Source organism: Pseudomonas sp. GW460-LB5 (genome assembly GCF_059423245.1).
This window is the reverse complement of the sequence record NZ_JBWKXT010000012.1, coordinates 56,485-112,149: the sequence shown is the minus strand read 5'-3', so window position 1 is coordinate 112,149 and position 55,665 is coordinate 56,485. Positions and strand designations below refer to the sequence as shown.

Here is a 55,665-nt window from a genome sequence, read left to right as displayed (position 1 = left end):
GGGAAAATCACCTTAGCGCACGGCCCGGTAGCAGAGCTCAAATGGCCGGCGATGACCATGGGCTTCCAATCTGAGCCTGCACAGCTGAAGGGCTTGAACGTAGGCGACAAGGTGAAATTTGGGTTCCGCATGGAGGGAAGCTCCGCGAAAATCGTGAGCATCCAGAAGCAGTGATTGAAAAGCCTTGAATGATCGGGCACGCCTTCATACTGAGATGATTCGGACAAGCTTACAGAAATGTAATCAATCTTCAGGAACCCCTCAGGTCGAACGCTACATACCGTCATGAGACGGTGCACTGGCATCACATCGACCCGATACCGGAGATATGATCATGAACAGTAGCTTTGATGAATGCATCTCGGAATGCCTGCGCTGTGCGCTGGCCTGTGAAGGCTGCGCGTCAGCCTGCCTGCAAGAGCAGGACGTAAAAATGATGGCTGACTGCATCAAGTTGGACAGGGATTGCGCAGATATGTGCAGGCTGGCGGCTACCTTGATGGCACGAGAAAGCATGCTCGCCAAGGAATTTTGTGCGTTGTGCGCCAGGATTTGCCGCGCCTGCGGGGAGGAGTGCAGTAAGCACACGGCAGACCACTGTCAGCATTGCGCACAAGCCTGTTTGGCCTGCGCACAATCCTGCGAAGCAATGGCTGCCTAATTAATTTCGACCGACCGTCGTTCTTTTGCAAAGTACTTAGGGAAGACCTCGGTCGGTCGATCACAAGCCCCCTGGCGGCCGATCAGCTGGCGCTACTGGTGATCAGCTGACTTCAAGAATTAACCTGTGCTTCGGTCAGTTTTGACCCCTGCAGTTAATTCCGGCAGTGCGATATTCAAGGATTTTCAGCTCTCCTGTTGAGTCCTCGTAATTCATCTGTGCCGGCATCACGTCGCAGCTGCCGTTGGTCGAAGTCCTGCTGATGACTCTCGCCACGTCCAGCTTCATTCCATAGCGATAATGGATCACCTCAGGTGGCTTTTTTCCATTGGCCGCTGCGTATGCACGCATAGCCTGCTCATTCGCCTGAATCATTTTTCCGTGCAAACGATCAGAACCTCCTTCGGAAAAAGCGGATGAGGAGGCGATTAAGAGAAGTAGGCCGGCGATGCATTTGGCTTTGATCATTTCAATTACTCCATGAAAACATGACTGCAGCCTAAGGCCCGGTAGCTGTCATCCATGTGATCCAGGCATTACATCTTTGTAAGGCTGTGCTGGGTTGACAGCGCTATTCCCTCATAGACAGTTTGCGGGTGCCTAAGGTAAAGCCGACACGGGACAGAGCTTTTCAAACTCTGCGGAGTTGGAAATCACCCTAGGGGCTAGGGATCGCTCTCTGCGCTCATATCCCCGAGCCTCGAATAAATCGGGCGCAATTGTGGTCCGCAGAGGCTTTAAGCCCCGTCGGCTTCGGCTATGCGTTCAAGTGCTCTAAGCAGCAAGGTACCGACCCCGGATCCTCTTTCCCAGGATCCACAACCAGCGAACGAATTAGACGAGCCTGGCCATCCTTCGATGCCCCATATCCCAGTTCCGTTTCTCCACGGTGAAAGGAATAGAACATGCGGTCGTGCTGCAGAAGGTCCGGGGTAGGCAAGCCGGCTGCGGAAAGATACTCATCCAACCCCTGGATCTGATCGGCACCAAGCAATCGGAGAGACATCTCAGGGTGGTTCATCGTGGACTCGATGGGAAGGGAATCAATATCCGGATAAGGGCGCGAACCCTGGATTTTGCCTCCTACTGTGACTCGGTCATCTGGTCAGTGAATTAATATCTGCTTTACCGTATATCTGAATGGTCATATATTCGAGCCTCCAGATATGAGCCGCCCGTGCTGCGTTCCCCAGGAGGTCAAATGCGGGAAACCCTAACCCCCCCCATCGTTTTTAAATGTCTCGCTGACGAAACACGAGCCCGGATGACCTTGCTGATCGCCAGTGAAGGCGAGCTATGCGTATGTGAGTTGACCTGCGCACTCGACCTCAGCCAGCCGAAGATTTCTCGGCATCTTGCTCAATTGCGAGAAGCCGGAATCCTCATGGACCGGCGGCAGGGACAATGGGTGTATTACCGCCTCAATCCGTCCTTGCCAGAATGGGTGCAGATGATGCTCAAGAGTGTTGTCGATGCAAACGCCCAGTGGCTAAGCGCCGATGCTGTGCGCCTTGCTGAAATGGGCGAGCGTCCACAAAGCCCTGCTGCTTGTGCTTGATTTTCACTTCGCTGACTGAGTTGAGCCATGTTCATCGCATTTTTGATTTTTCTCGCAACGATCGTTCTGGTGATCTGGCAGCCAAAGGGTCTGGGGGTGGGCTGGAGCGCTGGTCTAGGGGCGGTCGTGGCGCTACTGGCGGGCGTAGTGAATCTGTCTGATATCCCAGTGGTGTGGCAGATAGTATGGAACGCCACCGCAACGTTTATCGCTGTCATCATCATCAGCCTTTTGCTGGATGAGGCGGGTTTCTTCGAATGGGCAGCGTTGTATGTGGCCCGCTGGGGCAACGGCAGTACCCGCAAGCTGTTCGCTTTCATCATTCTCCTGGGAGCAGCAGTGTCGGCGTTATTCGCCAATGATGGCGCAGCGCTGATCCTGACGCCGATCGTTATCGCCATGCTGCTTGCCCTGCGTTTTTCCCCGGCGGCGACGTTGGCATTTGTCATGGCAGCAGGTTTTATCGCCGATACCGCGAGCCTGCCGCTGGTGGTGTCCAACCTGGTGAACATCGTTTCCGCCGACTACTTTGGCATCGGTTTCAGCGAGTACGCCTCGATCATGGTGCCGGTGAACCTGGTCAGTATCGCCGCCACGCTGGGAATGCTGCTGTGGTTCTTCCGCAAGGACCTGCCGCGAACCTATGAACTCGACCAACTGAAGGCTCCCGAAGCCGCTATCCGCGACAAGGCGACGTTCGTTGCCGGCTGGTGGGTGCTTGCGCTGTTGCTGGTCGGCTTCTTCGCCATCGAGCCGCTGGGCGTTCCGATCAGCGCCATCGCTGCTGCCTGTGCGCTGATCCTCTACCTGATCGCTGCGCATGGGCACGTGATCTCAACCCGCAAGGTGCTCAAGGACGCGCCTTGGCAGGTCGTGGTGTTCTCGCTTGGCATGTACCTGGTGGTCTATGGCCTGCGTAATGCCGGCCTCACCGACTACCTGACGCAGATCCTCAATGTCTTCACCGGCTACGGGGTCTGGGGCGCATCCCTCGGGACGGGGCTGCTCGCCGCTGGCCTGTCGTCGGTCATGAACAACATGCCCACTGTACTGGTAGGAGCTTTGTCGATCCATTCCGCCGAGGCCACTGGCATCGTGCGTGAGGCCATGATCTACGCCAACGTCATCGGCTGTGACCTCGGTCCGAAAATCACCCCAATCGGCAGCCTGGCCACCTTGCTGTGGCTGCACGTGCTGGCCCGCAAAAACATCGTTATCACCTGGGGTTACTACTTCCGCACCGGTATCGTCCTGACGCTGCCGATCCTGCTTGCCACCTTGGCCGCATTGGCCATACGCCTGAGCTTTTGAACCGGAGATATCTGATGAAAGTCTTGTTCATGTGCACCCACAACAGCTGCCGCAGCATCCTGTCCGAGGCGCTGTTCAATCATCTGGCCCCCGAGGGTATGGAAGCTGTGAGCTCGGGTAGCTTCCCAAGCGGCAAGGTCAATGAGCGGGCGCTGAAGACCTTGGAAGCCGCCGGTATCCCCACCGCTGGTCTTTCAAGCAAGGCCTCGGATGTCTTCGAGAGCTCTCCTCCCGACATAGTCGTCACCGTGTGCGATCGAGCTGCCGGCGAAGCCTGCCCGATCTTCTTCGGTCCATCGCTCAAAGCCCACTGGGGCCTGGCCGACCCTTCGGCGGTTACCGGCAGTGAGGCGGAAATCGAACAAGCCTTCCAGACCACACTTGCGAAGATCGATGAGCGCGTGCGCGCTTTCATTGCGCTGCCCTTCTCGCAACTGAGCCAGGACGAACTGAAAGCCGAACTTGCTCGCATCGGCGCGCTGTAGGCCCTGGATCAATGGAGACTGAAATGAACGACCACCTGCCAAATATCCAGCCAGAACTGATCGATCTGCCGTCGCTGGAGCGTCTGGAGCCGAAGGATCCCTCCACGCATAAACCACGCATCCTGCTGCTGTACGGATCGACCCGCGAACGCTCATTCAGCCGCTTGATGGTCCAGGAAGCTGCGCGCCTGCTGGAAGAGTTCGGCGCCGAAACCCGTATCTTCGACCCTTCCGGCCTGCCGCTCCCGGATGACGCTCCGGACTCCCACGAGAAGGTGCTGGAACTCCGCGAGCTGATGCAATGGTCCGAGGGCCAGGTGTGGTGCTCGCCCGAGCGTCACGGTTCTATGAGCGCAGTCTTTAAGGCGCAGATCGACTGGGTACCTTTGGCCATGGGCGCCGTACGTCCGACCCAGGGCAAGACATTAGCGGTGATGCAGGTTTGTGGTGGCTCGCAGTCGTTCAACGTGGTGAACCAATTGCGCGTGCTGGGCCGTTGGATGCGCATGTTCACTATCCCTAACCAGTCGTCGGTTCCAAAAGCCTTCCTGGAGTTCGATGATGCCGGGCGCATGAAACCTTCTTCCTTCTATGACCGGCTGGTTGATGTGATGGAAGAACTGACCAAGTTCACGCTGCTATTGCGCGACCGCCAGGATTACCTGGTGGATCGCTACTCCGAGCGCAAGGAGTCGGCGGAAGAGCTGTCCAAGCGAGTCAATCTGCGGTCCATTTGAGGTCATGAGCATGTCACATCCCTACTCGATGAAATCGCTGCCCCATGCCCCAGGAGCGCTAATTTTCACACCCTGCCCGGGCACCCAGGCCAGCGATCTTGCTGAAAGCCTGAAGACGCTGAAGCAGGCTGGCGCCGTGGCGCTGGTTACCCTGATGTCGGATACAGAGCTTCAGGAAAACGGCGTTGGTGAGCTTGGCGTCGCGGCCAGGCAGTATGGGTTGGAGTGGTACCAGTTGCCGATCGAGGATGATCAGGCTCCTGATCAAACCTTCGAGGCTCGGTTGGGGGAGATTCGCCACCAGTTAGACGATTTGCTCGCTTCCAACAAGGCCCTGGCCATCCACTGCAAGGGCGGCTCCGGTCGCACCGGGCTGTTCGCTGCCCGTCTGCTGATCGAATCCGGAATGCCGCGTCGCGAGGCGATCGCTTGGGTGCAGGAGCTTCGCCCACGGGCGATTCAGAAGCCTGCGCACATCAACTACATCAACCAATTCGGCGAAGACTGAGCGCTCCAGCCAGACAGGAGAGACCATGGCCACCGACGGCGAACTACTCGATGTCATCGTGATTGGCGGCGGGCAGTCCGCGCTTACGGTGGCCTATTTTCTCAAGCGGGCCAAGTTGTCGTTTCTGCTGCTCGACGCCGAAGAGGCTGCGGGCGGGGCGTGGCGCCATGGCTGGGACTCGCTGACGCTATTCTCACCCTCAGCATGGAGCTCGATCGCGGGCTGGCCGATGCCGCTAGTCACCGAAGGTAATCCCGATAGGGATCACGTGGTCAGCTATCTGGAGCAGTACGAGGCGCGCTACGGGTTTCCTATCGTTCGCCCCGTCAGCGTTACGGCGGTGGAGCGAACCGGGCGTGGCCTTCGTGTTCGCTCGAAGGACCGCGACTGGGAAGCCCGTGCCGTCATCAGCGCAACGGGGACTTGGAGCAAACCCTATGTTCCGGTTTATCCGGGGATAGAGCTGTACGGGGGGCAGCAAATTCACTCCGCCCATTATCAGTCACCAGAGGCTTTCCAAGGAAAGCGCGTGCTGGTCGTTGGTGGTGGCAACTCGGGGGCGCAAATCTATGCGGAGCTGTCCGAGGTCGCCGACGCAACGTGGGTAACCACGGAGGAGCCGGCGTTTCTGCCTGATGATGTCGATGGCCGGGTGCTGTTCGAGCGGGCTACCGAGCGCCTCAAGGCTCAACAGGAGGGCCGTGTTATCAACGTACCGGTCGGCGGGCTTGGCGATATAGTCATGGTGCCCCCGGTGGTCCGGGCCCGCGAGCGAGGAGCCCTACGGTCTGTAAGGCCTTTTGTCTCATTCACGCCTGACGGGGTCGTCTGGCCCAATGGTGAGAAAACCCAGGTCGATGCGGTGATCTGGTGTACCGGTTTCCGGCCGGCTCTGGATCACTTGCGGGACTTGGACGTGCTGGATGACAGCGGTAAGGTCGAGGTTGACGGGTCGCGCTCTATTCGCGAGCCGCGCCTCTGGCTGGTCGGATATGGCGACTGGACCGCCCTGGCCTCGGCGACGCTGATCGGCGTCACCCGTACCGCGCGCAGCACCGTAAACGAAGTAGTGGAATACCTGAACAGCTTGGAGCAGCCGGATGCATAGCGGAATCGAGATTCGTATTGCTGGTCCAGAAGACGCTGCAGCCATACAGGCTATCTACGCTCCGATTGTGCTCCACACTGCCATCTCGTTTGAAGAGGTAGCGCCGAGCGCGGAAGAAATGCGCCAGCGTATCGAGACGACGCTTCATACCTATCCATATTTTGTGGCTGTGCAGCAAGGTCGGGTGGTCGGTTATGCCTATGCTAGCCAGCATCGAGCGCGAGCGGCATATCGGTGGGCGGTAGATGTGACCGTCTACGTTGCAGAGGGGCAGCGTCGGAGTGGGATTGGCCGGCAGCTTTATGACGTTCTCCTGCCGGTTCTGAAGCAGCTAGGATATCGTTCTGCATACGCGGGTATTTCTTTACCGAACGAAGGAAGCGTGGGTCTCCATGAGCGACTCGGCTTTCAGCACATCGGTACGTTTTCGCAGGTCGGGTTCAAACTCGGTGCGTGGCATGACGTGGGATATTGGCGGTTTGATTTCGGTGGCGAGGGTTGTCGGCCTGAGGCTCCTACAAGCTTCTTATCCCAAATCCCGATGCCGCGTTAGAACATGAGGTCCATTTTGAAGGGTCCATTTGAGCGGCCGCTGAGCGTTTCGTCACCAGGGCTTGAATCTGAGCTAGCGTGTTGCGAAGACACGTCGGCGGCCTAGAAGACTCGATGGAACCATCAGAGATATGATCCTGCGATCACAACTCGAAGGTGGCCTCTATGCCATACCCCGTAAAGCCATGGGCAGAAATAGCTCAGCATTATCAGCGCGGTACCATCTTGTTGGGCAACGGCGCGAGTATCGCTGTGTCGCAGAGTTTTGCGTACCGCTCACTGCTAGAACATGTCAGGGAAAATGAGCTGCTCCAGAACGACGTGGCGCGTCTGTTCGAGTTTTTTGAGACAGAAGATTTTGAGCTAATTCTGCGGGTCGTCTGGCAAGCATCCAACGTCAACAAATCGTTGGAGATCCCAGATCAGCGTACCCACGAAGCCTACGTGCGCGTCCGGGATTGCCTGATCCAGGCAGTGCGGGATGTTCACCCTGAATATCACCAGATCACCGATCATCTGCCGAACATGTACCGGTATCTGAAGGAGTTCGACACGGTCTTGTCGCTAAACTATGACCTGCTGGTTTACTGGACGGTGGCCTATGGTCTCAACATCCCGGACGGCCATATGTTCAAAGACTGCTTCGTCGATGGCGGGGTATTCGATGACGACTGGCGTCGATTCCGGAAGCTGTACAAGGAGCGAGTGAATACGTTGGTGTTCTACCCCCATGGCAGCTTAGCTTTATGCCGCAACAACATAGAGGAAGAGTTCAAGATCCGCGCATTGGGCGGCGGCTTGCTGGAAGCCATTCTTCAGGAGTGGAAAAACGAGCGTGTGGTACCGCTGTTTGTCAGTGAAGGAACCATGCGTCAGAAGGTAGCTTCGATTCAAAATAGCTACTACCTGTCGACTGTCTATCGAGAGGTGCTTACGGCGCCCCGGAAGACACTGACACTGTTCGGTTGGGGCTTGGGGGAGCACGACAGGCATTTGCTCAAGCGAATGAAGGGGACGGGCATTGAGCGCGTAGCCGTCTCAGTCTTTCGGGGATATCAGCCTTATTGCAACATGGCTTACCAAATCATTCAGGATGACCTGGGGCCAGTTGACGTCGATTTCTTCGACAGTGAGAGCCCGGGCTGCTGGGTTCAACCCGAATAGCGGGCAGGACATCCACTCCTGAAATCTCAGAGGTGGCTGTAAGGCCCGTCATTACTGGGCTAGACAGTTTTTATTCTCTGGCGCATTTGTCCGAGTCAACGGTTTTGGGGGCTCGCGACAGTTTTGCGTTTACTCCGAATCGGGCTGAAGGCCACGGAAACTGGGCCTCTTTGCGACAGTTTTAATTCTCTAAATCCAAAAAGCCCTCCATATGGAGGGCTTTTTGCTTAATGATGATCAGGCAATAGCGCCCCAGGACATATGATTCGAATGCCTTGGGGAGCGAGGGGTACTGTCAGATCTGCATCGCCATGCCGTCTACATTCATCGCTGCCTGGCGCAAGGCCTCGGAGCGGGTCGGGTGGGGGTGGCAGGTCAGGGCGATGTCTTCTGCCGAGGCCGAGAATTCCATGGCCACACAGAACTCACCGATCATCTCGCTGACGCTTGGGCCCACCAGGTGCACACCTAGCACTTCATCGGTTTGGGCATCGGCGATGACTTTGGCGAAGCCTTCGGTCTCGTGGTTGATCTTGGCGCGGCTGTTGGCGGTGAAGGGGAACTTGCCGACTTTATAAGCACGCCCTTCGGCTTTGAGCTGCTCTTCGGTCTTGCCCACGGTGGCCAACTCCGGGCGGGTGTAGATCACGCCAGGGATGAGGTTGTAGTTGACCTCGTGGGGCTTGCCGGCAATACGCTCGATGCAGGCTACGGCTTCGTCTTCGGCCTTGTGCGCCAGCATCGGGCCGGAAGTGACGTCACCAATCACCCACACACCGGGCACAGAAGTGCGGTGGTGTTCGTTACCGAGCATGCCGCGCTTGTCGGTTTCCAGGCCCACGCTCTCAAGGTTCAGCCCCTTGGTATAAGGGCGGCGGCCGATAGCCACCAGCACGTAATCGGCCTGCAGCGATTCTGCGGTGCCGCCGGCAGCAGGCTCCAGCGTCAGGCTCACACCCTCGGCACTTGCAGTGGCTTGAGTCACTTTGCTGCCCAGCTTGAACACCATGCCTTGCTTGGCGAGTGCCTTTTGCAGGGTCTTGGCGGTTTCCGTGTCGGTACCTGGGCAGATGCGATCAAGGTATTCGATGACGGTGACTTGGCTGCCCAGGCGGCGCCAGACGGAACCCAACTCAAGGCCGATCACGCCGGCACCGATGACGACCAGATGCTTGGGCACTTGCGGCAGCGACAGTGCGCCGGTCGAGTCGATGATGCGCTGGTTATCGATGGTCACCCCCGGCAGAGGGGTGGGCTCCGAGCCGGTGGCGATGACCACATCCTTGGCTTGCAGCGCAGTTTCGCTGCCGTCTTCAGCCTTTACTACAACCTTGCCGACGCCGTCCAGGCGGCCCCAACCTTTGATCCAGTCGACCTTGTTCTTGCGGAACAGGTATTCGATACCTTTGGTCAGGCCGGTCACGCTCTCGTCCTTCTGTTTCATCATCTGGGCGAGGTTAAGGGTGGGCTTTACTTCGATACCGAGGTGGGCGAACTCGTCACCGCTGGCGGCCTCGTACAGCTCGGACGCATGCAACAGTGCCTTGGAGGGCATGCAGCCCACGTTCAAACAAGTGCCGCCCAAGGTCGAGCGGCCTTCCACGCAGGCAACACTCAGGCCAAGCTGGCCAGCGCGGATGGCTGCGTTGTAGCCGCCAGGGCCACCGCCGATGATCACCACGTCATAGGATTTCATGGGTTCAACTCCAGGATGTAGAAGCGCGAGAGGGGCACAAGGTTAAGCTGAGATGCGAGAATTGTATACAATCTGCTGTATGGATAAGATCAGTTGGTTCTAGACCTTGGTCTCGTTTAGAGGAAACCTCCCACCAATGAACTACTCTGATCCGACGACGTTCGAAATATCAGGCGTTGTAGCCAGAAACGGATAGGGAGGGTTGTTCATGCTCGCGCAACTTCCACCTGCACTGCAGAGCCTGCATCTGCCGCTGCGGCTGAAATTGTGGGACGGTAACCAGTTCGATCTGGGGCCTAGCCCGCAGGTCACCATCCTGGTCAAAGAGCCACAGTTGATCAGCCAGTTGACGCACCCGAGCCTGGAGCAGTTGGGCACAGCGTTCGTCGAAGGCAAGCTGGAGCTGGAAGGCGACATCGGTGAAGCCATCCGGGTATGTGATGAGCTGAGCGAGGCGCTGTTGCCTGATTTTGAAGAGGCTTCGCCGGCGCGGCTTGCTCACGACAAAAGCACGGACGCTGAAGCCATTTCCTACCACTACGATGTTTCCAACGCGTTCTATCGGCTGTGGCTGGATCAGGACATGGCCTATTCGTGCGCCTACTTTCGCGAGCCTGATAACACGCTCGATCAGGCACAGCAGGACAAGTTCGACCACCTGTGTCGCAAGTTGCGCCTCAATGCCGGCGACTACCTGCTGGACGTGGGCTGTGGTTGGGGTGGCCTTGCGCGCTTCGCTGCACGGGAATATGACGCCAAGGTATTCGGCATCACCTTGAGCAAGGAGCAGCTCAAACTTGGCAGGCAGCGGGTCAAGGCCGAAGGGTTGGCCGACAAGGTCGACCTGCAGATTCTCGACTACCGTGACCTGCCTCAAGACGGTCGCTTCGACAAGGTTGTCAGCGTTGGTATGTTCGAGCATGTCGGGCATGCCAACCTGGCGCTGTATTGCCAGAAACTGTTCGGCGCCGTGAGGGAAGGGGGGCTGGTGATGAACCACGGGATCACCGCCAAGCATGTCGATGGCCGCCCGGTCGGACGTGGCGCAGGTGAGTTCATCGACCGCTACGTGTTCCCCCATGGCGAGCTGCCTCACCTGTCGATGATCAGCGCCAGCCTCTGCGAAGCGGGACTGGAGGTCGTAGACGTGGAAAGCCTGCGCCTGCACTACGCCAAGACCCTGCATCACTGGAGCGAAAACCTGGAGAATCAGCTGCACAAGGCGGCGGCGCTGGTGCCGGAAAAAACCCTGCGCATCTGGCGCCTGTACCTTGCAGGTTGTGCCTATGCCTTTGAGAAGGGCTGGATCAACCTGCACCAGATCTTGGCAGTGAAGCCATACGCCGACGGGCACCATGACCTGCCCTGGACGCGCGAAGATCTGTATCGCTAAGCATGTAGATGCGGATTTTGTGGGAGCGGCCTTGTGTCGCGAGAGGGCCGCAAGGCCGCTCCCACACTCATACTGCTTAGCTTAAAGGATTGGCGAAATCAGCCGTGCAATCCGCATCCCCAACTGCTGCAGTCGATGAGTGTCCAGGCTGTCCTCTGCAGTGATTTCCCGCGACTGTTCAAAGTCATTGATCAGCATCTTCTCCACCTGGTCGGCGAAGCTGCGGTCGACGGTGAGCAGGGTGATCTCGAAATTCAGACGGAACGAGCGGTTGTCCAGGTTGGCACTGCCGATCGCGCTGACATCATCGTCCACCAGCACCACCTTTTGATGCAGGAAGCCCGGCTGATAGCGGAACATGCGCACACCCGCGCGCACCGCTTCGAAGGCGAACAGGCTTGAGGCGGCATAGACCACACGATGGTCTGGTCGTGACGGGATCAGCACGCGTACATCGACCCCACGCAGCACCGCCAGGCGCAAGGCGGCGAACACCGCCTCGTCCGGGATGAAGTAGGGGCTGGTAATCCACACCCGGCGGGTAGCGGAGTGGATTGCTTCGAGGAAGAACAGCGAGCAGGTTTCCTGCGGGTCGGCCGGGCCGCTGGCCAAGGCCTGGCACAGCACGCCGTTGTCCGGGTAGGTATCCGGCAGGATCAGCGGCGGTAGCTGGCGCGTGGCCCAGTACCAGTCTTCGGCGAACGACTCCTGCAGGCAGGCCAGCACCGGCCCGCCGATTTGCACATGGGTGTCGCGCCAAGGGGAAAGCTTCGGGTGCTCACCGAGGTATTCATCGCCCACGTTGTGCCCGCCGATGAATCCAATCAGGCCATCCACTACCACGATCTTGCGGTGGTTGCGGAAGTTTACCTGAAAGCGGTTGAACCAACCGCGGCGGGTGGCGAAGGCATGAATCTGCACACCGCCGTCGCGCAGCTGCTGGCTGTAGCGGGCTGGCAAGGCATGGCTGCCGACGCGGTCATAGAGCACGAATACCTGCACCCCTTCGGCGGCCTTACGGAGCAGCAGTTGTTGCAGTGCCTTGCCGAGGTTGTCGTCATGGATGATGAAGAACTGCACCAGCACCACATCACGGGCTTTGTCGATGGCGGCGAAGATGGCATCGAAGGTGGCCTTTCCATCGATCAGCAACTTCACCTGGTTGTTCGCCAGGCAGGGCATGCGGCCCAGCTTGGGCATGGCGCGCAGGGCTGTGTAGCTTTCTGATTCCCGGGCGGTGAGGGCTTCTTCCACCCAAGGCCGCCAGTTGAGATTGGCCATGGCCACGTGCATCTCCTGGTTGGCCTGGCGCCTGGCCTTGATGTAGGCATAGAACGAGCGGGCGCCGAAGATCAGGTAGGGGATCAAGGTAAGGTAGGGGATGAAAAACAAGGGCATGGCCCAGGCGATGGCGCCTTGGGCGGTACGCACGGTAAAGATCGCGTGCAGCGCGGCGACGATACCCAGTAAGTGAATCAGTCCGAGTAGGTAACCAAAAAAGTAGGGGCTGTGGTAATCCATATGCATCCTGCTTGCCGAGTACACTTGAGGTAACAGAACACGTTCCCGGTCCGCCTTGCAACCTGAAGGTGGATTTGGCGTCCAAGTTTCAGCCCGGCCCGCTTGGCCGGTTTTTTCAGGAGCGATCGTCCATGAAGATTCGTCTGCCACTGTTGGCGTTGGCCCTGGCCATGAGCAGCCCACTGGTGCATGCCCAGATGCTGCAACCAGGTTTGTGGGAGCTGACCACCAGCAATATGCAGGTCGATGGCAAACCGTTACCCGACATGCAGTTCATGCTTGGTCAGTTGAAAAATCTGCCGCCAGAGCAACGCGCGATGATGGAGGGGGTATTGGCGAAACAGGGGGTAACTGTCGGTGGCAATGGTGTGCGTTCGTGCCTGACGCCAGAGCAGGTGGCCACCAACGATATCCCACTGCAGGATCCGAAATCGGGCTGCACTCAAAAGATTACCGACCGTACCGGTAATGTGTGGAAGTTCCAGTTCAGCTGCCCCAAGGCACAAGGTACTGGCCAGGCTACCTTCCTCAGCGACCGGGAGTTCACTACTCAGGTCAGTGGTACCTTCAACGCTTCGGGTGTGCAGCAGCAAGGCAGCATGAACACCCGTGCGGTGTGGCTAGGTAATGACTGTGGCACGGTCAAACCGCGCAGCTGACGTCCCATTGCCATTGGCTGGTAGCGACGGCGTCGTGGGCATGCAGGCTTTCTGCATGTTCCACGCGCAGCTTGAAGGCCGTGCTCCATTCCATTTGCCGCAGTGAGTTGTGCAGGCGTCGTGCGGCGTCTTCGCAGAACATCAGGTTCTGCCCGTTGGCCAAGGCGAAGGCTTGTTCGTCTGCACGTTTCACAGCAGTCTGCACAGCGGTCCCCAAGCTTCCCTCTACGCAGTTAATCAATTCGGTGATGGGTAGATCCTGCTGAGTGCCGCGCAGCCGTACCTGAATTTGCGCGGTACTGCGTTGGCTATGGGGGGTCGCCACAATGCCTTTGGCGCTACCCAGCCACTGCAATATGGCGGATTTTTCGACCTGCTGCTCGCTGAAATCGTCCAGGAACTGCTGCTGAATCAGTTGCCGTGCAAGTGCAGCCGAGCACGGGCAGGTGGAGGAGTACGGAACGGAAACAGATAGTTCCACGTGGAACATTTCATTTTCTATCCTTGCATCGACTGTTACCGCATAGCTTTTCCAGCCTGCCAATGGGCTGATCAAAGCCGGCCGTTTCAGCATGTGCTCGAAGCGCAGGCGCAGGTAGGCTGCCGAAGAAAGGCCCTCATGGCTGCTCAGGAAATCAGCCAGTAGCTGCCTGATTGCCAGCGGAGTGAGGGGCTGGTGCTCCAATGTCTCAAGGGCAAGGTAAAGCCGCGACATATGGATACCGCGTGAACTGCCGTCAACCAGGCTTACCCCTGCATCGATTTTGGCGGCTGCGGTGCGCCCTTCGAATTGCACAGGCAAGGCGATGCCGCACATGCCCACCCAGTCCAAAGGCAAGGTGTACTCCAGAGCTTGTGCTGCGATGTCGGGGAGCTTGAGCTGGGTCATCTGGCTTTCCAAACAAAAAGAGGCATCAGTGGCAAGCGCCGATCAGGCTGCAATGCAGCTTGAAGCGCTGCCCACTGGAGCTGGATACGCGGTTCAGAGTGGTCCAGCCAACGCGACGGCTGTAACCCACCCAGGCTTCGCCATCGCTGGCCAGGCCGGTAAAAAAGGTCAACGTGCCATAGCGGCTGTTGGTTTGTGCCCATAGGCGCCGGCTGGTGAAGTCGTAGCCGCGCAGGTAGAACATATTTCCTTCGTTACGCACGCTGTAATAGCTGCCTTTGCCGTCCTGGCAGGCAAGCAGTGTCGCGCTGCGTGTACACATCGCCATCGGGCTGTTCTTTGGCATGGCGAACAGCGAAGTAGGCATGGCGAGCAACAGCAACACCATGGCGCGCAGCAGATTCATTTTTCATCCCCGGTGAATACTCGTCTGTCGAGAACGGCTTGGCGAAATTGTATTGTTACTTTATAACATTGTGCAATGCATCGTTTCGAATGCGCTCGCCTGAAGAGGTTTCGCCATGTCCAATCGTCTCCCTGTCACCGTGCTGTCTGGCTTCCTTGGCGCCGGCAAGAGCACTTTGCTCAACCATGTGCTGCGTAACCGCGACCACCTGCGGGTCGCGGTCATCGTCAACGACATGAGTGAAATCAACATCGACGCCAGCGAGGTGCAGCGCAACGTCAGCCTCAACCGCGCTGAAGAGAAACTGGTCGAGATGAGCAACGGCTGCATCTGCTGCACACTGCGTGAAGACCTGCTCGAAGAGGTTGCGCGGCTGGCCGAAGAAGGCCGCTTCGATTATTTGCTCATCGAGTCCACGGGTATCTCGGAGCCGCTGCCGGTTGCCGAGACGTTCACGTTTCGCGACGAGCAGGGCCGCAGCCTTTCCGACATGGCGCGGTTGGATACCATGGTCACTGTGGTCGATGGCCTGAATTTTTTACGCGATTACCAGGCAGCAGACAGCCTGGCCAGCCGTGGTGAAACCTTGGGCGAAGAGGACGAGCGGTCGATCAGTGATCTGCTGATCGAGCAGGTGGAGTTCGCCGATGTGTTGTTGCTGAGCAAGATCGACCTGATCAGCCAGCACGAGCGCGAAGAACTCATGGCCATTTTGCGCAGCCTCAACGCCCGGGCGCAGATCGTGCCCATGGTCATGGGCCAGGTGCCGCTGGCGCGCATTCTGGACACTGGCCTATTCGACTTCGACCAGGCTGCTCAAGCGCCGGGCTGGTTGCAAGAATTGCGCGGCAAGCATGTGCCGGAGACTGAAGAGTACGGCATCGCGGCCACGACCTGGCAGGGGCGGCGGCCACTTCATCCACAGCGCTTTTTTGATTTTATCCACAAGCCCTGGAGCAATGGTCGGCTGCTGCGTTCGAAGGGTTTTTTCTGGTTGGCCAGCAAGTACCAGGAAGCCGGTAGCTGGTCCCAGGCAGGTGGCATGATGCGCCATGGGCTGGCGGGCCGTTGGTGGCGTTTCGTGCCGCGCGAGCAGTGGCCCCAGGATGTGGATAACACTGCCGATATCTTGAAACACTGGCACGCCGAAACCGGTGACTGCCGGCAGGAATTAGTGTTCATTGGTCAGAATATCGACTTCAAAAAGTTATCCACACAGCTTCAGGCCTGCTTGTTGACGGATGAAGAAATGGAGTTGGGGCCTATGGGCTGGTTGCGTCTGGCTGATCCATTTGGCCCTTGGCACGAGGAGGCAGCAGCATGAACCAGGCGCTCAAGCCTGTGGATATCTTCCAGGTGTTTGGCGAAACGCCGCTGGTGTTGACCGACGTGCTGCAGGACGGCGTGAACCTGGCGGTCTGGCGCCGGCGCTTGCCGCCACAGCTGGAGGATTTTGCCGAGCTGGTAGTCAGCCTTGGGCAACCCCTGTCAGATCAGTGGGTAATCGATGTGGACGAGCAGCAGATGCCGGTTTTGTCGGATTTGCTACGCGAAGCGGCGGACCTGCAGGGTTACGAAGCGTTCGTGGCCGATGTAGCCTGGCTGGTGGCGGCATATACCTGCCTGGTTGGCGCGCGGCGGGTCGGTTTGCGCCTGCGGGTGCTGACCGGGCCCATGTGCCCGCGCTTTCATGTGGATAACGTGCCGTTGCGATTGCTCACCACCTATGCGGGCCCGGGTAGCGAGTGGTTGCGGGAGCAGGAGAGCCCACGCGGGGAGTTACACACAGCTCAAGTGCCTGTGAATAACATTCAGAAACTGCACGTCGGTGAAGTGGCTGTACTCAAGGGCGAGAAGTGGCAGGGCAACGAAGGTGCAGGGCTGGTGCACCGCTCGCCCTCGGGCCAGCAAGGGCGCCTGCTGCTCAGCCTTGACTGGCTAGCCTGACGGCGCATAGTGAGCCTTCACCCCGCCTGAAGCCATCCCATGCTGCAGAACATTCCCACCCATGTCATTGCCGGCCCCCTGGGCGCCGGCAAGACCACCCTGATCCGCCATCTGCTGGCCCAGCGCCCGCGCAACGAACGCTGGGCGGTCTTGATCAACGAATTCGGCCTGGTTGGCCTGGATGCGGCGTTGCTCAGCCGTGACGAAGATGGCATCGCCATCGGCGAGGTTGCAGGTGGCTGCCTGTGTTGTGTCAACGGCATGCCTTTTCAGGTGGGCCTGGGCCGGTTGTTGCGCAAATCCCGGCCTGACCGGCTGTTTATCGAGCCGTCTGGCCTGGGTCACCCGTTGCAGCTGCTTGCTCAGCTGAAACAGGCTCCGTGGGCTGGAGTGCTGACAATTCAGCCATTGTTGATGGTTGTCGATGCGCAATCCATGGCGCGAAACGAGCCGCTTCCGGACGCCCAACAGCAGGCTTTCAACGCGTCTGAATACGTGCTTTTCAACAAGTCGGAGGCTGTGGATGAAAAATCTAAGTTGTTGATAACTAATAAATTTAACGACAAGAATGTGATGTGGTCGGTACAGGGCCAGGTGCCGCTATCAAGCCTTCCTGGCGCCTTGGTAGAGATTGTCGACAGCCCATTTCAGGAAAACCAGATTGTCGACAATCTTGGGGGAGCCCCAACAATATTGTGGACAGACCCCAGCCAGCCGATCTGTCTTGCGCAGGAGGGGGAGGGAGGTTGGAGCATTGGCTGGCGCTGGCATCCCGTACAGCAGTTTTATCCACAGCGCCTACTGGCGTTCTTGCGGACCTTGCCATGGCGGCGTGCCAAAGGGGTTATCCACAGCGTGGAAGGTTGGCAATCATTTAATGGGCTCAAGGGTGACATGCCGATATGGCAGCCCAGTGAATGGCGCAGGGATAGCCGTATCGAGCTGATTTTTGATCAGCCGCAATCGCAACCCACGCTGCAAGCGGGGTTGAGCGAATGCCGCGTCAGCTGATCAGTTGCGCCAGCGATTGTGTTCCTGACGCCACTGCTGCATCTCGATGACATTGTCGGTGCGTGGTGGTGTCTTGATTTCAAACGGGTAGGGCGCCAGCTCGATCTGCACGCTGTGCGCGCCGAACTGGGTCACAGTACCCGGGTGGCGTTGCTCGCCGGTGACGGTGAACTCAAAGGCATAGATGCGTGCCAGGCGCTTGCGGCCATTGGCGTCACGGACAAAGGCGATGCGCTTGAGTGCGACGGCATCGTCGAGCAGCTCGAGGTCGAGCTTGGCACAGTGCTGTTTGACCCGTTCCAGGGCTTTTTCGCGCAACCCATGGTTGTGCCACAACCAGCCGCCTGCCGTGGTCAACAGCATCAGGACGAAGACGTTCTCCAGGGTCAACATTTGCATATGCTCCAAACAGGTAGATCCAGCTTAACTGCGTCCCTGGCCTGTCGTACAGGTGGCAATCGAGTTCATACTGCGCTGCGCACAATCCTTGAAACAGCTTTGGAAACCTCCCGCATGAAACGTACCCCGCACCTGCTCGCCATTCAGTCCCATGTGGTGTTCGGCCACGCCGGCAACAGCGCCGCGGTGTTTCCCATGCAGCGTATCGGGGTCAATGTCTGGCCGCTCAATACCGTGCAGTTCTCCAATCACACACAGTATGGCCAGTGGGCGGGTGAAGTGCTTGCCCCGGCGCAAATTCCTGCGTTGGTGGAAGGTATTTCCAATATTGGCGAGCTGGGTCACTGCGATGCTGTGCTTTCCGGCTACCTGGGCAGTGCCGAGCAGGGGCGAGCGATCCTGGCTGGCGTCGAGCGGATCAAGGCGGTGAACCCAAAGGCTCTGTATCTGTGTGACCCGGTCATGGGGCACCCGGAGAAGGGCTGCATCGTGCCGCCGGAGGTGAGCGAGTTCCTGCTCGACGAGGCGGCGGCCCGGGCCGACATCCTGTGCCCCAACCAGCTGGAACTGGACAGCTTCTGTGGGCGCCGCGCACAGTCGCTGGAGGATTGCGTGAACATGGCGCGCAGCCTGCTGCAGCGTGGCCCGCAGGTGGTACTGGTCAAGCACCTGGTTTACCCCGGGCGGGCCGAAGACCAGTTCGAAATGCTGCTGGTGACTGCCGAGCACAGCTGGCACCTGCGCCGCCCGCTGCTGGCGTTCCCGCGGCAGCCGGTGGGGGTGGGTGACCTGACCTCAGGCCTGTTCCTGGCGCGTGTGCTGCTCGGCGACAGCTGGGTGCAAGCCTTCGAATTCACCGCTGCAGCCGTGCATGAGGTGCTGCTGGAAACCCAGGCCTGCGCCAGCTACGAACTACAACTGGTGCGGGCCCAGGACCGCATCGCCCATCCGCGGGTGCGCTTTGAGGCGCAGCCGCTGGCGCTTTAGATCGCGTCGGTTTTCAGGTCCTGGTAGCGCTTCTCCAGCTCTTGGCGGATCTGCCGACGCTGCTGGCCTTGCAGGAAGCGGCGCTTTTCTTCGCTGCTGTGCGGCTGGCGCGGCGGCACCGGCACCGGGCGGCGGTTGTCGTCGACCGCGACCATGGTGAAGAAGCAGCTGTTGGAGTGGCGCACCGAGCGCTCGCGGATGTTCTCGGTCACCACTTTGATGCCGACTTCCATCGATGTATTGCCGGTGTAGTTGACCGACGCCAGGAAGGTCACCAGTTCACCCACGTGCACGGGCTCGCGGAAGATCACCTGGTCGACCGACAGGGTCACCACATAGCTGCCGGCATAGCGGCTGGCGCACGCATAGGCCACTTCGTCGAGGTACTTGAGCAGGGTGCCGCCATGTACGTTGCCAGAAAAGTTGGCCATGTCCGGGGTCATCAGGACGGTCATGCTCAGCTGGGCGTTTCCAGGTTCCATAGTGTGCTCACGGTGAGGTTGCGCTGAATCGGGCGAATGGGGGGCGTTATCTGCTGACACTTCTGTTCCCCTCTTTTGAATTTGCCTTGTTGGTACGGGACGTTGGCTGACGCGCCATCGTCACGCTGATCATGCCATCAGCGGCGCTTTTCCAGCCGATCTGTTTCTGCATATTGCACCGGCTTTTTGCGGCGGGGTGCGATGTTAACCTGAGTACGCCCATGCAACATGGGCATTCCTGCATTCAATACAGTATGTACTTGCTGCTCGCTCAGGTTTGCCTTGGCAGAGGAGCGGTCTGCCCAGGCATTCAAAAAAAAGACGAGAAAAGGAGTATCACGCCATGCATGCCATCAGCTTTATCCAGGACCTGGCAGTCATCATGCTGGTCGCTGGCGTGGTCACCATTCTCTTTCACCGCCTCAAACAGCCCGTCGTACTGGGCTATATCGTCGCCGGCTTCATCATCGGCCCGCACACCCCGCCATTCGGCCTGATCCATGACGAAGAAACCATCAAGACCCTTGCTGAACTGGGAGTGATCTTCCTGATGTTCTGCCTGGGGCTCGAATTCAGTCTGCGCAAGCTTTTCAAGGTTGGTGCCACGGCGTTCATCGCGGCCTTCCTGGAAATCGTGCTGATGATCTGGATCGGCTTCGAGATTGGCCGCTGGTTCGGCTGGAACACCATGGATTCGCTATTCCTCGGCGCGATCCTGGCCATTTCCTCGACCACCATCATCGTCAAGGCACTGAATGACCTGAAGATGAAGAACGAGCGCTTTGCCCAGTTGATCTTCGGCGTGCTCATCGTGGAGGACATCCTTGGTATCGGCATTATTGCCCTGCTGTCAGGCATCGCTGTCAGCGGCACGGTCAGCTCGGGCGAAGTGTTCTCCACAGTGGGCAAGCTGTCACTGTTCATGATCGTTGCCTTGGTTATCGGGATTCTGCTGGTGCCGCGGCTGCTGGCCTATGTGGCCAAATTTGAAAGCAACGAAATGCTGCTGATTACCGTGCTTGGCCTGTGCTTCGGCTTCTGCCTGTTGGTGGTAAAGCTGGAATACAGCATGGTGCTGGGCGCCTTCCTGATTGGCGCGATCATGGCCGAATCACGTCAGTTGCTGAAGATCGAACGCCTGATCGAGCCGGTACGCGATCTGTTCAGTGCCATCTTCTTTGTCGCCATCGGCCTTATGATCGACCCACAAGTGCTCGTCGATTACGCCTGGCCGATCGTGGTCATCACCCTGGCGGTGGTATTGGGCAAAATGCTCTCCTGCGGCATGGGGGCGTTCATTGCCGGTAATGACGGGCGCACATCGCTGCGGGTGGGCATGGGGCTTTCGCAGATTGGCGAGTTTTCCTTCATCATCGCCGCGCTGGGCATGACGCTGCAGGTGACCAGCGACTTCCTTTACCCGGTGGCGGTCGCGGTATCGGCAATTACCACGCTGCTGACGCCCTATCTGATCCGTGCGGCCGACCCGCTGTCGCAGAAACTTGGCAATGTGGTGCCCAGCCGCCTGGCGCGGGTGCTTTCGTTGTATGGCGAGTGGTTGCGCAATATACAGCCGCAGGGCGAGAGCGCCATGCTGGCGGCGATGATCCGGCGCATCCTGTTGCAGGTGGGGGTGAACCTGGCGCTGGTGATCGCCATTTTCTTCAGTGGTGGTTACTTTGCAGAGCGCATCGGCAACTGGCTCAGTGAGTGGGTCAGCGATGCCAGCCAGCAGAAGGCGGTTATCTGGGGCGCGGCGTTGTTGCTGTCGCTGCCCTTCCTGATCGCTGCCTATCGCAAGCTCAAGGCACTGTCGATGCTGCTGGCAGAAATGGGCGTGAAGCCGGAAATGGCCGGGCGCCATACCCAGCGAGTGCGCCGGGTGATCGCCGAGGTTATCCCGCTGTTGTCGCTGCTGGTGATTTTCCTGCTGCTGTCGGCATTGTCGGCGAGCATTCTGCCCACCAACGAGTTGCTGTTGGTCATTGCCGTGGTGGCGGCGGTGGTGGTGGCCTTGCTGTGGCGCTGGTTCATCCGCGTGCACACGCGCATGCAGATCGCCTTGCTGGAGACGCTGGAAAACAGTCGCGAGAATACGCACTGAAGGGCGCAATGCTCCCTGAGCAAGATTTCATCGTCGTTCGCGGGGACTGAGCGGTAGCAATGTCGCCAGGCGCAGAAAGCCTGGCGATTCTAGCCACATTGATGGCACCGGGCCGTAAACTTCCTGTGCCTGTACCGGCCTCTACCCGGGCTTGCCCGCTCCCACAGGTACCCCACAGGAGCTGGAGGCGATGGTGTTCCTGTGGGGGCAGAGATTGAAATCAGCTCTCCAGCCAGACATCCCGCGCCCAGTGCCACACTGATTCCCAACTGTCTTCACCGGCAATTTCCTCTTCGGCGTCCCACAGCACCACGGTGCCGTCTTCTTCGACGCAGTAGTAGTTGTCGCCGTCCTGGCACAGCGGAATCAGGTCACGCGGCACGCCGGCGTCCCAGGCGTTGGCGGCAACGTCAGGCAGGTAGGTGTGCGATTGTGGGTCGGTGACGGTTACCGGCTCCAGCGAGCCATACACCACGTCGCTGACGGTCAGTAGAAACTCTTTGAACACGAACGGTATGTTGATGAACAGCTCTTCTTCGATTTCGACCAGCTGGTCCTCGTCGGGAAGCTCAAGGGGCACCGGCACTGGCTGATTGGCTTCACGGAGTTGTTCGATCACTTCTTCCACGGTTCACTTCCTCTGACCTAGATGACAACGCTGCGCGTTATACCCTAGTAGGCCACTCTGGCAAAAGCAAAAACCCCGGGACAGGCCCGGGGTTTTTTATGTAGCACGCAGCGGTTAGCCGTTTTGACGGATACCGGCCACCAGCCAAGGCTGGTTCTCGCCTGGGGCGCGAACCATGTGCCAGCTTTCGCTGAACACTTCGCCCTGGTCGAAGCGCGAGGTTTTCGACACGCCGCGGAAGGTCAAGGTGGCGTCCGTGCGGTCGGCGCGGTCGTCGATACCGTCCAGCTGTACTTCGAGGTTGTCGATGTAGGTGGCCTGGAAGCCGTCACCCAGCTCAGCACGCTCACGCTTGAGGAACTCGAGCATTTGCGGGGTAACGAACTCGCTGATCTTGTCCATTTCGTTGGCATCCCAGTGCTGCTGCAGCGACTGGAAGTGGTTACGGGCGGCAGCCAGGAAGCTTTGCTCGTTGAACCAGGCCGGGGCGTTGATCACCGGAGCGGCGGCAGGTGCGGCCGAACCACCAAAGACCGATGGCTGTGCTGGCTGGTTGTGGGCTTCACGCTGCATCGGCGCATGGCCTGGCATAGCCATTTGCGGCTGCTGCTGGCGGCGGCGCGCTGCAATGAAGCGGAACACCAGGAAGGCGATGAGCGCCACGATCAGGAAGTCCATGATCTGGAAACCTTCGAAACCGTCGCCCATGAACATGGACGCCAGCAGTCCACCGGCGGCCAGGCCGGCCAGTGGGCCCAACCAGCGCGAAGCACCGCTGGCGGCAGCCGGGGCACGGCCAGGTGCGGTCGGTGCGGCTGCAGGCGTGGTTGGCGTGGCTTGGCGGGTCTGGTGGATAGGCGCGGAGCCCGAGCTCTTGCCGCCGCCGAAACGTTTGGCGTTGGCGTCCAGGCTCAGCGTCAGGCCGACGCAGAGCGCCAGTGCGATGCTAAGAAAACGTTGCATAAGTGGGATATCCCCTGTTGTGGATTGCACGCGCGTCATGTTGCACAGGTTCCCGTGCACATGACCAGTGACATAGTGTTTCGAGCTTTTGCCTGAATGTTACAAGGCCGCCCGGCAGAGCGGCCCAGTACATCAGATGGCTTCGAGCTTCGCATACCCCAGCATCAGCCACTTGCTGCCTTCGGCAAAATTCACTTGTACCCGTGCCTGGGCGCCCGAACCCTCGAAGTTGAGGATCACGCCTTCGCCAAACACCGCATGTTGCACGCGCTGGCCGAGGTTGAACGCCGTCTGTGGAATATTGGCATTGGCAAACAGGTTACTGTTGGTGGCCGTCTTGGCCCCACTGAACGGGCGACTGACGCTGTTGGACAGACGCACCTCCTGAATAAGGCCTGCGGGAATTTCACGTACGAAACGCGACACCTTATTGTAGGTTTCGCTGCCATACAGGCGACGTGTTTCGGCGTAGGTCATGACCAGCTGGCGCATAGCCCGTGTAATTCCCACATAGGCCAGGCGGCGCTCCTCTTCCAGGCGGCCGGGTTCTTCCAGGCTCATCTTGTGCGGGAACAGGCCTTCTTCCATGCCCACCAGGAACACATACGGGAACTCCAGGCCTTTGGCGCTGTGCAAGGTCATCAGCTGGACGCTGTCTTCATGCTCATCGGCCTGGGTATCGCCGGCTTCCAGCGAGGCATGGCCGAGGAAGGCCGAAAGCGGCGAGAGATCGGCGTCTTCTTCGGTGGACTCGAAGTTGCGCGCCGCGCTGACCAGTTCCTCGAGGTTTTCTACCCGTGCCTGGCCCTTTTCACCCTTTTCTTCCTGGTGATAGGTGATCAGCCCGGATTGTTCGATGGTGGTCTGGGTCATGGTATGCAGCGGCATGTCCGTGACCTTCGTGGCCAACCCCTCGATCAGCTCGATGAAGGCACCCAGAGCGCTGGCGGCGCGGCCTTTCAGCGCCTTGGCAGCCAACAGCTGGCACATGGCTTCCCACATCGACACCTGGCTGTGGCGGGCATGCTCGCGGATGGCTTCGACGGTTTTCTCGCCAATGCCGCGTGGCGGCACGTTGATCACCCGCTCCAGGGCCGCATCGTTGCCACGCCCTTCGATCAGCCGCAGGTAAGCCATGGCGTTCTTGATTTCGGCGCGCTCGAAGAATCGCTGGCCACCATAGATACGGTACGGGATACGCTCGCGCAGCAGGGCCTCTTCCAGCACCCGCGATTGGGCGTTGGAACGGTAGAGAATGGCGATTTCGTTACGCGCATTGTCCTGCTTGACCAGGCTTTCGATGGTTTCCACCACGTAGCGCGCTTCGTCGTGCTCGTTGTAGGCCGCGTACAGCGTCAGCGGTTCGCCTTCACCCATGTCAGTCCACAGTTCCTTGCCCAGGCGCCCGCTGTTGTTGACGATCAGGGCGTTGGCAGCCTTGAGGATGCCGCCGGTGGAGCGGTAGTTCTGCTCCAGGCGGATCATTTCGGCGTCGGGGAAGTCGGCGGTGTACTGGTGAATGTTCTCGATTTTGGCGCCGCGCCAGCCGTAGATCGACTGGTCGTCGTCGCCCACCGCCATCAGGCTGGCACCACCGCGCGCCAGCAGGCGCAGCCAGGCGTACTGCACGGCGTTGGTGTCCTGGAACTCGTCTACCAGTACATGCTGGAAGCGCCGCTGGTAGTGCTCAAGCAGGCCCGGGTGGTCGCGCCACAGGTCCAGTGCACGCAGCAACAGTTCGGAGAAGTCGATGACCCCCGCGCGCTCACAGGCCTGTTCGTAGGCGGTATACACCTCGCGCATGGTCGCCAGGAACAGGTCGCCCCCCGCCTGTATATGCTGCGGGCGCAGGCCTCCATCCTTCTGCCCGTTGATGAACCACTGGGCCTGGCGTGCCGGCCACTTCTGCTCGTCCAGCCCCAGTTCGCGCATGACCCGCTTGATCAGGCGCTGCTGGTCATCGCTGTCGAGGATCTGGAAGTTCTGCACCAGCCGTGCTTCCTGCCAGTGGGCCCGCAGCAGGCGATGGGCCAGCCCGTGGAAGGTACCGACCCACATGCCTGCCGGGTTGATCCCCAGCAGTTGCTCGATCCGATGGCGCATTTCTGCCGCAGCCTTGTTGGTGAACGTCACCGACAGGATTGAGTGCGGCGATGCTTGTTCCACCTGGATCAGCCAGGCGATGCGATGCACCAGCACGCGGGTTTTACCGGAGCCGGCGCCAGCAAGCACCAGTTGACGCCCGAGCTTGGCCGCGACGGCCTGGCGTTGAGCATCGTTGAGGGAGTTCAGCAGGAGGGAGAGGTCATCTGTGTGCATCGCGCCATTCTAGGGCGGGGCAAGTGCCGGGTAAATGGTACTGTATAAATAATCACCCTCTTAGACTGCCATTCATCAGTGCAGCCCGTTTGCAGCAGTGGGCCGGCCGAACCTGATCACACCCTCGTTCTGCCGGCCTGGTGCTTAAGGGGCTACTCAGGGTGTCTCAGTCGATGGTCACGATTTTCAGCCTGCCCTCGCAGCCCTGGATTTCCAGGTCGGTCCAGGGGCTGATGCCCGCTTGCTCGTAGGCAACCGGCTTGGTCGTCATCACGGCCATGGAGGGGGAGTCAGGCTCAATCAGATCAAGACGAAGCACTTCCCAACCGCCGCGGTGGCGGGGGGATGGGGTGCTCAGTACCGGTTCGATTCCTGGATTGGCGACCGTTACGGTGCCGAACACGCGAAACGCCTCCTTGCCGGGGCGCTTGTCGTTGATTGCTACGAAGTTGTCGATGTCGATTGTCATGATTTGAGCCTCTGATGAAAGATGGGGTGCCTCGCGGGGCACGCACCACTTTCATCTCGCGCAGGCCAGACTGAAATCGGGAACGGCTTCAGCTATGCCAGGCTCTTCCGCGGTGGGCCAGCAGGCTGTTGGCCTGCTCCGGACCGTTGTTGCCAGCCGGATAGTGGCGCGGCGCCTGGAAGTGTTCCTCCCAGCCCTTGAGGATCGGGTCGATCCAGGCCCAGGCTGCTTCCACTTCGTCACGCCGCATGAACAGCGTGGAATCGCCCTCCAGGATATCCAGCAGCAGGCGTTCGTAAGCGTCCCAGCGGCGGGTCTGGCCGAACACCTGCGCCAGGTTGAGGTTCAGGTCCACCGGCTCCAGCCGCATACCTTTGCCTGGGCTCTTGGTCATCATGCGCAGGCTGATGCGCTCATCTGGTTGCAGCTGGATCAACAGTTGGTTGACCTGACCACCGCTGAACAGCTCGTGGGGTACAGGCTTGAACTGAATGACGATCTGCGACGAACGCCGTGCCATGCGTTTGCCCGTGCGCAGGTAGAAGGGCACACCTGCCCAGCGCCAGTTGTCGATGTGCGCTTCGATGGCCACGAAGGTTTCTGTATCGCTGTCGTTGTCGACGTCCTTTTCGAAGTAATAGGCAGGCACCTCCTGGCCGCCGATGTGTCCGGCACCGTACTGACCGCGCACGGTCTTGTCCTGCACGTCCTGGCCGGTGATCGGTTTGAGGGCCCGCAGTATCTTCACTTTTTCGTCGCGCACCGCTTCAGCCTCGAACTGCGCAGGCGGCTCCATGGCCACCAGGCACAACAGCTGCAGCAGGTGGTTCTGCAGCATGTCGCGGGTTGCCCCAGCACGGTCGTAATAGGCGCCGCGGTTCTCTACCCCGAGGGTCTCGCAAACGCTGATCTGGACGTGGTCGACCTGATTGTTGCGCCACACCGGCTCCAGCAGGGCATTGGCGAAGCGCAGGGCCATCAGGTTCTGCACGGTTTCCTTGCCCAGGTAGTGGTCGATGCGAAAGACCTGGTTTTCGTCGAACACTGCGCCAATCGCTTGGTTGATGGCGGTGGCCGAGGCCAGCGAGTGGCCGATCGGTTTTTCCAGCACGATACGCGCTTCGGGGTCGGCCAGGCCGGCGTTGCGCAGGTGGTTGGCAATTGGCACGAACAGGTTGGGAGCGGTGGCCAGGTAGAAGATGCGCGTCAGCCCGCCGGGCTCGCCCAGGTAGCGTGCCAGGCGGCCGAAGTCGGCACTTTGCGAAGCATCCATGGCGAAATAGTCCAACCGGGCGGAAAACCGCTGCCAGACCTCTTCGTCGAAGTCACTGCGGGCAATTTGTGCCCGGCAGTGGCGTTCGGCGAGCTTGAGGTAGTCGTTACGTGGCAGGTTGCGCCGCGCCAGCGCGATGATGCGCACAGCATTGTTCAGGCGGGCCTCGCGGAACAGGTGGTAGAGCGCGGGAAGCAACTTGTGCAGCGCCAGATCGCCGGTGCCACCGAACACCAGAATGTCGCAAGGAATAGTCAAACCGCCACTCTCCACGTTCGTTTAACTGGGCGGGTTGGCGTCCATGTAGTATAACTACAAGAAAGCTACAACCCGGCCAGCCGATCATAACCGAGTCCAGCCCGTGAATCTGTTGCAACACATTGCCCAATCGCGCCACTTGCTGCGCAAATCGGAACTCAAAGTGGCCGACCACGTGCTGCTCGACCCGGCTGCGGTCATGCACAGCTCCATGGCCGACCTGGCGCACAGCGTGGGTATCAGTGAACCGACCATCGTGCGTTTCTGCCGGGCAATCGGTTGCTCGGGGTTCCAGGACCTGAAATTGAAGCTGGCGCAGAGCCTGGCCGCCGGGGCCAGTTTTGGCCAGTTCGCGATCCATGAAGATGACTCGGTTGCCGACTACAGCCTGAAGATTTTCGACACCACCCTGCACACGCTGATGGAAGTGCGCGAGCACCTCGACCCGCATGCGCTGCAACAGGCCGTGAGCGCCATGGCCCAGGCGCAACGCGTGGAGTTCTATGGCTTTGGCGCATCCGGCGCGGTAGCGGCGGATGCCCAGCACAAGTTCTTCCGCCTGCTGCTCAGTGCGGCCGCGTATTCCGACCCGCACATGCAGGCGATGTCCGCGGTTACCTTGAGACCTGGGGATGTGGCGGTGTGCATTTCCCAGTCGGGCCGTTCCAAGGACCTGCTGATTACCGCCAATCTGGTGCGTGAGAGCGGTGCCAACCTTATTACCTTGTGCCCAAGCCAGACGCCGTTGGCCGAGCTGTCGACCGTGAACCTGGCAATCGACGTGCATGAGGACACCGAAATCTACACCCCGCTGACCTCGCGTATCGCCCACCTGGTGGTGATCGATGTGCTGGCCATGGGCGTGGCCATGGCGCGCGGCCCGAGCCTGGTCAACCACCTGAAGAGCGTAAAGCGCAGCTTGCGCAGCCTGCGTTTGTCGCCCAAGTCGATCAAGGCTACAGACGACTGAATCCAACCTGTAGCGGGCTCTTCGCCGGCTTGCCCGCGAAGAGGCCCCGCTACAGGCAGTAAAAATTCACGATTCTGTCACCATCCCACAGCCAAACCGTAAACCTTCAAGGCCAGTCTGAAAGTCCCGCATCCTATCTGGGAGACAGGCAATGGCACGTGACCACGACGGTATCTACCAACCCAACGCCAAGGCTCGCAAGCAGCAGGAAAAGGATCAGCGCCGCATGGAATACCGCCGCGCGATCGAGACCTATTGCGACCAACGTCAACTGCTGCGCGAGCTGGTGGACTACCCCGAGTTGCAAGCACTTACAGTGTGGCAGTCTTCAGTGGCAACTTCCCCGAAAAACGCTCAACAAGCGCACTGATCAGCGCACGTTCGCTGCGGATGAACGCCAGAAACGCCAAGGCCACCGGCGACTGCCGCTTGGCCTTGGCCTGCACCACGCACCAACTGCGGTACAGCGGCAGCTCTTCTACCGGTAACTCTTTCAGTGCGCCTGTGGCCAGTTCCAGATTGACCGCATGGCGAGTCAGCAGGGCAATCCCCAGGCCGGCGATTACACACTCGCACTGGGCATCGGCCGAGGCCACTTCCAGGGTCTGGGTGAAATGCACGCGCTTGTCCTTGAAGTACTCCTCGCAGGCCTTGCGTGTGCCTGAACCCTGCTCGCGTACCAGCAAGGTATGAGGCTCCAGGTCTTGCAGGCGCAATTGCTCCAGCTTGCACAGCGGATGCTCAGGCGGCGCCACTGCGATGATCGGGTTGTTGAGGAACGGCAGAAATTCCAGGCCCATGTCCTGCGGCACCATCGACATGATGATCAGGTCGTCGCGGTTGTCCGAAAGGCGGCGGATGGCTTGGGCGCGATTGACCACCGTCAGGGTCAGATTGACCTCCGGGTGACGTTGCTTGAAGGCGGCGAACAGGTGTGGCACGAAGTACTTGGCGCTGGACTCGATCGCCAGTTTCAGCTGCCCTTGCAGTGAGCCCTGCATGTCCGACAGCTGCATGTCCAGGCTCTCGAGGCGGCCGAATATATCGCGGCTGGCACGTTGCAGGGCCTCGGCCGCTTCGGTCAGGTACAGCTTCTTGCCCACGTACTCGAACAACGGCTGCCCAATCAGCTCTTCGAGCTGACGAATCTGTAGACTAACGGCGGGTTGCGTCAGGGACATTTCTTCCGCTGCACGGCTGTACGAGCGCAAATCACACACCTCATTGAAGATCTGCAATTGACGCAAAGTCATACGCATCAAGGACTTACGCATTTATAACCCGCCCTTCGGCAATACCTTGTTACCGCACTATAAGCTTTTGCTAATACTGCATCTAACAAATATTGATTTTTGTTTATCGACCTACAGCGCTAGGGTGAATACGCGACTGGCCAGCAACGCCTGGTCACGCGCCGACCGGTAGAACCGGCTCGACTGTTCCTACGGCTTTGGGAAGACTCCAGTGATAAAAAAAATCCTGATCGCCAACCGAGGTGAAATCGCAGTTCGGATCGTGCGTGCCTGCGCCGAGATGGGCATACGCTCGGTAGCGATCTATTCCGACGCCGACCGGCATGCCTTGCACGTCAAGCGCGCCGACGAAGCACACAGCATTGGCGCCGAGCCGCTGGCCGGGTACCTGAACCCGCGCAAGCTGGTGAACCTGGCTGTGGAAACCGGCTGTGATGCCCTGCACCCGGGCTATGGTTTCCTATCGGAAAACGCTGAACTGGCAGAGATCTGCGCTGAACGCGGGATCAAGTTCATCGGCCCGGCCGCCGACGTCATTCGCCGCATGGGCGACAAGACCGAAGCGCGCCGCACCATGATCGCCGCTGGTGTGCCGGTAACCCCGGGCACCGAAGGCAACGTTGCCGATATTCATGAAGCCCTGAGCGAAGGTGAGCGCATCGGTTACCCGGTGATGCTCAAGGCCACCTCCGGTGGTGGCGGCCGCGGTATTCGCCGTTGCAACAGCCGCGAAGAGCTGGAGCAGAACTTCCCGCGAGTGATTTCCGAAGCCACCAAAGCCTTTGGTTCGGCCGAAGTGTTCCTGGAAAAGTGCATCGTCAACCCCAAGCACATCGAGGCACAGATCCTCGGTGACAGCTTCGGCAACGTGGTGCACCTGTTCGAGCGTGACTGCTCTATCCAGCGCCGTAACCAGAAGCTCATCGAAATTGCCCCAAGCCCACAGCTCACGCCCGAGCAGCGCGCCTACATCGGCGACCTGGCGGTGCGTGCGGCCAAGGCGGTGAACTACGAGAACGCCGGTACCGTGGAGTTCCTGCTCGCCGATGGCGAGGTGTACTTCATGGAAATGAACACCCGGGTGCAGGTGGAACACACCATCACCGAGGAAATCACCGGTATCGACATTGTCCGTGAGCAGATTCGCATCGCCTCGGGCTTGCCGCTGTCGGTCAAGCAAGAAGACATCCAGCACCGCGGTTACGCGCTGCAGTTCCGCATCAACGCCGAAGACCCGAAGAACAACTTCCTGCCCAGCTTCGGCAAGATCACTCGTTATTACGCCCCCGGTGGCCCGGGCGTGCGTACCGATACAGCGATCTACACCGGCTACACCATTCCGCCGTTCTACGACTCCATGTGCCTGAAACTGGTGGTGTGGGCGTTGACCTGGGAAGAGGCCATGGACCGCGGCCTGCGAGCCTTGGACGACATGCGTGTGCAAGGGGTGAAGACCACTGCCGCCTATTACCAGGAAATTCTGCGCAACCCGGAATTCCGTAGCGGGCAGTTCAATACCAGCTTCGTCGAAAGCCACCCTGAACTGACCAACTACTCGATCAAGCGCAAACCCGAAGAGCTGGCCTTGGCCATCGCCGCCGCCATCGCCGCCCACGCAGGCCTGTGAGGAAACCTATAATGTCCAAGAAAATTCACGTAACCGACACGATCCTGCGCGACGCCCACCAGTCCCTGCTGGCCACCCGCATGCGTACCGAAGACATGCTGCCGATCTGCGACAAGCTCGACAAAGTCGGCTACTGGTCGCTGGAAGTCTGGGGTGGCGCCACCTTCGACGCGTGCGTGCGCTTCCTCAAGGAAGACCCGTGGGAGCGCCTGCGCAAGTTGCGCGCAGCCCTGCCCAACACCCGCCTGCAAATGCTGCTGCGCGGCCAGAACCTGCTGGGTTACCGCCACTACAGCGACGACGTGGTCAAAGCCTTCGTCGCCAAGGCAGCGGTCAATGGCATTGATGTGTTCCGCATCTTCGACGCCATGAACGACGTGCGTAACCTGCGCGTGGCCATCGAAGCGGTCAAGGCTGCCGGCAAGCATGCCCAGGGCACCATCGCCTATACCACCAGCCCGGTGCACACCATCGAGGCCTTCGTGAAGCAGGCCAAGCAGATGGAAGCCATGGGTTGCGACTCGGTGGCGATCAAGGACATGGCCGGCCTGCTGACCCCGTTCGCCACGGGTGAACTGGTCAAGGCGCTGAAGGCTGAGCAGTCGCTGCCGGTGTTCATCCACTCCCACGATACCGCCGGCCTGGCCGCCATGTGCCAGCTCAAGGCTGTGGAAAACGGCGCCGATCATATTGACACCGCCATCTCCAGCTTCGCCTGGGGCACCAGCCACCCGGGTACCGAGTCGATGGTTGCTGCGCTCAAGGGCAGCGAATTCGACACCGGCCTGGACCTGGAGCTGCTGCAGGAAATCGGCTTGTACTTCTACGCCGTGCGCAAGAAGTACCACCAGTTCGAAAGCGAATTCACCGCCGTGGACACCCGCGTGCAGGTCAACCAGGTGCCCGGTGGCATGATTTCCAACCTGGCCAACCAGCTCAAGGAACAGGGCGCGCTCAACCGCATGAACGAAGTGCTGGCCGAAATCCCGCGTGTGCGTGAAGACCTCGGCTTCCCGCCGCTGGTGACGCCGACCTCGCAGATCGTCGGCACCCAGGCGTTCTTCAACGTGCTGGCTGGCGAGCGCTACAAGACCATCACCAACGAGGTGAAGCTGTACCTGCAAGGCGGTTACGGCAAGGCCCCGGGTGTGGTCAACGAGCAGCTGCGCCGCCAGGCGATCGGCAGCGAGGAAGTGATCGATGTGCGCCCGGCCGACCTGCTGAAGCCAGAGATGACCAAGCTGCGTAACGACATCGGCGCCTTGGCCCGCTGTGAAGAAGACGTGCTTACCTTCGCCATGTTCCCGGATATCGGCCGCAAGTTCCTCGAAGAACGCGAAGCCGGCACCCTCACTCCGGAAGCCCTGTTGCCAATTCCAGAAGCTGGCGCCGTTTCTGCTCCAGGCGGTGAAGGGGTACCGACCGAGTTCGTCATCGACGTGCACGGCGAAACCTACCGCGTCGACATCACCGGGGTGGGTGTTAAGGCCGAAGGCAAGCGCCACTTCTACCTGTCTATCGACGGCATGCCGGAAGAAGTGGTGTTCGAGCCACTCAACGAGTTCGTCGGTGGCGGCGGTAGCAAGCGCAAGCAAGCCACCGATCCAGGTCACGTCACCACCACTATGCCGGGCAACATCGTTGATGTACTGGTCAAGGAAGGGGACGTGGTCAAGGCTGGCCAGGCCGTGCTGATCACCGAAGCCATGAAGATGGAAACCGAAGTGCAGGCGGCCATTGCTGGGAAGGTCGTGGCCATCCACGTGGCCAAGGGCGATCGCGTGACGCCGGGTGAGATCCTGATCGAGATCGAGGGCTGAGATAAGCCCTCATCTACAAGCGGTTAACCTCTGGGGAGCGGATGCTCCCCTTTTTTTGTGCTGTATTTGCCGGCCTCTTCGCGGGACAAGCCCGCTCCCACAGGTTTACCACTGCACTTGACGGCAGTGCAGTACCTGTGGGAGCGGGCTTGTCCCGCGAAGAGGCCAGTGAGACCCATACAGCTATCAGCCGTTGCGGCATGCCTCAAGTGTATCCACCTGCCCCTCGGGCCGCTGGTTTTCCTGGCCCAACCACCGCTCGAAGCCGGCAGCCACCGCTGGCCATTCATCATCGGTAATCGAATACCACGCCGTATCGCGGTTATGGTCCTTCACCACCAGGTGCTTGCGGAATACGCCTTCGTAGACGAAGCCAAACCGCTCCGCTGCGCGCTTGGAGCGGGCATTGGCGTTGTTGCACTTCCACTCCAGCCGACGGTTGCCCAGTTCGAAGCCCAGCTTGCCGAGCAGGTACACCGCCTCGGTGCCCTTGGGGGTGCGCTGCATGGCGGCGCCGAAGGCGATGTGGCCGATTTCAATGCGCCCGTGGTCGGGCACGATCGACATCAGGCTGAGAATACCCTGGGCCTGGCCGCTGGCGCGGTCGATTACGGTGTAGAACAGCGGGTCGCGCCCTGCGGCGTTGCCCTGCAGCCAACGGTCGAATTCGGCCCGCTCGGTGAACGGGCCATAGGGCAGGTAGTCCCACAGCACTGGGTCGGACGTTGGGCCTTGCAGCACTTGCCAGAGGTCGTCGCCATGGCGCGCCGGGTCGAGCTTTTCCAGGCGGATGAAGCGGCCTTCAATCGGCTCGGCCTGGGGCGTTGCGGCGGGTTTCCAGTTCAATGCGTCTGTCATGTTCGGCCTACAAGCCTTTGCGGAATTGGATGAAGCCCGACCGCTCGGCAACCTGCTGATACAGGCTGATGGCGGTGGCATTGGTTTCGTGGGTCAGCCAGTGCACCTTGATGCAGTTGTCGGCCTTGGCTGTGGTGTAGACGTGCTCGATCAGCTGGCGACCAATGCCCAGGCCGCGCTGCGAGCTGTCCACGTACAGGTCCTGCAGGTAACAAGAGTTTTCGATGCTCCAGTTGGAACGATGGTAGATGAAGTTGACCATCCCCACCGCCTTGCCATCGACCCAGGCCAATGCCGCATGGGTTGGCTCGCTCGGGTCGAGCAGGCGCTGCCAGGTGCTGAGGCTGACTTCATCGGCCAACTCGGTTTCATAGAAGTGCAGGTAGGCCTGCCACAGGGCGAGCCAGGCGGCATGGTCTTGGGCGCCGACAGGGCGCAGGGTAACGCTGGGCATGGGGCTATTCCTTCAGGGTTGGCGCATGTGCGCTGCGAGTTGGTTGTCCAGTTGATCGGGGCTGGCGGCCAGCCCGTCACGCACGCCGGCGATATCTTGCGCGGAGCGGTTCTGGCTGAGCTTGCGCGCACCTTGCAGGCGGGCGATGGGCAGGCGGATACCGACGATGGCGCGCAGCATGCCCTCGATGTAGTCGGCAGGGGCGTCGGTGACTTTCCACGGTTCGCTGCGACCGTGTTCGTGGCGATCGGTCAGGCGGCTCACGATGGCGAGCAGGGGCTCGGCTTCATGGATGACTTCGGCCGGGCCATACGCGTGGACGGCCAGGTAGTTCCAGGTCGGCACCACTTTGGGGTTATCGGCTTTGCTCGGGTAGTAGCTGGGGCTGACATAGGCGTCGGCACCGGGGAAGACCAGCAGGGCTTCGCTACCTTGTGCCAGGTCCTGCCATTGGCGGTTGGCCCGTGCCAGGTGGGCATAGACGGTGCCGAACTCGCCCTCGGTGATATCCACCAGTACCGGCAGGTGTGTGGCCAACAGGCCTTGGTCACCTTGGCTGACCAGCACGGCCAGGCGGGTGTCGAGCATGTGCTGGTGCAGGCGGCCGAGTTCGTGTTCCTGATGGGGTTTGCTGTTGTACATGCTCGGTTTCCTTGTGCAGTGGAGCCATCCTAGGCAGGCTATTGGTTCTGGGTAAGAGCCATTAATGCCTGTTTTCATAGGTCCAATGCCATGAATGATAGCCCCCTCGTTTTGCCTTTCGACCCTTCCGGGATCGCCCTGGACCGCCGCCGCGGGCTCAGCCAGCAGCTGTACCAGGCGCTGCGCGCGCGGGTGCTGGACGGGCGCTTGAGCAGCGGCACCCGGCTGCCGGCCACCCGCGAGTTGGCCACCATGCTGGTGTTGTCACGCAACAGCGTGGTGCGGGCTTACGACCAGTTGTACGCCGAGGGTTACATCGAAAGCCGTGTCGGCGATGGCACCTATGTAAGCCGGCTACCAAAACTATCCACACAAGTATCCACAGGGTTATCCCATGGGTTATCAACAGATTTATCCACAATTTCAGAAGAATATACTGAGGATTTATCCAGCCACCGACGTTCAAGCGAAGCTTTGCGGCGTCTGAAAACCCATCACTTGTCGCCACCAAGGAGCGGTCAGCCGCGTGCTTTTCGCGTTGGCATTCCGGCATTCGACCTGTTCCCGTTTGACGTCTGGGCCAAGCTGCAGGCGGGTTTCTGGCGTAACCCGACCCCCGCTCAACTCGGTTATGGCAACCCGGCGGGCGAGCCGATGCTGCGCGAACTGATCGCTGCCTACTTGCGTCGCTCGCGCGGGCTGAATTGCATGGCTGAACAAATTGTGATCACCAGTGGCGCGCAGCAGGCCATTAGTCTTTGTGCACAGTTGCTATTAGAGCCGGGCGACGGCGTAGCTGTGGAAAACCCGGGCTATCGGGCGGCCGGTCACGCCTTTGCACTGGCGGGTGGCCAGTTGTGCGGCGTACCGGTGGATGGGGAGGGGATGGATTGCAGCCGGCTTGGGCAACTGAAGGATTGTCGGATGGCCTATGTGACGCCTGCCCACCAGTACCCGACCGGGGTGACCATGAGCTTGGCGCGCCGCCTGGAATTGCTGGCCTGGGCTGACCGAAACGATGGCTGGATCATCGAGGACGATTACGACGGTGAGTACCGATACAGCGGCGCGCCCTTGGCCCCGTTGGCGGCCCTCGACCGGCACGGGCGCGTACTGTACGTCGGCACCTTCGGCAAGATTGCCTTCCCGGCGCTGCGCCTGGGCTACCTGGTACTCCCGCCGCAGTTGGCGCAAGCGTTCAGCCAGGGCAAGGCGCTGGCGGTGCGGCATTCAGAGGTCAGCAGCCAATGTGTGATGGCCGAGTTCATGGCCCGCGGGCACTTTCAGCGGCACATCCGGCGCATGCGCAAGGCGGCGCTAAGCCGGCGCAATGTACTCAAGGCAGGCTGGCCTGAGGATATTCCCGGTTTGGGCGCCATGCCGGCAGTGGCGGCCGGGCTGCATGTGAAGGTTGATGTGGATAACTTTGCGCGCGAACAGGAACTGGTGGCCAAGGCGGAAGCGGTGGGAGTGGAGGTTACGCCGCTGAGTAATTTCTGGTTGACGGACAGCGAGGTGCCTGTGGATAAGCGAGCGGGGCTGGTGCTGGGGTTTGCGGCGGTGCCGGAGGGAGAGATTGCCGAGGCACTGATGAAACTGCGAAAGGCCTGGAGAAGGTGAATGGGGCCGCTGTGCGGCCCACGGCGCTATATCAGGTGCCGGACTTGATCCGCGTCCAGGCCCTGGTCCTGGCCCGTTCGGCATCCCGCGCAAGTGGCTTGAGGGTATACAGCTTGGCCATCGCCTCCGCAGTCGGGTACAGGTTGGGGTTGTTGCGAATCGCCGGGCTTACCTTGTCGGTCGCATCCTTGTTCGGGTTGGGGTACCCGACAAAGTCGCTGATCGGCGCAATCACCTCCGGCCGCAGCAGGTAGTTGATGAACGTATGGGCGTCTTCCGGGTTGGCCGCGTTTTTCGGAATCGCCAGCATGTCGAACCAGATCGGCGCGCCTTCCTTGGGCAGGCGCATGTCCACCACCACGTCGTTCTTCGCCTCGCGGGCGCGGTTTGCGGCCTGCGAGAAGCTGCCGCTGTAGCCCACTGCCACGCAGATGTCGCCATTGGCGATGTCTGCCATGTACTTCGAGGAATGGAAGTAGGTGATGTAGGGGCGAATCTTCAGCATCAGCGCCTCAGCCTTCTTGTAGTCGGCCGGTTTGTCACTGTTCGGTGGCAAGCCCAGGTACTGCAGGGCCAGTGGCAGAATCTCCGAAGGCGAGTCGAGCAGGGCCACGCCGCACTGCTTGAGCTTGGCAATGTTCTCTTCCTTGAAGATCAGGTCCCAGCTGTCGACCGGCGCGTTGTCGCCGAGTGCAGCCTTGACCTTGGCCGGGTTGAAGCCGATCAGCACGGTGCCGTACATGTACGGCACGGCAAACTTGTTACCCGGGTCGTTGGCCTCGATCAGTTTCATCAGCGCCGGGTCCAGGTGTTGCCAGTTCGGCAGCTTGCTGCGGTCTAGCGGCTGGAATACCCCGGCCTCGATCTGCTTGGCGAGAAACACATTGGAAGGCACCACCACGTCATAGCCGGAGTTGCCGGTGAGCAGCTTGGCCTCCAGTGCTTCGTTGGTGTCGAAGATGTCGTAGATCAGTTTGACGCCGCTGTCCTTCTGGAAGTCGGTCAAGGTCTGCGGGGTGATGTAATCGAACCAGTTATACACACGCAGGGTGCGCTGCTCGGCTTGGGCGTGCAGGGCACCGGTGAACAGGGTGGCAGCGATGAACGGGGCGAGCAGACGCTTGAGTCGGACCATTACCGGGCTCCTGGCTGGGCGCGCTGGAAGCCTTCCAGCACATTGACCGCGTTGATACCGATTTCTTCCACAGCGTAGCCGCCTTCCATCACGAACAGGGTCGGCTTGCCGAGCTGGCCGATGCGCTTGCCCATTTCCAGGTAGTCCGGGCTGTCGAGCTTGAACTGCGAGATGGGGTCGTCCTTGAAGGTGTCCACACCCAAGGAGATGACCAGCACGTCGGCGTCATAGCTGGCGATGCGCTGGCAGGCGTCTTCCAGCGCGGCGCTCCAGGCGGCCCAGCCGCTGCCGGCCGGCAAAGGGTAATTGACGTTGCAGCCCTCGCCGGCACCTTCGCCGGTTTCGTCGGCATAGCCGAGGAAGAACGGGAATTCGTCCTGCGGGTCGCCGTGGATCGAGGCGAAGAACACGTCGTCGCGGCTGTAGAAGATGTCTTGGGTGCCGTTGCCATGATGGTAGTCAACGTCGAGGATGGCGACTTTGCGCTTGCCCTGGTCGAGGAACGCCTGGGCAGCGATGGCGGCGTTGTTCAGGTAGCAGTAGCCGCCCATCACTTCACCGGCGGCGTGATGCCCTGGCGGGCGGCACAGTGCGAAGGCCGAATGGGCGCCTTGCTGGATCGCTGCCTGGGCGGTAAGGGCGACCTGGGCGGCGCTGTAGGCCGCTTGCCAGGTGCCGGCGGTGATCGGCGCACCGGCATCGAAGCTGTAGTAGCCCAGTTCACCGTGCAGGCCGGTGGGCTTTACCTGGCGCAGCGTGCGTGCAGGCCAGGTGAAAGGCAGCAGGTCGCCTTCCTGGCCCAATGCTGCCCAGCGTGCCCAGGCGCCTTCGAAGAAGTCCAGGTAATCGGCGCTGTGGACGCGCAGCAATGGCGCCCGGCCGAAGTCGGTCGGGCCCTGGATATCGCCGAGGTCGCGCTTTTTCACCTGGTCGAGTACATGGTCGGCACGCGAAGGCATTTCGAAACAGGGCATCAGCTTGCCGTCGATCAGCTCGCAGCGTCCATGGTGCAGGCGGTGGTCATCGGAATAGATCGTCAGCATTGTTGTTCTCCGGTGGGTACTGGCGTGGGTCCATTGTCATGGGCGGGTCAGTAGCGGAGAACGACGCAAGTGGCCAAAAGGGGATCGATCTGGCCAAGCTCTCTGGTCGTGCTTTCCTGTGCCGGCCTCTTCGCGGGCTTGCCCGCTCCCACAGGTATCCCAAAGTACTCGGGACTTGTGCAGTTTCTGTGGGAGCGGGCAAGCCCGCGAAGAGGCCGGTACAGGTCAACCGCGGAAGTGGCTGGGCGCCACACCACTCCAGCGCTGGAAGGCATGGCGGAAACTGGCCGTCTCGCTGAACCCCAAGGTCTCGGCAATACGGTAGATGGGCATCTGCTCATCGGCCAGCAACTGCTTGGCCCGCTCGAACCTGAGCTCGTCCAGCAGCTGTTGATAACTGCTGCCCAGCGCCTGTAGATGCCGGCGCAAGGTGCGCGACGAGCAGTTCATTTGCCGTGCCAGGCCTTCCAGCCCAGGCGCGGCATCCAGTTGCTGGGTCAGCAGCTGACGAATACGCCCCAGCCAGGCCTGGCGGCCGGTGAACTCAAGGTTCAGGCGCCGGCAGCGCTCGCTCATGGCTTTGTGGGTAATCGGGTCGGCCAGCGGCAGCGGCGTGTCCAGCCAGCGTCGTTCGAAGGCAAAGGCATTGTCTTCGGCGGCAAAACCGACCGGGCACTGGAATGCATCGGCATAGCGCACGTGGTAGCCGGGCCGAGTGTGCTCGAAACGGGCCCCCAGCAACGGCAACGGGCGGCCAAGCAGGTCATCGCAGATGACTTTCAGCGACACCAGGCAGAACTCGGCGTTGAAAGCGCTCAGTGCCGGGCTGTCGTGGTAGTCGCTGGCGCTGAACCAGACCCGCTGGCCATCGTCGAGCAAGCGCAGCTTGAAGACTGTTCCCAGCAGTGCCGGATACTGCAGCGCCAGGCGCAAGGCGTCACCCAAAGTGGCACTGGAGAGCAGGGCGTAACCCAGCATGCCGTAGCACGACACATGCATGCGCCGGCCCAGTTCCAGGCCGATGTCCTCGCGCCGGGCCACGGCGTTGGCGCACACCTGCAATTCCTGCTGGGTGGTGATGCGCGCATCCGCGTGCCCCAGGTCTGCCGGGCCAATGCCGCTGCCGGCCAGCAGCGCCGAAGCCTCGCAACCTTCTGCCTGAAAGACGTTGAGGATCAGCGAAACGGCGTTGAGGGTAGTCAGATGGCTGTGCAGCATGCTGGGTAATCCCGTGGGGCTGGGACGCATTATGGAGCAAGTTGTGTGCCGATATCCGGGCGTTCGGGCAAATCCATCAGACAAAAAAAGGCCCGAAGCATTGGCTCGGGCCTTGAAAGGTTGAGAGGTGTCTAGTCCCTTAACCTGGTGAGACTGTTTGCAGCGGTCGGGTTACGCCTTCAGCGGAACCAGACGTGGAGCGATCATGTTTTCCGGACGCAGGATGTCGTTCAGCATCTCTTCGTCCAGCAGCTTCTCTTCGCGCACCAGTTCCAGCACGCCGCGGCCGGTTTCCAGGGCAACGCGGGCGATACGGGTGGCGTTTTCGTAGCCGATGTACGGGTTCAGGGCGGTGACCAGGCCGATCGAGTGCTCAACCAGTTCACGGCAGCGCTGTTCGTTGGCAGTGATGCCGACGATGCAGTGCTCGCGCAGCATGTCCATGGCGCGTTGCAGCAGGCGGATCGAGTCGAAGATCTTGTAGGCGATCAGCGGTTCCATCACGTTCAGCTGCAGTTGGCCACCTTCGGCGGCGACGGTCAGGGCCAGGTCGTTGCCCATGATGGCGAAGGCGACTTGGTTGACGGCTTCCGGGATAACCGGGTTGACCTTGCCTGGCATGATCGAGCTGCCTGGCTGACGCGCTGGCAGGTTGATTTCGTTGATGCCGGTGCGAGGGCCGCTGGACAGCAGGCGCAGGTCGTTGCAGATCTTCGACAGCTTGACGGCAGTACGCTTGAGCATGCCGGAGAACAGCACGAAGGCGCCCATGTCGGAGGTGGCTTCGATCAGGTCGGCAGCCGGTACCAGCGGCTGACCGCTGATGATTGCCAGGCGTTGCACCGCGAGCATCTGGTAGCCCGGGTCGGCGTTGATGCCGGTACCGATGGCAGTACCACCCAGGTTGATTTCGGTCAGCAGCTCAGGCGCCAGCGAACGCAGACGGTTGAGGTCTTCGGTCATGGTGGTGGCGAAGGCGCGGAATTCCTGGCCCAGGGTCATCGGCACGGCGTCCTGCAGCTGGGTACGGCCCATCTTCAGTACGTGGTCGAACTCTTTACCTTTGGCTGCGAAGGCCTGAATCAGGCTGTCGAGGCTGGCCAGCAGGGCATCGTGACCCAGCAGCAGGCCCAGACGGATAGCGGTCGGGTAGGCGTCGTTGGTCGACTGCGCCATGTTCACATCGTTGTTCGGGTGCAGGTACTGGTACTCACCCTTCTGGTGACCCATGGCCTCCAGCGCGATGTTGGCGATGACTTCGTTGGCGTTCATGTTGGTAGAAGTACCAGCACCGCCTTGAATCATGTCTACCACGAACTGTTCGTGGTAGTCGCCCTTGATCAGTCGTGCGCAGGCTGCGCTGATCGCAGCGTGCTTGGCATCGCTCAGGTGCCCCAGCTCACGGTTCGCGTCAGCAGCTGCCTGCTTGACCATCGCCAGGCCGACTACCAGTTTCGGGTAGTGCGACAGTGGAACGCCGGAGAGGTGGAAGTTGTTGGCAGCGCGCAGTGTCTGGATGCCGTAGTAGGCATCAGCAGGAACTTCAAGGGTACCCAACAGATCTTTTTCGACGCGGAACGATGCAGCGGAGGACATGATGTATATCATCTCGATGTTGACCCGGCACATGCCGGAATGGCGCCAATCCTAGGCCTTAAGGTGATTTTGCGGCCAATGCTGTTGCACGCTAACCTATGCACAAACGGCATAGTGTTTCATGTGACGCCAATTGACATTCGAGCGTGTTCCATTTTGGTGCACGCCGGGAGATGTGCTTCGTGAACCTTGAAAGCAAATGGCTGGAAGATTTCAGCGCACTCGCCGCTACCCGCAGTTTTTCACAGGCGGCAGAGCGGCGTTTTGTCACCCAACCGGCCTTCAGCCGGCGCATTCGCAGCCTGGAAGCGGCATTGGGCCTGCAACTGGTGAACCGTTCCCGCACGCCCATCGAACTGACTGAAGCCGGCCAGCTGTTTCTGGTCACGGCACGCACGGTTGTCGACCAGTTGAGCGAAATTCTGCGCCATTTGCATCATCTTGAGGGCGGGCAGGGCGAGGTGGTGCAGGTGGCTGCGGCACACTCCCTGGCGTCGGGTTTTTTCCCCCGTTGGGTTGCCCAGTTGCGCAACGACGGTTTGAACATCGCCACTCGCCTGGTTGCGACTAACGTCGGAGATGCCGTGCATGCATTACGCGAAGGTGGCTGCGACCTGATGCTGGCTTTCTATGACCCGGACGCGGCCCTGCAGATGGATGCCGAGATCTTCCCCTCACTGCACATGGGCACCACCGAAATGTTGCCGGTGTGTGCCGTGGATGCCGAGGGCAAGCCGTTGTTCGACCTGGAAGGTGAGGGCAGTGTGCCGTTGCTGGCCTATACCGCTGGCGCATTTCTGGGCCGCTCGGTCAATTTGCTGCTGCGCCAGCGCAACCTGCGCTATACCACCGTCTATGAAACCGCCATGGCCGACAGCCTCAAGAGCATGGCGCTGGAGGGTATGGGTATCGCCTGGGTACCGCGCCTGTCGATGCGTGGCGAGCTGGAGCGCGGCGAACTGGCCGTCTGCGGCGGCAGCCAGTGGCATGTGCCACTGGAAATACGCCTGTACCGCTGCGCCCTGGTGCGCAAGGCCAACGTCAGGCTGTTGTGGCGCAAGCTCGAGGGTGCGGCGGCGGTTGACCCAAAAGTCAGCCAAAGCCCCGAAAAATAAGGCCCGACAGTTGGTCGCCGGGGTGCCTTAAACGCACCACCTTACGGTATACTGCGCGGCCTTTCGACCGGATGCGTCCGGTCCTGATCAGCAAACAAGCCACGCCGGTCGTCCCGCGTGGCTTGTTGTTTTTTGACGCGCCCGCGGGCGCACAAGCGAAGAGGCTCGACGATGAGTGCACTGGTTGGCGTGATCATGGGCTCCAAGTCCGATTGGTCCACCCTTAGCCACACCGCCGATATGCTGGAAAAACTCGGCATTCCTTACGAAGTGAAGGTGGTTTCTGCCCACCGCACCCCGGATCTGCTGTTCCAGTATGCCGAGGAGGCCGAAGGCCGCGGCATCGAGGTGATCATCGCCGGTGCCGGTGGCGCAGCCCACCTGCCAGGCATGTGCGCCGCCAAGACCCACCTGCCAGTGCTGGGTGTGCCGGTGCAGTCGTCGATGCTGTCGGGCGTCGATTCGCTGCTGTCGATCGTGCAGATGCCAGCCGGCGTGCCGGTTGCCACGCTGGCCATCGGCCGCGCCGGTGCGATCAACGCTGCGCTGCTGTCGGCCAGCATCCTGGGCGCCAAGTACCCGCAGTACCACGCGGCACTGAAGCAGTTCCGTACGGAACAGACCGACACTGTGCTGGACAACCCAGACCCGCGCCAGGCTTGAGGCTCAACCCATGAAGATCGGTGTAATCGGTGGCGGCCAGCTGGGCCGCATGCTGGCCCTGGCGGGTACCCCGCTGGGCATGAACTTCGCCTTCCTCGACCCGGCACCGGACGCCTGTGCCGCGCCGTTGGGCGAGCATCTACGTGCCGACTATGGCGACCAGGACCACCTGCGCCAGCTGGCCGACGAAGTCGACCTGGTCACCTTCGAGTTCGAAAGCGTACCGGCCGAGACCGTGGCTTTCCTCTCGCAGTTCGTGCCGGTCTACCCCAGTGCCGAAGCGCTGCGCATCGCCCGTGACCGCTTGTTCGAAAAGAGCATGTTCCGCGACCTGGGTATTCCTACCCCGGCCTTCGCCGACATCCTTTCCCAGGCAGACCTGGACGCCGCAGTGGCCAGCATCGGCCTGCCTGCCGTGCTGAAAACTCGCACCCTGGGCTACGACGGCAAGGGTCAGAAGGTGCTGCGCACGCCAGAAGACGTGGCAGGCACCTTCGTCGAGCTGGGTAGCGTGCCGTGCCTGCTGGAAGGCTTCGTGCCGTTCACTGGCGAAGTGTCGCTGGTGGCCGTGCGTGCCCGTGATGGCGAAACCCGCTTCTACCCGCTGGTGCACAACACCCACGAAAGCGGCATCCTGCGCCTGTCGGTGGCCAGCCAGGCGCACCCGCTGCAGGCATTGGCCGAAGACTACGTTGGTCGTGTGCTGCAGAAGCTGGACTACGTTGGCGTCATGGCCTTCGAGTTCTTCGAAGTTGACGGTGGCCTGAAGGCCAACGAAATCGCCCCGCGCGTGCACAACTCCGGGCACTGGACCATCGAAGGCGCCGAGTGCAGCCAGTTCGAGAACCACCTGCGAGCCGTCGCTGGCCTGCCGCTGGGCTCGACGGCCAAGGTGGGCGAGAGCGCAATGCTCAACTTCATCGGTGAAGTGCCGGCCGTGGACAAGGTCGTCGCCATCGGCGACTGCCACCTGCACCACTACGGCAAGGCCTTCAAGGTCGGCCGCAAGGTTGGCCACGCCACGTTGCGCTGCCATGACATGGCCACCCTTGAGCGCAAGATTGCCGAAGTAGAGGCTCTGATCAGCAACTGATCGGGCTACAAATCGAACTTCTGCAAGCGGCTTGCCCTCTGAACATGGCAACAAGCCAAAGCCCGTCTAGGCTTTGGCTTGCTCCATATTCACTGCAGAGGGATTGCCATGGGCATCATTGGAACCATTTTTATCGGCCTCATCGTCGGCCTGCTGGCCCGCTTCATCAAGCCGGGCGACGACAGCATGGGCTGGATCATGACCATCCTGCTGGGTATTGCCGGCTCCTTGCTGGCGACCTATGGCGGCCAGGCACTGGGCATCTACCAGGCCGGTCAGGCGGCGGGCTTCTTTGGCGCGCTGGTCGGTGCCGTGGTCCTTCTGGTGATCTACGGATTCATCAAGAAACGCTGAATACTGGTTAGAATGCCCGGCAATTCATTCGAGTTGCCGAGCATTGCCATGCGAGCCTTTTTTCTCGTCCCCCTGTTGTTGGCCAGTACCCTGGCCCATGCCGAACTGCCTGAAACCGACTGGCTGGAGCTTATGCCCAAGTCGGACCAGAAAGCGCTCGAGCAAATGCCCGAAATCGATCACAACTCGCCGGAAGCCATGGGCACCTTTACCGACAAGGGTGGGCTCAAGCAGAGCAAGGGCCTGCCAGCGGTGATGTATTCGACCAAGACCGTGGCTGCCATGAACGGCAAGGACATTCGCCTGGGTGGCTACCCGGTGCCGCTGGAAAGCGATGCCAAGGGCAACAGCACGCTGTTCTTCCTGGTGCCGTACCCGGGCGCGTGCATCCATGTGCCGCCACCGCCGCCGAACCAGCTGGTGCTGGTGCGCTACCCGAAAGGGTTGAAGATCGATGACATCTACACACCGCTGTGGGTCAGCGGCAAGCTGAAGGTGGAAAAGGTCAGCAATGACCTGGCCGATGCGGCCTATGCGCTGGATGCGGGGAAGGTGAGGGTGGTGGAAGACGCAGACCTCTGATACCTGGCCCGGCCTCTTCGCGGGCAAGCCCGCGAAGAGGCCGGCAAAAACATTGCAGGCCTCAGATCATTTCACAACCGATCTGTACACCCAGCGAATGACTCGCCCCAGGCTTCAATTCCACCAGATCATTCCACACATTCGCTGTCTCGATGCACAGCATCCGCTGCCAGCCATCATCAGCCATGTCCGCCAGCTCCTTGGCCCGCTCGGTCCAGGGGTTCCAGATCACCGCCGAGCGCGAGCCACTGCTGGTCAAGGTAATCCGCCGGTTCCAGTGCGGGTCGACAATGCTCAGGGTCTGTGGGGTAGCGAGGTAGATCCGGTCAGTTTCCCCGGCAAACGCCAGTGCGCCCTGCTGCTCCCGCTGTTCCCAGTCGGCAAGGGTTTCGATATAGCCCAGGCCCTCGACGCCTTCGACCCGCGCCTGGCGCACATCGCTGACCGCGAAGTAGCTGTGCAAGGCCTGGCTGATGGTAACGGGGGTATTGCCCATATTGCGGCTGGTCAGGTTCAGCTTTAGCGCCTCATCCAGCTCCACCACCAGCTTCAGCTCGACTTCATGAGGCCAGCCGGGTAGATCGCCCTGCGCTTCAGGCAATTGGAATTCAATGCGCAGGCCGTTGCCCGCTTCCTCGATACCCAGCAGCTGCCAGTCACGCGAGCGCGCAAGCCCGTGAGCAGGCGCCTGCTCGCCGTGGTACATGGCCTGAACGGCCTGGGGGTTGCGCTGCAGGTTGCCGAACCACGGCCAGCACACCGGCACACCGGCGCGTACCGACTTGCCGTGGCGGAAGATGGCCTGGTCGCTCAGCCACAGCAGCGGCGGCTCGCCGACCCGCTGGTAGCTGAGGATCTGTGCGCCCTGCTGGGCGATCAGGAGTTCGGCGCGATCGCTGCTGATACGCCAGCAATTGAGTTCGCCATGTTGCTCGGTTACGACCTGAAAGGTAGCCATTGCGTTCATCTCATTGATAGCCAGTGGGCCTTGGACCCGGGCACATGCAATGAGTTTACCGCCCGCGTGGCTCAGCGACGAGGCACGGAACGGGTGCGGCCACTGCCGTCGATGGCGACGAAGACGAATGCCGCTTCGGTAACCTTGCGCCATTCACTGGACAGCGGGTCGTCGCTCCACACTTCGACCATCATCTGAATCGAGCTGCGGCCGATTTCCAGGGTCTGGGTATAGAACGACAGCTGTGCGCCCACTGCAACGGGTACCAGGAAGGCCATGCGTTCAATGGCCACGGTCGCCACGCGGCCACCGGCGACGCGGCTGGCCATGGCGGTGCCGGCCAAGTCCATCTGGGCAACCAGCCAGCCGCCGAAGATGTCGCCAAACCCGTTGGTTTCGCGCGGGAGTGCGGTGATTTGCAAGGCCAGGTCGCCTTGCGGGATTGGATCTTCTTGTTCGAGCTCAATCATGCGATGGGGCCTCTGACCCGTGACGCTTTTCGTTGGTGTGGCGCGAAGGCCGGGTAAACGATTCAGCTTGAAACATACTACGCCGATTTCGTTTCACTGGACGGCCGTAGGGAAACTCTGCGAAACCGTCTGACATAAAGACCGGCGTTTTCGCACAACATCCCACGCGGGCAACAACCTTTTCCTACGAATCAGCAGTATATAGGGCATAACTGCCAGCGACGACCGCGCATTCATGAATATCTGTATGGATTTTGTATCGCTTTCGGCGCGGCTCGGCAATTTGCTATCTTCGCCTGTCTCCCAATCCAGAAGCCGCGTGCCAAGCGGCCTGCATGCCCTACAAGAGAACAACGATCGATGACTTCCGTGCCGAGCAGTATCGAGCAGCCTCCGCGGCCGCTGACCCGCAGTGACTACAAAACACTCTCGCTGTCCGCCCTGGGTGGCGCACTGGAGTTCTACGACTTCATCATCTTCGTGTTCTTCGCCACGGTGGTTGGCAAGCTGTTCTTCCCGGCCGACATGCCCGAGTGGCTGCGCCTGATGCAAACGTTCGGCATCTTCGCCGCTGGCTACCTGGCGCGGCCGCTGGGGGGCATCATCATGGCCCACTTTGGTGACCTGCTTGGACGCAAGAAGATGTTTACCCTGAGCATCTTCATGATGGCCCTGCCGACCCTGATCATGGGCCTGCTGCCAACATACGCACAAATCGGCATGTGGGCGCCGATCCTGCTGCTGCTGATGCGGGTGATCCAGGGCGCGGCGATTGGTGGCGAGGTGCCGGGCGCCTGGGTGTTCGTCTCTGAGCACGTACCGGCGCGCAACACCGGCTACGCATGCGGTACCCTGACCGCAGGCCTGACGGCGGGCATTCTGCTGGGCTCGCTGGTGGCGACCTTGATCAACAGCGTGTACAGCGCCGACGAAGTGGCCGATTACGCCTGGCGTATCCCGTTCCTGCTCGGCGGTGTGTTCGGCCTGTTCTCGGTGTACCTGCGCCGCTGGCTGCACGAAACCCCGGTGTTTGCCGAAATGCAGCAACGCAAGGCGCTGGCCGAGGAGCTGCCGCTGCGCGCCGTGCTGCGCGACCACCGCGGCCCGATCATCCTGTCGATGCTGCTGACCTGGATGCTGTCGGCCGGTATCGTGGTGGTTATCCTGATGACCCCTGCGCTGCTGCAGAGCTTCTACCACATCAGCCCGATCGACTCGCTCAAGGCCAACAGCATGGCCATCGTGCTGCTCAGCTTTGGCTGCATCGGCGCCGGCAGCCTGGCCGACCGCTTTGGGGCGGGCCGGGTGTTCGTGATCGGCAGCCTGCTGCTGCTGGCCAGTTCCTGGACCTTCTACCATAGCCTGCCAACCCGGCCCGAGCTGCTGTTCCCGCTGTATGCGCTGACCGGCCTGTGCGTGGGTGTGATCGGCGCGGTGCCTTATGTGATGGTCAAGGCATTCCCGGCGGCGGTGCGCTTCAGTGGGCTGTCGTTCTCGTACAACGTGGCCTACGCGATTTTCGGTGGCTTGACGCCAATGGTGGTGACCGCGCTGCTGAAAGTAAGCCCGATGGCGCCTGCCTATTATGTAGCAGGCCTGTGCGCCGTGGGTCTGGCCGTAGGCCTGTACCTGCTCGCCAACAAGCGCTGATCTGTTTCGGGGCTGCTGGCCTCTTCGCGGGCACGCCCGCTCCCACAGGGCTCAGCACAACCCCTGTGGGAGCGGGCGTGCCCGCGAAGAGGCCAGACCTGCTATCAGTGATGGCCTTTCATCCAATTGTCACAATGAAGTCATATCGTGTTCATGCGGCCTGCCGATACTTGGGCCCGTTCCATCCAACACCCCAATATTCCTGCTAGGAGCAAGGCATGAAACTGAAGCGTTTGATGGCGGCCCTTACCTTTGCCGCCGCTGGCGTTGCAACCGCCAACGCGGTAGCCGCTGTCGATCCTGCAATCCCGACCTACACCAAAACCACCGGTGTTTCGGGCAACCTCTCCAGCGTCGGTTCCGATACCCTCGCGAACCTTATGACCCTGTGGGCCGAGGCCTACAAGAAGGAATATCCGAACGTAAACATCCAGATCCAGGCTGCCGGCTCTTCCACCGCGCCACCCGCGTTGACCGAAGGCACCGCCAACCTCGGCCCGATGAGCCGCAAGATGAAGGACGTCGAGCTGCAGGCCTTCGAGCAGAAGTACGGCTACAAGCCTACCGCCATCCCGGTTGCCGTCGACGCCCTGGCCGTGTTCGTGCACAAGGACAACCCGATCAAAGGCCTGACCATGGCCCAGGTCGACGCCATCTTCTCCTCCACCCGCCTGTGCGGTGGCAAGGCTGATATCAAGACCTGGGGCGACGTTGGTGTGACCGGTGACCTGGCCAACAAGCCAATCCAGCTGTTCGGCCGCAACTCGGTATCGGGCACCTACGGTTACTTCAAGGAAGAAGCCCTGTGCAAAGGCGACTTCAAGCCTAACGTGAACGAACAGCCTGGCTCGGCGTCGGTCGTGCAGTCGATCAGCTCCTCGCTGAACGGCATCGGCTACTCGGGTATCGGCTACAAGACCGCCAGCGTCAAGACCGTAGCCCTGGCCAAGAAAGAAGGCGGCGAGTTCGTTGAAGACAACGAAGCCAATGCCCTGAACGGCACCTACCCGCTGTCGCGCTTCCTGTACGTGTACGTCAACAAGGCCCCGAACAAGCCTTTGGCGCCGCTGGAAGCCGAGTTCGTCAAGCTGGTACTGTCGCAAGCTGGCCAGCAGGTCGTGGTGAAAGATGGCTACATCCCGCTGCCGGCCAAAGTCGTCGACAAGACCCTGGCTGACCTGGGCCTGTCCCACGCCGGTAACGTCGCAAAGAAGTAAGTAACTGAAGAGGGGGCCGGTGCTGATGCCCGGCCTCTTCCACGAATTTCCAGTCCGAAGCCAGGTTCACTGTGCGGCGGGCTTTCGCGCGTCACCACTTTGTAATGTTTTTGTCACACGGGACCGCTAGGGTGTGCGCATGAATGATCTGGCCAATTCCAACATGACCCAAAACTCCCAGCCCGTGCGCATTGATTTCAATACGCCCGAGCTGCAACGCAAGCGCCGCATGCGTGCGCTCAAGGACCGCCTGACCCGCTGGTACGTCCTGGTGGGCGGGCTTGCCGTGTTGGCGGCAATCACCCTGATCTTCTTCTACCTGGCCTATGTGGTGTTGCCACTGTTCCAGGGCGCCGAGCTCACCAGCAAAAAAGCCCTGGAGCCTACCTGGCTGCAACAGGATGCCGGTAAGCCGCTGCTGATCGCGCTTGAAGAACAGAACCTGGTGGGGATGCGAGTTTCGGACAAGGGCCAGGCACTGTTCTTCGATACCAAGACCGGTAACGAGCTCAAGCGGGTCGATCTGCCAGTGCCGGCAGACACCCAGGTCACCTCGATCAGTACCGACCAGCCGGGCAGCCCGTTGGTGGTGCTGGGTTTGTCCAATGGTCAGGCGCTGGTGTTCCACCACACCTACAAGATCACCTACCCGGACAACAAGAAAACCATCACCCCCGGCATCGACTACCCGTACGGTGAGCAGCCGTTCGTGCTCGACGAACAGGGCCGTGCGCTGGAACACGTCAACGTCAACGTCAATGGCGACACCCTGGTACTGGCCGGGTCTACCGGCGCGCACCTGCAGGTGGTGCAGCTGACGCGCACCGAAAACATGATGACCGAAGAGGTCACCACCGAGCAGAACCGTATCGTGCTGCCGCAGATGACCGAAGCGGTGAAGAACATCTTCATCGACCCGCGTCAGCAGTGGCTCTACGTGATCAACGGCCGCGCCACCGCCGACGTGTTCAGCCTGCGTGACAAGAGCCTCAACGGCCGCTACAAACTGGCCGAAAGCGCTGACACTGAAATTACCGCCAGCGCCCAGTTGGTCGGCGGCATTTCGCTGATCATTGGTGATTCCAAAGGTGGCCTGGCCCAATGGTTCATGGCCCGTGACCCGGACGGCGAATCGCGCTTCAAGCAGATCCGTACCTTCCAGATGGGCAAGGCCCCGGTGGTGCAGATCGACGCCGAAGAGCGCCGCAAAGGCTTCATCGCCCTGGACGCCGACGGCAAGCTGGGCGTGTTCCACAGCACGGCGCACCGCACCCTGCTGGTGGAGCCTGCTGCCGAAGGCCCGGGCACCTTGGCCCTGTCGCCGCGCGCCAACCGTATCATCATCGAAGAGGGCGGCAAGCTGCTGCCGCTGAGCCTGCGCAACCCGCACCCTGAAGTTTCCTTCAGCGCACTGTGGGGCAAGGTGTGGTACGAGAACTACGACGAGCCGAAATACGTCTGGCAATCGACTGCTTCCAATACCGACTTCGAGCCCAAGCTGAGCCTCTCGCCGCTGACCTTCGGTACGCTGAAGGCCGCGTTCTACGCGATGATCCTGGCCGCCCCGCTGGCCATTGCCGCCGCCATCTACACCGCCTACTTCATGGCCCCGGGCATGCGCCGCAAGGTCAAACCGGTGATCGAGCTGATGGAAGCCATGCCGACGGTAATCCTCGGCTTCTTCGCCGGCCTGTTCCTGGCGCCGTACCTCGAAGGCCACCTGCCTGGCGTGTTCAGCCTGTTCCTGCTGATGCCGTTCGGCATCCTGCTGGCCGGCTTCACCTGGAGCCGCCTGCCAGAGTCGATCCGCCTGCGTGTGCCGGATGGTTGGGAAGCTGCGATCCTGATACCGGTCATCCTGTTCACCGGCTGGTTCGCCCTGACCATGAGCCCGCACCTGGAAAACTGGTTCTTCGGCGGTGACATGCGCCTGTGGATCACCAACGACCTGGGCATCACCTACGACCAGCGCAACGCCCTGGTAGTGGGTATCGCCATGGGCTTTGCGGTCATCCCGAACATCTACTCCATTGCCGAGGATGCCGTATTCAGCGTGCCGCGCAGCCTGACCCTGGGCTCTTTGGCCCTGGGTGCGACGCCTTGGCAGACCCTGACCCGCGTGGTCATCCTCACCGCCAGCCCGGGTATCTTCTCGGCGCTGATGATCGGCATGGGCCGTGCGGTGGGTGAGACCATGATCGTGCTGATGGCCACCGGCAACACCCCGGTGATGGAGATGAACCTGTTCGAGGGCATGCGCACCCTGGCCGCCAACGTGGCCGTGGAAATGCCGGAATCGGAAGTCGGTGGCAGCCACTATCGCGTGCTGTTCCTGGCCGCCCTGGTGCTGCTGATGTTCACGTTCGTCATGAACACCTTGGCCGAGCTGATTCGCCAGCGTCTGCGCAAGAAATACTCGTCGCTTTGATAGAAAGGTAGCGATCCGTGAAAAAGGATTCCCTCAAAGGCTGGTTCAAGAGCGGCGCCCCTGGCGTCTGGATGAGCGGCGGCGCCGTGGCCATGGCGGTGATCATGACCGTCGGCCTGCTGGCGGTGATTGCCGTGCGCGGCTTGGGCCACTTCTGGCCGGCCGATCTTGTCCAGGCCACCTACAAGGTGCCGGGCCAGGCTGACCATGTCGTCATCGGCGAAGTGGTGCAAAAGGAAGAGGTACCCCGTGCCCGCCTGAAGGGGGCCGGCCTGCCGGTACCGGACCAGGGCCCGGAGTTCATGACCCGCGAGCTGATAAAGGTGGGTAACCGCGACCTCAACGGCAGCGACTTCACCTGGGTGGTCGGCGACTGGCTGGTCGATGAACAGCGCCCGGCCGACCTGATCGCCCTGGAGCGCCGCGAGTGGGGCAACTTCTATGGCTACCTGGTCAGCGTCAAGGAAGAGGGCCGCGTAGTTGCCGAAGGCCCTGCTGCGTGGAACGAACTGCAGGCCCGCCTAAAGCGCGCCAACCAGCTCAACGGTGAGCTGCAGCAGTTGGAGAAGAAGGACATCGGTGCCATCAACCATGGCCTTGAGCGCCTGCGCCTGCAGGCCCGCAAGCTGGAACTGGACGGCAAGCTGGACGCCGCCGCCCAGGCCGACATGGACGCCGACCGCGCCGAGCTGAACAGCCGCTACAAAGCCATCGAAGACCGCTTGAGCGGCCTGCACCAGGCGTTCGCCCGCGACAGCCTGGTGGCCCGCGACGCCAACGGCCGTGAAGTGGAGATCAACCTGAGCAAGGTGGTGCACGCCATCCAGCCGAACGGCATGTCCGGTTTCAACAAGCTGGGTACTTACTTTGCCAAAGTCTGGGAGTTCCTCAGCGATGACCCGCGTGAGGCCAACACCGAAGGCGGTATCTTCCCGGCCATTTTCGGTACCGTGATGATGACCCTGATCATGGCCGTAATCGTCACCCCGTTCGGCGTGCTGGCTGCTGTGTACCTGCGCGAATACGCACGGCAAGGCCCGGTGACCCGCCTGATCCGTATTGCAGTGAACAACCTGGCTGGCGTGCCGGCGATCGTCTACGGTGTGTTCGGCCTGGGCTTCTTCGTCTACGTGCTGGGTGGCTCGATAGACCGCTTGTTCTTCCCCGAAGCACTGCCGGCGCCGACCTTGGGTACCCCCGGCCTGCTGTGGGCATCGTTGACCCTGGCACTGCTGGCTGTTCCGGTGGTGATCGTGGCCACCGAAGAAGGTTTGGCACGTATTCCGCGTACCGTGCGCGAGGGCTCGCTGGCCTTGGGCGCGACCAAGGCCGAGACGCTGTGGAAGATCGTCTTGCCCATGGCAAGCCCGGCCATGATGACCGGCATGATCCTCGCCGTGGCCCGCGCTGCCGGTGAAGTGGCGCCGCTGATGCTGGTGGGTGTGGTGAAGCTGGCGCCGTCGCTGCCAGTGGACGGGAACTACCCCTACCTGCACCTGGACCAGAAGATCATGCACTTGGGCTTCCACATCTATGACGTCGGCTTCCAGAGCCCGAACGTCGAGGCCGCGCGGCCGCTGGTGTACGCCACGGCACTGTTGCTGGTGCTGGTGATCGCTTCCCTCAACCTGTCGGCCGTGTGGATCCGCAACCACCTGCGCGAGAAGTACAAGGCGCTGGACAGCTGAGCCTGATTGCAAGCGTGCCCCCGGTGAGCCGGGCGGCCCTTTGAAACGAATTGACAGCGTATGGAGTTGACCATGCAGCAAGATTCTCATACCCACGGCATCGACATGTCTGCCCTGGGCCGCAACAAGCAGAGCCTGCACCTGGCCGAAGAAACCGTGGCCATCGAAGTGCCGGGCCTGAGCCTGTTCTACGGCGACAAGCAGGCGCTGTTCGACGTCAGCATGAACATTCCCAAGCAGCGCGTAACCGCCTTCATCGGCCCCTCCGGCTGCGGCAAGTCGACCCTGCTGCGCACCTTCAACCGGATGAACGACCTGGTTGATGGCTGCCGTGTGGAAGGCGCCATCAACCTGTACGGCAACAACATCTACCGCAAGGGCGAAGACGTGGCCGAGCTGCGCCGCCGTGTGGGCATGGTGTTCCAGAAGCCCAACCCGTTCCCCAAGACCATCTACGAGAACGTGGTCTACGGCCTGCGTATCCAGGGCATCAACAAAAAGCGTGTGCTTGACGAAGCCGTGGAGTGGGCGCTCAAGGGAGCGGCCCTGTGGGACGAGGTCAAGGACCGCCTGCACGAGTCGGCGCTAGGCCTTTCCGGTGGCCAGCAGCAGCGTCTGGTCATCGCCCGCACCATTGCCGTAGAGCCGGAAGTGCTGTTGCTCGACGAACCGTGCTCGGCACTGGACCCGATCTCGACCCTGAAGGTCGAAGAACTGATCTACGAATTGAAAGCCAAGTACACCATCGTCATCGTGACCCACAACATGCAGCAGGCGGCCCGGGTTTCGGACTACACCGCATTCATGTACATGGGCAAACTGGTCGAATTCGGTGACACCGATACCCTGTTCACCAACCCGGCGAAGAAGCAGACCGAAGACTACATCACCGGTCGCTACGGCTAGCAGCCACGCGGCCCGCTCCCACAGGGAATGACACGAACTACTTGAAGCTTGAAGCCTCTTCGCGGAGCGAACGATGATCAACAAAGAAAGCCTTACTCACCATATTTCCCAGCAGTTCAACGCCGAGCTCGAAGAGGTGCGCAGCCACCTGCTGGCCATGGGTGGTCTGGTGGAAAAACAAGTCAATGACGCGGTTACAGCGCTGATCGAGGCCGACTCGGGTCTGGCCCAGCAAGTGCGCGAAGTCGACGAACAGATCAACCAGATGGAGCGCAACATCGACGAGGAATGCGTGCGCATCCTCGCCCGTCGCCAGCCGGCGGCCTCCGACCTGCGCCTGATCATCAGCATCTCCAAGTCGGTGATCGACCTTGAGCGCATTGGTGACGAGGCCACCAAAATTGCTCGCCGCGCCATCCAGCTGTGCGAAGAAGGCGAGTCGCCGCGCGGCTACGTCGAGGTGCGCCACATTGGCGACCAGGTGCGCAACATGGTCCGCGATGCGCTTGATGCTTTTGCCCGCTTCGATGCCGACCTGGCATTGTCGGTAGCCCAGTACGACAAGACCATCGACCGCGAGTACAAGACTGCCCTGCGCGAGCTGGTGACCTACATGATGGAAGACCCGCGCTCTATCTCGCGGGTACTGAGCGTGATCTGGGCGCTGCGCTCGCTGGAGCGTATCGGTGACCATGCCCGCAACATCTCCGAGTTGGTGATTTACCTGGTGCGCGGCACCGACGTGCGCCACATGGGCCTCAAGCGGATGACGGCAGAAGTGCAGGGTACCGCTGTCGCTGACGGCGAAAAGGCTAAT

55 protein-coding genes (2 of these 55 cut by a window edge) are annotated in these 55,665 nt (G+C 60.7%); 33 read left to right on the top strand and 22 right to left on the bottom strand.

Going from position 1 to position 55,665, the window contains the following annotated elements; genetic code table 11:
* Nucleotides 1–174, top strand: partial view of a copper-binding protein gene (locus tag AC07XM_RS10285; protein WP_060519755.1) — the final stretch only. It extends 180 nt beyond the left edge of the window; 174 of the gene's 354 nt are visible here — the last part of the coding sequence; the start codon falls outside the window, past its left edge; it ends in the stop codon at nt 172–174.
* A gap of 160 nt (nt 175–334) precedes the next feature.
* The gene (locus AC07XM_RS10280; RefSeq protein WP_101195988.1) at nt 335–661 is read left to right on the top strand and encodes a four-helix bundle copper-binding protein; all 327 of its coding nucleotides are present in this window, start codon (nt 335–337) and stop codon (nt 659–661) included.
* Nucleotides 662–796: 135 nt separating this feature from the next.
* Here AC07XM_RS10280 and AC07XM_RS10275 read toward each other — a convergent pair whose 3' ends face one another.
* The gene (locus tag AC07XM_RS10275) at nt 797–1,129 is read right to left on the bottom strand and encodes a DUF2790 domain-containing protein (RefSeq protein ID WP_039614978.1); all 333 of its coding nucleotides are present in this window, start codon (nt 1,127–1,129) and stop codon (nt 797–799) included.
* 733 nt (nt 1,130–1,862) lie between these two features.
* Between AC07XM_RS10275 and AC07XM_RS10270 the strand changes: the two genes are divergently transcribed.
* From AC07XM_RS10270 to AC07XM_RS10235, 8 genes are all read left to right on the top strand, one after another.
* A complete protein-coding gene (locus AC07XM_RS10270) occupies nt 1,863–2,219 on the top strand; it encodes a metalloregulator ArsR/SmtB family transcription factor (protein WP_060519748.1) in 357 nt (118 codons plus the stop codon).
* A gap of 27 nt (nt 2,220–2,246) precedes the next feature.
* Nucleotides 2,247–3,530, top strand: a complete 1,284-nt coding sequence (locus tag AC07XM_RS10265; protein ID WP_102688989.1) for an arsenic transporter — start codon at nt 2,247–2,249, stop codon at nt 3,528–3,530.
* A 14-nt stretch (nt 3,531–3,544) separates the two neighbouring features.
* Entirely contained in the window at nt 3,545–4,015 is a 471-nt protein-coding gene (locus AC07XM_RS10260) for an arsenate reductase ArsC (RefSeq protein WP_031314387.1), read from the top strand.
* A gap of 23 nt (nt 4,016–4,038) precedes the next feature.
* Nucleotides 4,039–4,752 carry an arsenical resistance protein ArsH gene (arsH, locus tag AC07XM_RS10255; protein ID WP_060519744.1) on the top strand — a complete coding sequence of 238 codons (714 nt, stop codon included), beginning with the start codon at nt 4,039–4,041 and terminating at the stop codon, nt 4,750–4,752.
* Nucleotides 4,753–4,756: 4 nt separating this feature from the next.
* Nucleotides 4,757–5,260, top strand: coding sequence for a cyclin-dependent kinase inhibitor 3 family protein (locus AC07XM_RS10250; protein WP_082422063.1), 504 nt, complete (start codon nt 4,757–4,759; stop codon nt 5,258–5,260).
* 25 nt (nt 5,261–5,285) lie between these two features.
* Entirely contained in the window at nt 5,286–6,368 is a 1,083-nt protein-coding gene (locus tag AC07XM_RS10245; protein ID WP_101195987.1) for an ArsO family NAD(P)H-dependent flavin-containing monooxygenase, read from the top strand.
* A complete protein-coding gene (locus AC07XM_RS10240; protein WP_060519738.1) occupies nt 6,361–6,921 on the top strand; it encodes an arsinothricin resistance N-acetyltransferase ArsN1 family B in 561 nt (186 codons plus the stop codon). The genes AC07XM_RS10245 and AC07XM_RS10240 overlap by 8 nt, the downstream gene beginning before the upstream one ends.
* 164 nt (nt 6,922–7,085) lie before the next feature.
* Nucleotides 7,086–8,084, top strand: a complete 999-nt coding sequence (locus tag AC07XM_RS10235; protein ID WP_060519736.1) for a DUF4917 family protein — start codon at nt 7,086–7,088, stop codon at nt 8,082–8,084.
* Between the two features lie 295 nt (nt 8,085–8,379).
* Here the strand turns inward: AC07XM_RS10235 and lpdA are convergent, their stop codons facing one another.
* Nucleotides 8,380–9,780, bottom strand: coding sequence for a dihydrolipoyl dehydrogenase (lpdA, locus tag AC07XM_RS10230; protein WP_102688990.1), 1,401 nt, complete (start codon nt 9,778–9,780; stop codon nt 8,380–8,382).
* Between the two features lie 208 nt (nt 9,781–9,988).
* Here lpdA and cfaB point away from each other — a divergent pair, with 208 nt between their 5' ends.
* The gene (cfaB, locus tag AC07XM_RS10225) at nt 9,989–11,173 is read left to right on the top strand and encodes a C17 cyclopropane fatty acid synthase CfaB (RefSeq protein WP_016489886.1); all 1,185 of its coding nucleotides are present in this window, start codon (nt 9,989–9,991) and stop codon (nt 11,171–11,173) included.
* 81 nt (nt 11,174–11,254) lie between these two features.
* On the opposite strand, the gene cls is transcribed toward cfaB, so the two are convergent.
* Nucleotides 11,255–12,694: a cardiolipin synthase gene (gene cls, locus AC07XM_RS10220; protein ID WP_016489885.1), complete on the bottom strand. Its 1,440-nt coding sequence runs from the start codon at nt 12,692–12,694 to the stop codon at nt 11,255–11,257.
* Nucleotides 12,695–12,825: 131 nt separating this feature from the next.
* On the opposite strand from cls, the gene AC07XM_RS10215 reads away from it, so the two are divergent.
* Entirely contained in the window at nt 12,826–13,353 is a 528-nt protein-coding gene (locus AC07XM_RS10215; protein WP_016489884.1) for a DUF3617 domain-containing protein, read from the top strand.
* Here the strand turns inward: AC07XM_RS10215 and folE2 are convergent.
* Nucleotides 13,337–14,242: a GTP cyclohydrolase FolE2 gene (gene folE2, locus AC07XM_RS10210; protein ID WP_096426920.1), complete on the bottom strand. Its 906-nt coding sequence runs from the start codon at nt 14,240–14,242 to the stop codon at nt 13,337–13,339. The genes AC07XM_RS10215 and folE2 overlap by 17 nt on opposite strands.
* A 25-nt stretch (nt 14,243–14,267) precedes the next feature.
* A complete protein-coding gene (locus tag AC07XM_RS10205) occupies nt 14,268–14,648 on the bottom strand; it encodes a hypothetical protein (RefSeq protein WP_023048553.1) in 381 nt (126 codons plus the stop codon).
* A 115-nt stretch (nt 14,649–14,763) separates the two neighbouring features.
* On the opposite strand from AC07XM_RS10205, the gene zigA reads away from it, so the two are divergent.
* The 3 genes from zigA to AC07XM_RS10190 are packed head-to-tail and all read left to right on the top strand — an operon-like array spanning nt 14,764 to nt 17,606.
* A complete protein-coding gene (gene zigA, locus AC07XM_RS10200) occupies nt 14,764–15,972 on the top strand; it encodes a zinc metallochaperone GTPase ZigA (protein WP_102688991.1) in 1,209 nt (402 codons plus the stop codon).
* Nucleotides 15,969–16,595: a DUF1826 domain-containing protein gene (locus AC07XM_RS10195; protein WP_102688992.1), complete on the top strand. Its 627-nt coding sequence runs from the start codon at nt 15,969–15,971 to the stop codon at nt 16,593–16,595. Before zigA ends, AC07XM_RS10195 begins: the two co-directional genes overlap by 4 nt.
* Nucleotides 16,596–16,634: 39 nt before the next feature.
* Complete coding sequence (locus AC07XM_RS10190; protein WP_102688993.1) at nt 16,635–17,606, top strand: CobW family GTP-binding protein; 972 nt, start codon at nt 16,635–16,637, stop codon at nt 17,604–17,606.
* On the opposite strand, the gene AC07XM_RS10185 is transcribed toward AC07XM_RS10190, so the two are convergent.
* Complete coding sequence (locus tag AC07XM_RS10185; protein WP_102688994.1) at nt 17,607–17,999, bottom strand: DUF3301 domain-containing protein; 393 nt, start codon at nt 17,997–17,999, stop codon at nt 17,607–17,609.
* Nucleotides 18,000–18,119: 120 nt separating this feature from the next.
* On the opposite strand from AC07XM_RS10185, the gene pdxY reads away from it, so the two are divergent.
* Complete coding sequence (gene pdxY / locus AC07XM_RS10180) at nt 18,120–18,992, top strand: pyridoxal kinase PdxY (RefSeq protein ID WP_016489877.1); 873 nt, start codon at nt 18,120–18,122, stop codon at nt 18,990–18,992.
* On the opposite strand, the gene AC07XM_RS10175 is transcribed toward pdxY, so the two are convergent.
* Nucleotides 18,989–19,474, bottom strand: a complete 486-nt coding sequence (locus AC07XM_RS10175; RefSeq protein ID WP_003253263.1) for an acyl-CoA thioesterase — start codon at nt 19,472–19,474, stop codon at nt 18,989–18,991. The two genes, pdxY and AC07XM_RS10175, sit on opposite strands and share 4 nt — an antisense overlap.
* Nucleotides 19,475–19,817: 343 nt before the next feature.
* On the opposite strand from AC07XM_RS10175, the gene AC07XM_RS10170 reads away from it, so the two are divergent.
* Nucleotides 19,818–21,578 carry a cation:proton antiporter gene (locus tag AC07XM_RS10170; protein ID WP_016489875.1) on the top strand — a complete coding sequence of 587 codons (1,761 nt, stop codon included), beginning with the start codon at nt 19,818–19,820 and terminating at the stop codon, nt 21,576–21,578.
* Between the two features lie 220 nt (nt 21,579–21,798).
* Here AC07XM_RS10170 and AC07XM_RS10165 read toward each other — a convergent pair whose 3' ends face one another.
* The 5 genes from AC07XM_RS10165 to zwf all read right to left on the bottom strand — a co-directional run bounded on the left by AC07XM_RS10165 (nt 21,799) and on the right by zwf (nt 27,488).
* A complete protein-coding gene (locus AC07XM_RS10165; RefSeq protein WP_016489874.1) occupies nt 21,799–22,206 on the bottom strand; it encodes an SMI1/KNR4 family protein in 408 nt (135 codons plus the stop codon).
* Between the two features lie 114 nt (nt 22,207–22,320).
* Nucleotides 22,321–23,169, bottom strand: a complete 849-nt coding sequence (locus tag AC07XM_RS10160; RefSeq protein WP_016489873.1) for a Tim44 domain-containing protein — start codon at nt 23,167–23,169, stop codon at nt 22,321–22,323.
* Nucleotides 23,170–23,301: 132 nt separating this feature from the next.
* On the bottom strand, nt 23,302–25,488 hold the full coding sequence (gene uvrD, locus AC07XM_RS10155; RefSeq protein ID WP_102688995.1) for a DNA helicase II: 2,187 nt from the start codon (nt 25,486–25,488) through the stop codon (nt 23,302–23,304).
* A 166-nt stretch (nt 25,489–25,654) separates the two neighbouring features.
* Nucleotides 25,655–25,957: a hypothetical protein gene (locus tag AC07XM_RS10150; RefSeq protein WP_016489871.1), complete on the bottom strand. Its 303-nt coding sequence runs from the start codon at nt 25,955–25,957 to the stop codon at nt 25,655–25,657.
* Nucleotides 25,958–26,045: 88 nt separating this feature from the next.
* Nucleotides 26,046–27,488 carry a glucose-6-phosphate dehydrogenase gene (gene zwf / locus AC07XM_RS10145; RefSeq protein WP_016489870.1) on the bottom strand — a complete coding sequence of 481 codons (1,443 nt, stop codon included), beginning with the start codon at nt 27,486–27,488 and terminating at the stop codon, nt 26,046–26,048.
* A gap of 103 nt (nt 27,489–27,591) precedes the next feature.
* Here zwf and hexR point away from each other — a divergent pair, with 103 nt between their 5' ends.
* Together hexR and AC07XM_RS10135 are read left to right on the top strand one after the other, a co-directional pair.
* The gene (hexR, locus tag AC07XM_RS10140) at nt 27,592–28,458 is read left to right on the top strand and encodes a transcriptional regulator HexR (protein WP_016489869.1); all 867 of its coding nucleotides are present in this window, start codon (nt 27,592–27,594) and stop codon (nt 28,456–28,458) included.
* A 151-nt stretch (nt 28,459–28,609) separates the two neighbouring features.
* On the top strand, nt 28,610–28,828 hold the full coding sequence (locus tag AC07XM_RS10135) for a PA3496 family putative envelope integrity protein (protein WP_080641095.1): 219 nt from the start codon (nt 28,610–28,612) through the stop codon (nt 28,826–28,828).
* Here AC07XM_RS10135 and AC07XM_RS10130 read toward each other — a convergent pair.
* Complete coding sequence (locus AC07XM_RS10130; RefSeq protein WP_016489868.1) at nt 28,770–29,732, bottom strand: LysR family transcriptional regulator; 963 nt, start codon at nt 29,730–29,732, stop codon at nt 28,770–28,772. The two genes, AC07XM_RS10135 and AC07XM_RS10130, sit on opposite strands and share 59 nt — an antisense overlap.
* Before the next feature lie 190 nt (nt 29,733–29,922).
* Between AC07XM_RS10130 and AC07XM_RS10125 the strand changes: the two genes are divergently transcribed.
* Both AC07XM_RS10125 and oadA read left to right on the top strand, forming a co-directional pair.
* Nucleotides 29,923–31,338, top strand: coding sequence for an acetyl-CoA carboxylase biotin carboxylase subunit (locus AC07XM_RS10125; RefSeq protein ID WP_016489867.1), 1,416 nt, complete (start codon nt 29,923–29,925; stop codon nt 31,336–31,338).
* An 11-nt stretch (nt 31,339–31,349) separates the two neighbouring features.
* A complete protein-coding gene (gene oadA, locus AC07XM_RS10120) occupies nt 31,350–33,158 on the top strand; it encodes a sodium-extruding oxaloacetate decarboxylase subunit alpha (RefSeq protein ID WP_095116255.1) in 1,809 nt (602 codons plus the stop codon).
* Between the two features lie 186 nt (nt 33,159–33,344).
* On the opposite strand, the gene AC07XM_RS10115 is transcribed toward oadA, so the two are convergent.
* From AC07XM_RS10115 to AC07XM_RS10105, 3 genes are read right to left on the bottom strand one after another with little or no spacing between them, the layout of a single operon-like run.
* The gene (locus tag AC07XM_RS10115) at nt 33,345–34,016 is read right to left on the bottom strand and encodes a GNAT family N-acetyltransferase (protein ID WP_102688996.1); all 672 of its coding nucleotides are present in this window, start codon (nt 34,014–34,016) and stop codon (nt 33,345–33,347) included.
* Between the two features lie 7 nt (nt 34,017–34,023).
* Nucleotides 34,024–34,470 carry a GNAT family N-acetyltransferase gene (locus AC07XM_RS10110; RefSeq protein ID WP_016489864.1) on the bottom strand — a complete coding sequence of 149 codons (447 nt, stop codon included), beginning with the start codon at nt 34,468–34,470 and terminating at the stop codon, nt 34,024–34,026.
* 12 nt (nt 34,471–34,482) lie between these two features.
* Nucleotides 34,483–35,112: an FMN-binding negative transcriptional regulator gene (locus tag AC07XM_RS10105; RefSeq protein ID WP_016489863.1), complete on the bottom strand. Its 630-nt coding sequence runs from the start codon at nt 35,110–35,112 to the stop codon at nt 34,483–34,485.
* 90 nt (nt 35,113–35,202) lie between these two features.
* Between AC07XM_RS10105 and pdxR the strand changes: the two genes are divergently transcribed.
* Nucleotides 35,203–36,732 (top strand): MocR-like pyridoxine biosynthesis transcription factor PdxR, encoded by a 1,530-nt coding sequence (pdxR, locus tag AC07XM_RS10100; RefSeq protein ID WP_102688997.1) that lies wholly within the window; start codon nt 35,203–35,205, stop codon nt 36,730–36,732.
* Nucleotides 36,733–36,763: 31 nt separating this feature from the next.
* On the opposite strand, the gene AC07XM_RS10095 is transcribed toward pdxR, so the two are convergent.
* The 4 genes from AC07XM_RS10095 to aspA all read right to left on the bottom strand — a co-directional run bounded on the left by AC07XM_RS10095 (nt 36,764) and on the right by aspA (nt 41,724).
* On the bottom strand, nt 36,764–37,867 hold the full coding sequence (locus tag AC07XM_RS10095; RefSeq protein WP_016489861.1) for a polyamine ABC transporter substrate-binding protein: 1,104 nt from the start codon (nt 37,865–37,867) through the stop codon (nt 36,764–36,766).
* Nucleotides 37,867–38,910: a histone deacetylase family protein gene (locus AC07XM_RS10090; RefSeq protein WP_102688998.1), complete on the bottom strand. Its 1,044-nt coding sequence runs from the start codon at nt 38,908–38,910 to the stop codon at nt 37,867–37,869. The genes AC07XM_RS10095 and AC07XM_RS10090 overlap by 1 nt, the downstream gene beginning before the upstream one ends.
* A gap of 225 nt (nt 38,911–39,135) precedes the next feature.
* A complete protein-coding gene (locus AC07XM_RS10085; protein WP_095116253.1) occupies nt 39,136–40,128 on the bottom strand; it encodes an AraC family transcriptional regulator in 993 nt (330 codons plus the stop codon).
* 171 nt (nt 40,129–40,299) lie between these two features.
* The gene (gene aspA / locus AC07XM_RS10080; RefSeq protein ID WP_024717848.1) at nt 40,300–41,724 is read right to left on the bottom strand and encodes an aspartate ammonia-lyase; all 1,425 of its coding nucleotides are present in this window, start codon (nt 41,722–41,724) and stop codon (nt 40,300–40,302) included.
* 182 nt (nt 41,725–41,906) lie between these two features.
* Between aspA and AC07XM_RS10075 the strand changes: the two genes are divergently transcribed.
* The 5 genes from AC07XM_RS10075 (at nt 41,907) to AC07XM_RS10055 (ending at nt 45,531) form a co-directional block, all read left to right on the top strand.
* Nucleotides 41,907–42,839 (top strand): LysR substrate-binding domain-containing protein, encoded by a 933-nt coding sequence (locus AC07XM_RS10075; protein WP_161775561.1) that lies wholly within the window; start codon nt 41,907–41,909, stop codon nt 42,837–42,839.
* Between the two features lie 171 nt (nt 42,840–43,010).
* Nucleotides 43,011–43,502 carry a 5-(carboxyamino)imidazole ribonucleotide mutase gene (gene purE, locus AC07XM_RS10070; protein WP_016489856.1) on the top strand — a complete coding sequence of 164 codons (492 nt, stop codon included), beginning with the start codon at nt 43,011–43,013 and terminating at the stop codon, nt 43,500–43,502.
* Between the two features lie 10 nt (nt 43,503–43,512).
* Nucleotides 43,513–44,595 (top strand): 5-(carboxyamino)imidazole ribonucleotide synthase, encoded by a 1,083-nt coding sequence (locus AC07XM_RS10065; protein WP_060519719.1) that lies wholly within the window; start codon nt 43,513–43,515, stop codon nt 44,593–44,595.
* Nucleotides 44,596–44,703: 108 nt separating this feature from the next.
* Entirely contained in the window at nt 44,704–44,949 is a 246-nt protein-coding gene (locus AC07XM_RS10060) for a GlsB/YeaQ/YmgE family stress response membrane protein (protein ID WP_010955824.1), read from the top strand.
* Nucleotides 44,950–44,997: 48 nt separating this feature from the next.
* On the top strand, nt 44,998–45,531 hold the full coding sequence (locus AC07XM_RS10055; RefSeq protein ID WP_161775560.1) for a DUF3299 domain-containing protein: 534 nt from the start codon (nt 44,998–45,000) through the stop codon (nt 45,529–45,531).
* Nucleotides 45,532–45,592: 61 nt separating this feature from the next.
* Here AC07XM_RS10055 and AC07XM_RS10050 read toward each other — a convergent pair whose 3' ends face one another.
* Together AC07XM_RS10050 and AC07XM_RS10045 are read right to left on the bottom strand one after the other, a co-directional pair.
* Nucleotides 45,593–46,489: a D-hexose-6-phosphate mutarotase gene (locus tag AC07XM_RS10050; RefSeq protein ID WP_016489853.1), complete on the bottom strand. Its 897-nt coding sequence runs from the start codon at nt 46,487–46,489 to the stop codon at nt 45,593–45,595.
* Nucleotides 46,490–46,560: 71 nt separating this feature from the next.
* Nucleotides 46,561–46,959, bottom strand: a complete 399-nt coding sequence (locus AC07XM_RS10045) for an acyl-CoA thioesterase (protein WP_016489852.1) — start codon at nt 46,957–46,959, stop codon at nt 46,561–46,563.
* A 360-nt stretch (nt 46,960–47,319) separates the two neighbouring features.
* Here AC07XM_RS10045 and AC07XM_RS10040 point away from each other — a divergent pair, with 360 nt between their 5' ends.
* The 6 genes from AC07XM_RS10040 to phoU form a co-directional block, all read left to right on the top strand.
* A complete protein-coding gene (locus tag AC07XM_RS10040; RefSeq protein WP_060519715.1) occupies nt 47,320–48,609 on the top strand; it encodes an MFS transporter in 1,290 nt (429 codons plus the stop codon).
* A 218-nt stretch (nt 48,610–48,827) separates the two neighbouring features.
* Nucleotides 48,828–49,826 carry a phosphate ABC transporter substrate-binding protein PstS gene (locus tag AC07XM_RS10035; RefSeq protein ID WP_016489850.1) on the top strand — a complete coding sequence of 333 codons (999 nt, stop codon included), beginning with the start codon at nt 48,828–48,830 and terminating at the stop codon, nt 49,824–49,826.
* A gap of 139 nt (nt 49,827–49,965) precedes the next feature.
* A complete protein-coding gene (locus AC07XM_RS10030) occupies nt 49,966–52,254 on the top strand; it encodes an ABC transporter permease subunit (RefSeq protein ID WP_095116248.1) in 2,289 nt (762 codons plus the stop codon).
* A 71-nt stretch (nt 52,255–52,325) separates the two neighbouring features.
* A complete protein-coding gene (pstA, locus tag AC07XM_RS10025) occupies nt 52,326–53,942 on the top strand; it encodes a phosphate ABC transporter permease PstA (RefSeq protein WP_172455922.1) in 1,617 nt (538 codons plus the stop codon).
* 72 nt (nt 53,943–54,014) lie between these two features.
* Nucleotides 54,015–54,848: a phosphate ABC transporter ATP-binding protein PstB gene (pstB, locus tag AC07XM_RS10020; protein ID WP_016489847.1), complete on the top strand. Its 834-nt coding sequence runs from the start codon at nt 54,015–54,017 to the stop codon at nt 54,846–54,848.
* 73 nt (nt 54,849–54,921) lie between these two features.
* Nucleotides 54,922–55,665, top strand: the 5' portion of a protein-coding gene (phoU, locus tag AC07XM_RS10015) for a phosphate signaling complex protein PhoU (RefSeq protein ID WP_016489846.1). It continues 27 nt past the right edge of the window; 744 of the gene's 771 nt are visible here — the first part of the coding sequence; the start codon lies at nt 54,922–54,924; its stop codon lies off the right edge, out of view.

Bases quoted from the DNA above. Each gene is read 5' to 3' on its own strand.
- pstB (WP_016489847.1), top strand. From the start codon at position 54,015: ATGCAGCAAGATTCTCATACCCACGGCATCGACATGTCTGCCCTGGGC.
- AC07XM_RS10205 (WP_023048553.1), bottom strand. From the start codon at position 14,648: ATGAATCTGCTGCGCGCCATGGTGTTGCTGTTGCTCGCCATGCCTACT.
- AC07XM_RS10150 (WP_016489871.1), bottom strand. From the start codon at position 25,957: ATGACAATCGACATCGACAACTTCGTAGCAATCAACGACAAGCGCCCC.
- AC07XM_RS10175 (WP_003253263.1), bottom strand. From the start codon at position 19,474: ATGGAACCTGGAAACGCCCAGCTGAGCATGACCGTCCTGATGACCCCG.
- AC07XM_RS10090 (WP_102688998.1), bottom strand. From the start codon at position 38,910: ATGCTGACGATCTATTCCGATGACCACCGCCTGCACCATGGACGCTGC.
- AC07XM_RS10055 (WP_161775560.1), top strand. From the start codon at position 44,998: ATGCGAGCCTTTTTTCTCGTCCCCCTGTTGTTGGCCAGTACCCTGGCC.
- uvrD (WP_102688995.1), bottom strand. From the start codon at position 25,488: ATGCACACAGATGACCTCTCCCTCCTGCTGAACTCCCTCAACGATGCT.
- oadA (WP_095116255.1), top strand. From the start codon at position 31,350: ATGTCCAAGAAAATTCACGTAACCGACACGATCCTGCGCGACGCCCAC.
- AC07XM_RS10270 (WP_060519748.1), top strand. From the start codon at position 1,863: ATGCGGGAAACCCTAACCCCCCCCATCGTTTTTAAATGTCTCGCTGAC.
- AC07XM_RS10280 (WP_101195988.1), top strand. From the start codon at position 335: ATGAACAGTAGCTTTGATGAATGCATCTCGGAATGCCTGCGCTGTGCG.
- AC07XM_RS10040 (WP_060519715.1), top strand. From the start codon at position 47,320: ATGACTTCCGTGCCGAGCAGTATCGAGCAGCCTCCGCGGCCGCTGACC.
- AC07XM_RS10275 (WP_039614978.1), bottom strand. From the start codon at position 1,129: ATGATCAAAGCCAAATGCATCGCCGGCCTACTTCTCTTAATCGCCTCC.
- aspA (WP_024717848.1), bottom strand. From the start codon at position 41,724: ATGTCCTCCGCTGCATCGTTCCGCGTCGAAAAAGATCTGTTGGGTACC.
- pdxY (WP_016489877.1), top strand. From the start codon at position 18,120: ATGAAACGTACCCCGCACCTGCTCGCCATTCAGTCCCATGTGGTGTTC.
- AC07XM_RS10195 (WP_102688992.1), top strand. From the start codon at position 15,969: ATGAACCAGGCGCTCAAGCCTGTGGATATCTTCCAGGTGTTTGGCGAA.
- AC07XM_RS10245 (WP_101195987.1), top strand. From the start codon at position 5,286: ATGGCCACCGACGGCGAACTACTCGATGTCATCGTGATTGGCGGCGGG.
- AC07XM_RS10160 (WP_016489873.1), bottom strand. From the start codon at position 23,169: ATGCAACGTTTTCTTAGCATCGCACTGGCGCTCTGCGTCGGCCTGACG.
- pdxR (WP_102688997.1), top strand. From the start codon at position 35,203: ATGAATGATAGCCCCCTCGTTTTGCCTTTCGACCCTTCCGGGATCGCC.
- AC07XM_RS10260 (WP_031314387.1), top strand. From the start codon at position 3,545: ATGAAAGTCTTGTTCATGTGCACCCACAACAGCTGCCGCAGCATCCTG.
- AC07XM_RS10265 (WP_102688989.1), top strand. From the start codon at position 2,247: ATGTTCATCGCATTTTTGATTTTTCTCGCAACGATCGTTCTGGTGATC.
- purE (WP_016489856.1), top strand. From the start codon at position 43,011: ATGAGTGCACTGGTTGGCGTGATCATGGGCTCCAAGTCCGATTGGTCC.
- AC07XM_RS10035 (WP_016489850.1), top strand. From the start codon at position 48,828: ATGAAACTGAAGCGTTTGATGGCGGCCCTTACCTTTGCCGCCGCTGGC.
- AC07XM_RS10235 (WP_060519736.1), top strand. From the start codon at position 7,086: ATGCCATACCCCGTAAAGCCATGGGCAGAAATAGCTCAGCATTATCAG.
- zigA (WP_102688991.1), top strand. From the start codon at position 14,764: ATGTCCAATCGTCTCCCTGTCACCGTGCTGTCTGGCTTCCTTGGCGCC.
- AC07XM_RS10240 (WP_060519738.1), top strand. From the start codon at position 6,361: ATGCATAGCGGAATCGAGATTCGTATTGCTGGTCCAGAAGACGCTGCA.
- AC07XM_RS10065 (WP_060519719.1), top strand. From the start codon at position 43,513: ATGAAGATCGGTGTAATCGGTGGCGGCCAGCTGGGCCGCATGCTGGCC.
- AC07XM_RS10250 (WP_082422063.1), top strand. From the start codon at position 4,757: ATGAGCATGTCACATCCCTACTCGATGAAATCGCTGCCCCATGCCCCA.
- AC07XM_RS10185 (WP_102688994.1), bottom strand. From the start codon at position 17,999: ATGTTGACCCTGGAGAACGTCTTCGTCCTGATGCTGTTGACCACGGCA.
- arsH (WP_060519744.1), top strand. From the start codon at position 4,039: ATGAACGACCACCTGCCAAATATCCAGCCAGAACTGATCGATCTGCCG.
- AC07XM_RS10060 (WP_010955824.1), top strand. From the start codon at position 44,704: ATGGGCATCATTGGAACCATTTTTATCGGCCTCATCGTCGGCCTGCTG.
- AC07XM_RS10095 (WP_016489861.1), bottom strand. From the start codon at position 37,867: ATGGTCCGACTCAAGCGTCTGCTCGCCCCGTTCATCGCTGCCACCCTG.
- folE2 (WP_096426920.1), bottom strand. From the start codon at position 14,242: ATGACCCAGCTCAAGCTCCCCGACATCGCAGCACAAGCTCTGGAGTAC.
- cls (WP_016489885.1), bottom strand. From the start codon at position 12,694: ATGGATTACCACAGCCCCTACTTTTTTGGTTACCTACTCGGACTGATT.
- AC07XM_RS10170 (WP_016489875.1), top strand. From the start codon at position 19,818: ATGCATGCCATCAGCTTTATCCAGGACCTGGCAGTCATCATGCTGGTC.
- AC07XM_RS10085 (WP_095116253.1), bottom strand. From the start codon at position 40,128: ATGCTGCACAGCCATCTGACTACCCTCAACGCCGTTTCGCTGATCCTC.
- AC07XM_RS10030 (WP_095116248.1), top strand. From the start codon at position 49,966: ATGAATGATCTGGCCAATTCCAACATGACCCAAAACTCCCAGCCCGTG.
- AC07XM_RS10135 (WP_080641095.1), top strand. From the start codon at position 28,610: ATGGCACGTGACCACGACGGTATCTACCAACCCAACGCCAAGGCTCGC.
- AC07XM_RS10130 (WP_016489868.1), bottom strand. From the start codon at position 29,732: ATGCGTAAGTCCTTGATGCGTATGACTTTGCGTCAATTGCAGATCTTC.
- AC07XM_RS10215 (WP_016489884.1), top strand. From the start codon at position 12,826: ATGAAGATTCGTCTGCCACTGTTGGCGTTGGCCCTGGCCATGAGCAGC.
- AC07XM_RS10045 (WP_016489852.1), bottom strand. From the start codon at position 46,959: ATGATTGAGCTCGAACAAGAAGATCCAATCCCGCAAGGCGACCTGGCC.
- lpdA (WP_102688990.1), bottom strand. From the start codon at position 9,780: ATGAAATCCTATGACGTGGTGATCATCGGCGGTGGCCCTGGCGGCTAC.
- AC07XM_RS10110 (WP_016489864.1), bottom strand. From the start codon at position 34,470: ATGCCCAGCGTTACCCTGCGCCCTGTCGGCGCCCAAGACCATGCCGCC.
- AC07XM_RS10105 (WP_016489863.1), bottom strand. From the start codon at position 35,112: ATGTACAACAGCAAACCCCATCAGGAACACGAACTCGGCCGCCTGCAC.
- AC07XM_RS10190 (WP_102688993.1), top strand. From the start codon at position 16,635: ATGCTGCAGAACATTCCCACCCATGTCATTGCCGGCCCCCTGGGCGCC.
- AC07XM_RS10115 (WP_102688996.1), bottom strand. From the start codon at position 34,016: ATGACAGACGCATTGAACTGGAAACCCGCCGCAACGCCCCAGGCCGAG.
- cfaB (WP_016489886.1), top strand. From the start codon at position 9,989: ATGCTCGCGCAACTTCCACCTGCACTGCAGAGCCTGCATCTGCCGCTG.
- AC07XM_RS10050 (WP_016489853.1), bottom strand. From the start codon at position 46,489: ATGGCTACCTTTCAGGTCGTAACCGAGCAACATGGCGAACTCAATTGC.
- pstA (WP_172455922.1), top strand. From the start codon at position 52,326: ATGAGCGGCGGCGCCGTGGCCATGGCGGTGATCATGACCGTCGGCCTG.